This is a genomic window from Streptomyces sp. NPDC088766, from assembly GCF_044750845.1.
GTDB lineage: Bacteria > Actinomycetota > Actinomycetes > Streptomycetales > Streptomycetaceae > Streptomyces.
This window is the reverse complement of sequence record NZ_JBIVKQ010000011.1, coordinates 170,055-225,977: the sequence shown is the minus strand read 5'-3', so window position 1 is coordinate 225,977 and position 55,923 is coordinate 170,055. Positions and strand designations below refer to the sequence as shown.

General features: G+C 74.1%; 51 protein-coding genes and 4 pseudogenes (2 of these 55 running past the window's edge). 31 read left to right on the top strand and 24 right to left on the bottom strand.

Annotated features, from left to right (window positions below; translation table 11 throughout):
- From ACIP5W_RS18110 to ACIP5W_RS18080, 7 genes and pseudogenes are all read right to left on the bottom strand, one after another.
- On the bottom strand, positions 1-67 hold the 5' end (the start) of the coding sequence (locus tag ACIP5W_RS18110; protein ID WP_401473877.1) for a cytochrome P450. 1,172 nt of this gene lie to the left of the window's left edge; only the first 67 of its 1,239 coding nucleotides appear in the window; the start codon lies at positions 65-67; its stop codon lies off the left edge, out of view.
- Positions 64-681, bottom strand: a complete 618-nt coding sequence (locus ACIP5W_RS18105; RefSeq protein WP_401473876.1) for a GTP-binding protein — start codon at positions 679-681, stop codon at positions 64-66. The genes ACIP5W_RS18110 and ACIP5W_RS18105 overlap by 4 nt, the downstream gene beginning before the upstream one ends.
- The gene (locus ACIP5W_RS18100) at positions 653-1,015 is read right to left on the bottom strand and encodes a DUF742 domain-containing protein (protein ID WP_401473873.1); all 363 of its coding nucleotides are present in this window, start codon (positions 1,013-1,015) and stop codon (positions 653-655) included. Before ACIP5W_RS18100 ends, ACIP5W_RS18105 begins: the two co-directional genes overlap by 29 nt.
- Positions 1,012-1,434, bottom strand: a complete 423-nt coding sequence (locus ACIP5W_RS18095; protein ID WP_366061997.1) for a roadblock/LC7 domain-containing protein — start codon at positions 1,432-1,434, stop codon at positions 1,012-1,014. Before ACIP5W_RS18095 ends, ACIP5W_RS18100 begins: the two co-directional genes overlap by 4 nt.
- Positions 1,431-2,891 carry an ATP-binding protein gene (locus ACIP5W_RS18090; protein WP_401473870.1) on the bottom strand — a complete coding sequence of 487 codons (1,461 nt, stop codon included), beginning with the start codon at positions 2,889-2,891 and terminating at the stop codon, positions 1,431-1,433. The genes ACIP5W_RS18095 and ACIP5W_RS18090 overlap by 4 nt, the downstream gene beginning before the upstream one ends.
- 209 nt (positions 2,892-3,100) lie before the next feature.
- Positions 3,101-3,319: pseudogene (locus ACIP5W_RS18085) on the bottom strand (zinc-binding dehydrogenase); the annotation flags it as partial.
- A gap of 326 nt (positions 3,320-3,645) precedes the next feature.
- The gene (locus ACIP5W_RS18080; RefSeq protein ID WP_401473867.1) at positions 3,646-4,113 is read right to left on the bottom strand and encodes a hypothetical protein; all 468 of its coding nucleotides are present in this window, start codon (positions 4,111-4,113) and stop codon (positions 3,646-3,648) included.
- 174 nt (positions 4,114-4,287) lie between these two features.
- On the opposite strand from ACIP5W_RS18080, the pseudogene ACIP5W_RS18075 reads away from it, so the two are divergent.
- Positions 4,288-4,508: pseudogene (locus ACIP5W_RS18075) on the top strand (hypothetical protein).
- Between the two features lie 98 nt (positions 4,509-4,606).
- Here ACIP5W_RS18075 and ACIP5W_RS18070 read toward each other — a convergent pair.
- Together ACIP5W_RS18070 and ACIP5W_RS18065 are read right to left on the bottom strand one after the other, a co-directional pair.
- Positions 4,607-5,011 carry an ArsR/SmtB family transcription factor gene (locus ACIP5W_RS18070; protein WP_401473973.1) on the bottom strand — a complete coding sequence of 135 codons (405 nt, stop codon included), beginning with the start codon at positions 5,009-5,011 and terminating at the stop codon, positions 4,607-4,609.
- Positions 5,012-5,169: 158 nt separating this feature from the next.
- Positions 5,170-5,544 (bottom strand): hypothetical protein, encoded by a 375-nt coding sequence (locus tag ACIP5W_RS18065; protein WP_363089670.1) that lies wholly within the window; start codon positions 5,542-5,544, stop codon positions 5,170-5,172.
- A 343-nt stretch (positions 5,545-5,887) separates the two neighbouring features.
- Between ACIP5W_RS18065 and ACIP5W_RS18060 the strand changes: the two genes are divergently transcribed.
- Both ACIP5W_RS18060 and ACIP5W_RS18055 read left to right on the top strand, forming a co-directional pair.
- Entirely contained in the window at positions 5,888-6,340 is a 453-nt protein-coding gene (locus tag ACIP5W_RS18060) for a flavodoxin family protein (protein ID WP_401473864.1), read from the top strand.
- A gap of 138 nt (positions 6,341-6,478) precedes the next feature.
- The gene (locus tag ACIP5W_RS18055; RefSeq protein ID WP_401473861.1) at positions 6,479-6,760 is read left to right on the top strand and encodes a hypothetical protein; all 282 of its coding nucleotides are present in this window, start codon (positions 6,479-6,481) and stop codon (positions 6,758-6,760) included.
- A gap of 73 nt (positions 6,761-6,833) precedes the next feature.
- Here ACIP5W_RS18055 and ACIP5W_RS18050 read toward each other — a convergent pair whose 3' ends face one another.
- A complete protein-coding gene (locus tag ACIP5W_RS18050) occupies positions 6,834-7,304 on the bottom strand; it encodes a hypothetical protein (RefSeq protein ID WP_401473858.1) in 471 nt (156 codons plus the stop codon).
- Between the two features lie 466 nt (positions 7,305-7,770).
- Here ACIP5W_RS18050 and ACIP5W_RS18045 point away from each other — a divergent pair, with 466 nt between their 5' ends.
- The 6 genes from ACIP5W_RS18045 (at position 7,771) to ACIP5W_RS18020 (ending at position 15,332) form a co-directional block, all read left to right on the top strand.
- Positions 7,771-10,041: a M4 family metallopeptidase gene (locus ACIP5W_RS18045; protein ID WP_401473855.1), complete on the top strand. Its 2,271-nt coding sequence runs from the start codon at positions 7,771-7,773 to the stop codon at positions 10,039-10,041.
- A gap of 213 nt (positions 10,042-10,254) precedes the next feature.
- Positions 10,255-11,547 (top strand): cation:proton antiporter, encoded by a 1,293-nt coding sequence (locus ACIP5W_RS18040; protein WP_401473852.1) that lies wholly within the window; start codon positions 10,255-10,257, stop codon positions 11,545-11,547.
- Between the two features lie 106 nt (positions 11,548-11,653).
- Positions 11,654-11,926 carry a hypothetical protein gene (locus tag ACIP5W_RS18035; RefSeq protein ID WP_401473849.1) on the top strand — a complete coding sequence of 91 codons (273 nt, stop codon included), beginning with the start codon at positions 11,654-11,656 and terminating at the stop codon, positions 11,924-11,926.
- A 165-nt stretch (positions 11,927-12,091) separates the two neighbouring features.
- Positions 12,092-12,949 (top strand): chitosanase, encoded by an 858-nt coding sequence (locus ACIP5W_RS18030; protein ID WP_401473846.1) that lies wholly within the window; start codon positions 12,092-12,094, stop codon positions 12,947-12,949.
- Between the two features lie 211 nt (positions 12,950-13,160).
- The gene (locus ACIP5W_RS18025) at positions 13,161-13,610 is read left to right on the top strand and encodes an ATP-binding protein (RefSeq protein WP_401473843.1); all 450 of its coding nucleotides are present in this window, start codon (positions 13,161-13,163) and stop codon (positions 13,608-13,610) included.
- A gap of 360 nt (positions 13,611-13,970) precedes the next feature.
- Complete coding sequence (locus ACIP5W_RS18020) at positions 13,971-15,332, top strand: DUF1254 domain-containing protein (protein ID WP_401473840.1); 1,362 nt, start codon at positions 13,971-13,973, stop codon at positions 15,330-15,332.
- Between the two features lie 111 nt (positions 15,333-15,443).
- On the opposite strand, the gene ACIP5W_RS18015 is transcribed toward ACIP5W_RS18020, so the two are convergent.
- Positions 15,444-16,769 carry a lipase family protein gene (locus tag ACIP5W_RS18015; RefSeq protein WP_401473837.1) on the bottom strand — a complete coding sequence of 442 codons (1,326 nt, stop codon included), beginning with the start codon at positions 16,767-16,769 and terminating at the stop codon, positions 15,444-15,446.
- Positions 16,770-17,074: 305 nt separating this feature from the next.
- On the opposite strand from ACIP5W_RS18015, the gene ACIP5W_RS18010 reads away from it, so the two are divergent.
- The 3 genes and pseudogenes from ACIP5W_RS18010 to ACIP5W_RS18000 form a co-directional block, all read left to right on the top strand.
- Positions 17,075-18,127, top strand: coding sequence for a helix-turn-helix domain-containing protein (locus ACIP5W_RS18010; protein WP_401473834.1), 1,053 nt, complete (start codon positions 17,075-17,077; stop codon positions 18,125-18,127).
- A 315-nt stretch (positions 18,128-18,442) separates the two neighbouring features.
- Positions 18,443-19,927, top strand: a complete 1,485-nt coding sequence (locus ACIP5W_RS18005; RefSeq protein ID WP_401473831.1) for an MFS transporter — start codon at positions 18,443-18,445, stop codon at positions 19,925-19,927.
- A 138-nt stretch (positions 19,928-20,065) separates the two neighbouring features.
- Positions 20,066-20,287, top strand: a pseudogene (locus ACIP5W_RS18000) (DUF1932 domain-containing protein); the annotation flags it as partial.
- 54 nt (positions 20,288-20,341) lie between these two features.
- On the opposite strand, the gene ACIP5W_RS17995 reads toward ACIP5W_RS18000, so the two are convergent.
- Both ACIP5W_RS17995 and ACIP5W_RS17990 read right to left on the bottom strand, forming a co-directional pair.
- Positions 20,342-21,643: a phytase gene (locus ACIP5W_RS17995; RefSeq protein WP_401473828.1), complete on the bottom strand. Its 1,302-nt coding sequence runs from the start codon at positions 21,641-21,643 to the stop codon at positions 20,342-20,344.
- Between the two features lie 145 nt (positions 21,644-21,788).
- Positions 21,789-22,436: an HAD family hydrolase gene (locus tag ACIP5W_RS17990; protein ID WP_401473825.1), complete on the bottom strand. Its 648-nt coding sequence runs from the start codon at positions 22,434-22,436 to the stop codon at positions 21,789-21,791.
- Between the two features lie 110 nt (positions 22,437-22,546).
- Between ACIP5W_RS17990 and ACIP5W_RS17985 the strand changes: the two genes are divergently transcribed.
- From ACIP5W_RS17985 to ACIP5W_RS17965, 5 genes are all read left to right on the top strand, one after another.
- A complete protein-coding gene (locus ACIP5W_RS17985; RefSeq protein WP_401473822.1) occupies positions 22,547-23,041 on the top strand; it encodes a hypothetical protein in 495 nt (164 codons plus the stop codon).
- 344 nt (positions 23,042-23,385) lie between these two features.
- Positions 23,386-24,219 (top strand): restriction endonuclease, encoded by an 834-nt coding sequence (locus ACIP5W_RS17980; RefSeq protein ID WP_401473819.1) that lies wholly within the window; start codon positions 23,386-23,388, stop codon positions 24,217-24,219.
- Positions 24,220-24,368: 149 nt separating this feature from the next.
- Positions 24,369-24,857, top strand: a complete 489-nt coding sequence (locus ACIP5W_RS17975) for an SRPBCC family protein (protein WP_401473816.1) — start codon at positions 24,369-24,371, stop codon at positions 24,855-24,857.
- The gene (locus ACIP5W_RS17970) at positions 24,850-26,475 is read left to right on the top strand and encodes a phytoene desaturase family protein (protein WP_401473813.1); all 1,626 of its coding nucleotides are present in this window, start codon (positions 24,850-24,852) and stop codon (positions 26,473-26,475) included. The genes ACIP5W_RS17975 and ACIP5W_RS17970 overlap by 8 nt, the downstream gene beginning before the upstream one ends.
- A gap of 86 nt (positions 26,476-26,561) precedes the next feature.
- Positions 26,562-27,440 (top strand): SDR family oxidoreductase, encoded by an 879-nt coding sequence (locus ACIP5W_RS17965; protein WP_401473970.1) that lies wholly within the window; start codon positions 26,562-26,564, stop codon positions 27,438-27,440.
- 49 nt (positions 27,441-27,489) lie between these two features.
- On the opposite strand, the gene ACIP5W_RS17960 is transcribed toward ACIP5W_RS17965, so the two are convergent.
- Together ACIP5W_RS17960 and ACIP5W_RS17955 are read right to left on the bottom strand one after the other, a co-directional pair.
- A complete protein-coding gene (locus ACIP5W_RS17960; RefSeq protein ID WP_401473810.1) occupies positions 27,490-28,689 on the bottom strand; it encodes a spore photoproduct lyase family protein in 1,200 nt (399 codons plus the stop codon).
- A gap of 98 nt (positions 28,690-28,787) precedes the next feature.
- Positions 28,788-29,933, bottom strand: coding sequence for a PP2C family protein-serine/threonine phosphatase (locus tag ACIP5W_RS17955; RefSeq protein ID WP_401473807.1), 1,146 nt, complete (start codon positions 29,931-29,933; stop codon positions 28,788-28,790).
- A gap of 345 nt (positions 29,934-30,278) precedes the next feature.
- On the opposite strand from ACIP5W_RS17955, the gene ACIP5W_RS17950 reads away from it, so the two are divergent.
- The gene (locus ACIP5W_RS17950; protein WP_401473804.1) at positions 30,279-30,503 is read left to right on the top strand and encodes a hypothetical protein; all 225 of its coding nucleotides are present in this window, start codon (positions 30,279-30,281) and stop codon (positions 30,501-30,503) included.
- A gap of 34 nt (positions 30,504-30,537) precedes the next feature.
- On the opposite strand, the gene ACIP5W_RS17945 is transcribed toward ACIP5W_RS17950, so the two are convergent.
- The 6 genes from ACIP5W_RS17945 to ACIP5W_RS17920 all read right to left on the bottom strand — a co-directional run bounded on the left by ACIP5W_RS17945 (position 30,538) and on the right by ACIP5W_RS17920 (position 39,479).
- Positions 30,538-32,655, bottom strand: a complete 2,118-nt coding sequence (locus ACIP5W_RS17945) for a SpoIIE family protein phosphatase (RefSeq protein ID WP_401473801.1) — start codon at positions 32,653-32,655, stop codon at positions 30,538-30,540.
- 155 nt (positions 32,656-32,810) lie between these two features.
- Positions 32,811-34,013: a cysteine desulfurase-like protein gene (locus tag ACIP5W_RS17940; protein ID WP_401473798.1), complete on the bottom strand. Its 1,203-nt coding sequence runs from the start codon at positions 34,011-34,013 to the stop codon at positions 32,811-32,813.
- A 483-nt stretch (positions 34,014-34,496) separates the two neighbouring features.
- Positions 34,497-35,531, bottom strand: a complete 1,035-nt coding sequence (locus ACIP5W_RS17935) for a DUF5914 domain-containing protein (protein WP_401473795.1) — start codon at positions 35,529-35,531, stop codon at positions 34,497-34,499.
- Positions 35,528-36,559 carry a phytoene/squalene synthase family protein gene (locus ACIP5W_RS17930; RefSeq protein ID WP_401473792.1) on the bottom strand — a complete coding sequence of 344 codons (1,032 nt, stop codon included), beginning with the start codon at positions 36,557-36,559 and terminating at the stop codon, positions 35,528-35,530. Before ACIP5W_RS17930 ends, ACIP5W_RS17935 begins: the two co-directional genes overlap by 4 nt.
- Positions 36,556-38,100 carry a phytoene desaturase gene (locus ACIP5W_RS17925; RefSeq protein ID WP_401473789.1) on the bottom strand — a complete coding sequence of 515 codons (1,545 nt, stop codon included), beginning with the start codon at positions 38,098-38,100 and terminating at the stop codon, positions 36,556-36,558. The genes ACIP5W_RS17930 and ACIP5W_RS17925 overlap by 4 nt, the downstream gene beginning before the upstream one ends.
- Entirely contained in the window at positions 38,097-39,479 is a 1,383-nt protein-coding gene (locus ACIP5W_RS17920; protein ID WP_401473786.1) for a polyprenyl synthetase family protein, read from the bottom strand. Before ACIP5W_RS17920 ends, ACIP5W_RS17925 begins: the two co-directional genes overlap by 4 nt.
- A 332-nt stretch (positions 39,480-39,811) precedes the next feature.
- On the opposite strand from ACIP5W_RS17920, the gene ACIP5W_RS17915 reads away from it, so the two are divergent.
- The 7 genes and pseudogenes from ACIP5W_RS17915 to ACIP5W_RS17885 all read left to right on the top strand — a co-directional run bounded on the left by ACIP5W_RS17915 (position 39,812) and on the right by ACIP5W_RS17885 (position 47,170).
- A complete protein-coding gene (locus ACIP5W_RS17915; RefSeq protein WP_401473783.1) occupies positions 39,812-40,432 on the top strand; it encodes an RNA polymerase sigma factor in 621 nt (206 codons plus the stop codon).
- 268 nt (positions 40,433-40,700) lie between these two features.
- Positions 40,701-41,891: a lycopene cyclase family protein gene (locus ACIP5W_RS17910; RefSeq protein ID WP_401473780.1), complete on the top strand. Its 1,191-nt coding sequence runs from the start codon at positions 40,701-40,703 to the stop codon at positions 41,889-41,891.
- 78 nt (positions 41,892-41,969) lie between these two features.
- Positions 41,970-42,222, top strand: a pseudogene (locus ACIP5W_RS17905) (methyltransferase domain-containing protein); the annotation flags it as partial.
- Between the two features lie 97 nt (positions 42,223-42,319).
- Entirely contained in the window at positions 42,320-43,948 is a 1,629-nt protein-coding gene (locus ACIP5W_RS17900) for an FAD-dependent oxidoreductase (protein WP_401473777.1), read from the top strand.
- A 131-nt stretch (positions 43,949-44,079) separates the two neighbouring features.
- Complete coding sequence (locus ACIP5W_RS17895) at positions 44,080-45,690, top strand: PP2C family protein-serine/threonine phosphatase (RefSeq protein WP_401473774.1); 1,611 nt, start codon at positions 44,080-44,082, stop codon at positions 45,688-45,690.
- Complete coding sequence (locus ACIP5W_RS17890) at positions 45,687-46,781, top strand: B12-binding domain-containing protein (RefSeq protein ID WP_401473772.1); 1,095 nt, start codon at positions 45,687-45,689, stop codon at positions 46,779-46,781. The genes ACIP5W_RS17895 and ACIP5W_RS17890 overlap by 4 nt, the downstream gene beginning before the upstream one ends.
- A complete protein-coding gene (locus ACIP5W_RS17885) occupies positions 46,778-47,170 on the top strand; it encodes an STAS domain-containing protein (RefSeq protein WP_401473769.1) in 393 nt (130 codons plus the stop codon). The genes ACIP5W_RS17890 and ACIP5W_RS17885 overlap by 4 nt, the downstream gene beginning before the upstream one ends.
- 167 nt (positions 47,171-47,337) lie before the next feature.
- Here ACIP5W_RS17885 and ACIP5W_RS17880 read toward each other — a convergent pair whose 3' ends face one another.
- A complete protein-coding gene (locus tag ACIP5W_RS17880; protein ID WP_366060596.1) occupies positions 47,338-47,901 on the bottom strand; it encodes a DNA starvation/stationary phase protection protein in 564 nt (187 codons plus the stop codon).
- Between the two features lie 301 nt (positions 47,902-48,202).
- Here ACIP5W_RS17880 and ACIP5W_RS17875 point away from each other — a divergent pair, with 301 nt between their 5' ends.
- Together ACIP5W_RS17875 and ACIP5W_RS17870 are read left to right on the top strand one after the other, a co-directional pair.
- Entirely contained in the window at positions 48,203-48,997 is a 795-nt protein-coding gene (locus ACIP5W_RS17875) for an MEDS domain-containing protein (protein ID WP_401473765.1), read from the top strand.
- A complete protein-coding gene (locus ACIP5W_RS17870) occupies positions 48,994-49,950 on the top strand; it encodes an anti-sigma factor RsbA family regulatory protein (protein WP_401473762.1) in 957 nt (318 codons plus the stop codon). Before ACIP5W_RS17875 ends, ACIP5W_RS17870 begins: the two co-directional genes overlap by 4 nt.
- Before the next feature lie 46 nt (positions 49,951-49,996).
- On the opposite strand, the gene ACIP5W_RS17865 is transcribed toward ACIP5W_RS17870, so the two are convergent.
- Positions 49,997-50,887: an SDR family oxidoreductase gene (locus ACIP5W_RS17865; RefSeq protein WP_401473759.1), complete on the bottom strand. Its 891-nt coding sequence runs from the start codon at positions 50,885-50,887 to the stop codon at positions 49,997-49,999.
- A 324-nt stretch (positions 50,888-51,211) separates the two neighbouring features.
- Here ACIP5W_RS17865 and ACIP5W_RS17860 point away from each other — a divergent pair, with 324 nt between their 5' ends.
- The 3 genes from ACIP5W_RS17860 to ACIP5W_RS17850 all read left to right on the top strand — a co-directional run bounded on the left by ACIP5W_RS17860 (position 51,212) and on the right by ACIP5W_RS17850 (position 55,030).
- Positions 51,212-52,213 (top strand): glycoside hydrolase family 11 protein, encoded by a 1,002-nt coding sequence (locus ACIP5W_RS17860; RefSeq protein WP_401473756.1) that lies wholly within the window; start codon positions 51,212-51,214, stop codon positions 52,211-52,213.
- A 32-nt stretch (positions 52,214-52,245) separates the two neighbouring features.
- Positions 52,246-53,229: a polysaccharide deacetylase family protein gene (locus tag ACIP5W_RS17855; protein ID WP_401473753.1), complete on the top strand. Its 984-nt coding sequence runs from the start codon at positions 52,246-52,248 to the stop codon at positions 53,227-53,229.
- 154 nt (positions 53,230-53,383) lie between these two features.
- Complete coding sequence (locus ACIP5W_RS17850) at positions 53,384-55,030, top strand: FAD-dependent monooxygenase (RefSeq protein ID WP_401473750.1); 1,647 nt, start codon at positions 53,384-53,386, stop codon at positions 55,028-55,030.
- Here the strand turns inward: ACIP5W_RS17850 and ACIP5W_RS17845 are convergent.
- Positions 55,019-55,468: a MarR family winged helix-turn-helix transcriptional regulator gene (locus tag ACIP5W_RS17845; RefSeq protein ID WP_401473747.1), complete on the bottom strand. Its 450-nt coding sequence runs from the start codon at positions 55,466-55,468 to the stop codon at positions 55,019-55,021. The genes ACIP5W_RS17850 and ACIP5W_RS17845 overlap by 12 nt on opposite strands.
- A gap of 193 nt (positions 55,469-55,661) precedes the next feature.
- Between ACIP5W_RS17845 and ACIP5W_RS17840 the strand changes: the two genes are divergently transcribed.
- A protein-coding gene (locus tag ACIP5W_RS17840) for a quercetin 2,3-dioxygenase (protein ID WP_401473744.1) crosses the window boundary here: on the top strand, positions 55,662-55,923 show its 5' end (the start). It continues 296 nt past the right edge of the window; 262 of the gene's 558 nt are visible here — the first part of the coding sequence; the start codon lies at positions 55,662-55,664; its stop codon lies off the right edge, out of view.

Sequence of the window (55,923 nt, the reverse complement as noted above, 5' to 3'; positions counted from 1 at the left end):
CGTCCTCCCACAGCCGCACGGGAGCCGAACGCGAGAAGTCGTGCCGGTCCGGGGGATAGGGGGTCACCGGGCCTCCGCCGGGTCGCGGGTGATGAGGTGGTCGACCAGCGCGAGCAGCGCGTCGACGGAGGAGTTCGCGTCCCGGGCGTCGCAGGTCACCAAGGGGGTGGACGGCTCCAGGTCCAGGGCGCGCCGCAGCCGCTCCTCGCCGTGGTGCCGGGGCGCGTCCGGGAAGGCGTTGAAGGCGACGGCGTACGGCAGTCCGCTCTCCTCCACCAGACCCAGCACGTCGAACGACGCGTCGAGCCGACGGCTGTCGACCAGGACGAGCGCGCCGAGCGCCCCGTGGGCGATGTCGTCCCACAGCGACCGGAACCGCTCCTGCCCCGGGGTGCCGAACAGGTAGAGGACCACCCCGCCGGGCAGGCTGATCCGGCCGAAGTCGATGGCGACGGTCGTCGTGGCCTTGTCCCGTATCCCGGCCAGGTCGTCCACCTGCGCGGACGCCTCGCTGAGGGGTTCCTCGGTGTGCAGCGGGCGGATCTCGGACACCGAGTCGATCAGGGTCGTCTTGCCCACCCCGAACGGTCCGGCGACCAGGATCTTCACCAGGTCGCGGGCGGTGTCGGGCTGGTGGACCGCGCCGGAGGCGCTAGGCGTGCTTGAGGGCGCGGAGGCCATCGGCCACTCTCTTCAGCAGGTCGGGGTCGAAGCGGTCGGCGGGCGGAATCGGCGCGCGAGTGTGGATCAGGTCCCGGTCGGCGAGCCCGGCCGCCAGCACCCGCACCGCGGAGACCGGCAGCCCGAGCAGCGCCGCCGCCTCCACCACCGCCAGCGAGCCGTCCTCCAGGGCTTCCAGCAGGGCGAGTTGGGCGGCGGGCAGCCCGGGCGGCGGGTTCTCGCCGGTGCGGGCGAGCACCGAGAGCCGCTCCAGATGCGGGCGGCTGGGCCTGGCCACCCCGCCGGTCGACAGGTACGCGGGAACCAGAGGACGACCGGCCGGGCGAGCGGTCACGCCGGAGTGCGGTCGTCGGCTCCCCGGGGCGCGGCCGTCATGGCCTTCTCGCCCAGTCGCGCCACCTGCGAGTGCACCCGGTGCGCCAGCAGGTCCAGACGCACCTCGCCGTCGCCGTACGCGGCGACGCAGGTGCCGTGGTCCGTCGGCACGATCAGCACGTAGCCGTGGTCGGACTCGATGACGACCTGGCGCACCTCGGCCTTCTCCCGGTCGGCGAAGGCCGCCGCAGCCGTCCGGCACGCCCCCTGCACGGTGCTGGTGATCGCGGCCACCCGCTCCGCCGACGGCTGCGACAGCGCGTCGGTGTACCCCGTCACGAGCCCGTCGCGGGTCAGCATGACGGCGGCCACCACGTGCGGCACCTGGAGGATCGGTTCCAGCACCCATGCCGTGTCGCCCGTGTTGCGGCTGGTCATCGGGCCGCGCCCCCTTCGTCGTCGGTGTGGCCGGTGTGGCCGGTGTGGTCGGTGTGACTGATCTGGTCGGTCTGGTCGGTGTCGTGGGCGGCAGGCCGGGCGGCGCCCGCGGGGGCGGCTCCTGCCCGCGCCGCCGCGGTGCCCGTCTGGAGTGCGCCGAGCGCCGCCGCGGCCTCCTCCGGCCGCCGGGGCGGCCGCGCCGGCCCGGGCGCCGTCGACGGCCCGGTCGCGGTGGCCGCGACGGCGGGGCGGGGACGCCGGCGCCGCTGCGGCAGCCCGTCCTCGTCCGTGGGTGTGCGGTGCCCGGGGGCGTCCGGTACGGCGTCCTCCGTACCGTAGGCGTGGGCCGGGGCCGGGGCCGGGGCCGGGGCGGCGGGGACGGACCTGCGGGTGGTGCGCGGCGCGCTCGGGGCCGGGGGCCGGTCGGCCGGGTCGAGGCGGCTCAGCAGGTGGCTGTCGACCCGCAGGACCGCGCGCACCCCGCCGTAGGGGGAGGCCGACGAGACGTCGACGGCCAGGTCGAACTGGCGGGTGAGACGGCCGATCGCGGCCAGGCCCATGCGCGGCGGGTCGCCCAGGTCGGTCAGGAGGATGGGGGTGTCACCCGCCACCAGCCGCTGGGCGCGGTCGCGTTCGTCGCGGGTCATGCCCAGGCCCGCGTCGTCGATGGTGACGCACACCCCGTGGTGGACGTGCTCCAGGCTCACCACCACTTCGGTGTCGGGCGCGGAGTGCCGCAGGGCGTTGTCGAGGAGTTCGGCGACGATGACGGCGACGGGCTCCACGGCGTGCGAGACCAGGGCCGTGCCGGGCTCCAGGTGGTTGTGGACCTCGACCCGCCGGTAGCCCGCGAGCCGCGCCTGGCCGCCGGTGACGGCGTCCACCAGGTGCGACTCCTCGCGGGCGAGCCCCACCCAGGCCCCGCACACCACCGCGGCTACCTGGGCACGCCGCAGCGACTGCTCGTTCTCGTGGTCGAGCTGGAACAGGGTCTGTGCCAACTCGGGTTCGTCGTAACGCTGTTGAAGTTGGCGCAGGGCGTCCTGGAGCCGGTACAGGGCGGCCTGGATCTCCCGGGTGGCGCCGCGCATCCCGGCCTGCGCGGCCGCGTCGACCCGGGTGCGCTGGGAGGCCACCTCGGACTGGAGGGCCAGGAGCACGTTCTCCAGGGCGATGCCGAACGGGGTGCCGGCCGTCAGCGGCTGGAGCGGGCCGGGCACCGCCAGGTGCGGATGCGCCACCTGCTGGGCGGCGGCGGGCACCCGGCGGGACGCGAGATGCTCGACCTCGGCGGTGAACGCCTTGAGGGATCCGTCGAGTTGGGTGCGCAGGGCGGCGATCTCCGCCCGCTGCCGGGTCTGTTGCCGTCGCAACCGCAGCAGCCCGCCGCCGAGGGCGAGCGCGGACAGTGTGCCGGCGGCGAGGCCGCCGGCCACCAGGTCCGGTAGTTCGATCATCGATTCGGTTCCAGGGAGGGTCGGCGTTCCGGGGAAGGGCGGGCAGGGGTGAACCCGGAAGACGCGGACCGGGCACCCGCAGCACAGTACACACCGTCATCGTTCGATCTCGCACGGTTGAGCGAGACTCCGCGCCGAAAGCGCCCGCCATCTGTTCGCTTCTGCGTCGACTGTCACAATTGTCTTTCCCGGAAAGCGAGTTGATCCCGTCACGGAGTGGCCGGGTGCCGCTCTGTGCCCGGTCGGCCGTTCGGTACGATCACCGCGCGACCCTCGATCCGTCCGGCGTGCAGCCGCTCGTACGCCAGCGGCGCCTCGTCGAGGGAGAACGTCTCGGTGTGCACCGACACCGCTCCCGAACGGGCCAGTGCGAGCACCTCCGCCAGCTCGCTGCGGCTGCCCCAGTACGGCGCGTGCACCGACACCTCGGGCGTGGTGTTCACCCTCCCCGGTGAGCGCGGGAGTGGGCGCGTACCACCGGCGCGGGCTCCGCGTCGCCCCGGCACGGACCGGCCTTCCGGCCGACCCTCCCCGCGGCCGCGGCCGCCCGCCGGGGACTGCGCGTCCGGCCTCCTCCACGCCCGCCCCGCGGTGCCACCCTCCTGCCGCGTGCCGGTCCACGCCCGTCTCGTCGAGGAGTGGCGCGCCGGCGGCCGGACCGTGCCCGCCCGCCCCGACGTGCGGCGGGTGTCCTTCGCCGGGCTCCGGCCACGGGCCCGGCCCGACGGGAGCACGCTTTCGGGCCCGTGACGCGCTACGCGCCGCGCGGCGGAGTGAGAACGGACATGGTGCCGTTGGCCTGCCGCAGCGCGAGTTCCAGGGTGCCGGGGGAGTGCAGCGCGCCCGATCCGTCCGGCGGGATCAGCCACTCCAGGAACCGGGCCGCACGGTACGGCGGGGGCACCGCGACCCAGGAGCCCCGGCCCGCCTGCCGCAGCCCCTCGCCGACCCAGCGGCTCGCCGGATCCGGCGGCAGGAAGAAGCCGACCCGGTGGGCCGCGGTGTCCACGAGGGTCGGTCCCGGTACGGGCAGCGCCGGCTGCCACAGCAGGTCCAGGGTGAGCAGGCCCAGGCCGTCGGGCACGCTCAGCACGTCCCAGTAACGACCCGCCTCCAGCAGGGTGACGCCGTGGCCCTGGTCCCACTCCCGCTTGCAGTTCCGCGGGTCCGTCGAGGCGGCGGCCAGCCACTCCACGCCGCGCGCCCACATCACATAACTCATCGTCCGGCTCCGTCCGAGTCCGCCCGGAACCGGCGCGCGAGGACGCCACCGGCGCCGGGGCCCTGCCGTCGACCGCACGCCGACTCGGCATATGCATGCTGGTAGATGTTCCTCCGTGGTGGAAGGGGTGGCGGGCAGTGGCGTTTGGGTCTGGTTCGTTCGACGCCCGCATGGCTGTTCGGCCGGCGGTGTGAGCGGACCGGGACGGGGGTGCCCGGCATCCGGTACGTCGAGGCGTGCCTGGACAACGCGCTGCGGCTGCAGACCTGCATCCAGGACGCCGAACGCGAGAAGGACACCGAGGCCGCCGCACCGTTCCGCAAGGCCCGGGCGACAGCAGCAAGGGCGCGGACCCGGGCAGGGGCCTTCCGCGCGCCCGCCCGGGCAGCGGCTGAACCGCGCAGTCCCACCGGCCCGGACGACGCGACCTCGGTCGTACGGCGTCCGGGCCCGTGGCGTGTGCGCGCGGTGTTCCGCCCGGTCTCGCCCGCCGTCAGGGCAGCCGCGAGCCGCCCTGCGGAACGGGCAGCGGCCGCGCCGACGGTACCGACGGTACCGATGACGCCGACGGGTCCGACTGCCGCAGCTCGGCGAGCAACTCGTTCTGCCCGGCCAGCAGTTCGGTCAGGATCCGGCGGGCCGCGCGGAGCAGCTCGGCGACGTCGCCGCCGGCCAGCGCGTAGCTGACCGTCGAGCCCTCCCGGATCGACACCACGATCCCGGACCGCCGCAGTACGGCCAACTGCTGGGAGAGACTGGACGGTTCGATCTCGATCTCGCTGAGCAGGTCCCGCACGGCGACGGGCCCGCCCTGAAGCAGTTCGAGGACCCTGATCCGCACCGGGTGCCCCAGCATGCGGAAGAACTCGGCCTTGGCCTGGTAGAGGGGGACCTGCATGGTCAATCGCTCGCTCCCTGCCGCTCTCGGCGTCCTGCGTCCGTCACGATCCTGGCGACTTCGGGCCTCGCACGCCCCGGTGATGCACTGATGTGGATGTGTCGAGATGAAGAAATTTTCAATTCATGGGCGTGCGAAGCCGTAGGTCACACAGTGGGCTACACCTCGAGGTCCGTCTCGATCCGCTTGAGCTGGTGACGGGCCATCGCGAGGTTGGAGCGGTCCCGGTCCAGGACGAGGTAGATGAACAGTCCGCTGCCCTGCCGCCCCTTCAGCAGCCGGATGAGGTGGTACTGGCTCCCGAGGGTGATCAGGATGTCCTCGATCTCGCCCTTCAGCCCGAGGTGCTCCATCGTGCGGACCTTGGCCCGGATCACGTCGGTGTTGCCCGCGGCGGCGACGGCCAGGTCGAGGTCCTTGCCGCCGCCCATGGTGCCCAGGGCCATGCCGCTGGTGTAGTCCACGACGGCGGCGCCCAGCGCCCCCTCGATCGAGGTCATCGTCTCCTTGAGGGAGATTTCCACATTCGCCATGGCGGTCCTCCTACGGGTTGCACGGGACCGGGCTCCTCCGGCCCCGTTCGTGTTTCGACCGTACGGAGGGGGTCGCCCGGAAGGGTGACGCCTTCCGGGACTGGCGCAGAGAGAGCCGGAACGTATGGATGCGTGCCGCAGTTTGATCGCGCGGGATGCGGAATGTGACCGTCTCGTGCGGCAAGTGCTCTCCGGGGAAGAAGAGTCGAGGCAGGTGCGGGGTGACCGCGCGGGGGCGCGGTCCCCGCTCGGATCCCGCCGGTGCCGCGGCCGTCGCACCGACGGGGTGCCCGGCGCGGACGCCGCTTGCGGCGGGCCGTCCGAGCGGGCAGGGTTCGATGCCGTGGCCACTTTGCTGATCGTCCATCACACGCCCTCGCCGAACTGCCAGGCGATGTTCGAAGCGGTCGTCCAGGGCGCGACGACGCCGGAGATCGAGGGGGTCCGCGTCGTCCGCCGGGCCGCCCTCGCCGCCACCGCCTCCGACGTCCTGGCCGCCGACGGCTACCTGCTGGGCACGCCGGCCAACCTCGGCTACATGTCCGGCGCCCTCAAGCACTTCTTCGACCAGGTGTACTACCCCTGCCTCGACGCCACCCGCGGCCGCCCCTTCGCCTACTACGTGCACGGCGGCAACGACGTCACCGGCGCCGTGCGCGGCATCGAGGCCATCACGACCGGCCTCGGCTGGCGGCGCGCCGCCGAACCCGTGACCGCCACCGGGGAACCGGCCAAGGCGGACCTGGAGGCGTGCTGGGAACTCGGCGCGACCACCGCCGCGGGCCTCATCGGGTGACGTTCTCCCCGGCCCCGGCCCCGGCCCCGGCCCCGGCCCCGGCCCGGCCGCTCCGGCACCCGTCCTCTTCCGCACCGGCTGCACGCGCCGTGCCGGCCGGCCCCGCCCCGCTCGGCCCCGAAGGAGACGATCACGGACATGAGCGGAAACCACCGCGACGGCGGCCTGCCCCGACAGTGGGAGGAGCGCGGGCGCGTGCTCTTCCCCGCGGGCTTGCGCGGTGCGGACGTGGCGGGAGCGGACCTCGTCCTGCCCGACGCGGACGTCGCGGGCCCCGTGCTGCGGGAACTCCACGGCGGACCGGACGACGAAGGCGTCGCCGTCCTCTGCTCGTGCGTCGCGGACCTCGGCAGGGTCCTGTCCCTGGTCGGGGACGGCCACTGCGCGTCCTGCCGCGCCGGGCCGCGGACGACGGCCTAGGTCACGGCCGCGCCACCTGCCCGGCGCGATCTGATCGTCCGCCCGAGGACCGCCGCCCCGCGCGGTACCCCGCTCAGTCCCACAGCGGGTAGGTCGTCACCTTCGCGAACTGCTCGGGCCGCTGGTCCGGGTACTCCAGGGTGATGCGGCCGTAGCGCTCCGTCCCGGGGTCCTTCTTCCAGGGCTGCGCCTTGTCCAGCCGTACGACCACCGGGTACGAGCGGAAGGTGCCGGCCGCGCAGTAGGGCTTGCAGTCGTTGACGACGTTGATGCCCGTGGCCTTCGCGGACCTGGCGTCCCACCGGACCCACTTCAGCGAGGCCAGGCGGCTGTTGCCGTCGCCGCAGGCCAGGATGAAGTCGTGGGGCCGCACCCGCGGGTGCCAGAGGCAGTCGACCAGGACGGGCGGTGCGCTCGGGCGCGCGACGGGCCGGTCGGCGGGTGGTGACGCGGCGGGTGCGGCCGAGGCCGTCCCGACCGCCGCGGTGAGTCCCAGTGCCGCGCAGAGCAGCGCCGCCGTCCTCGTCGTCCTGTGTCCGCCCATGACCGCTCCCGCCCGTCTCGGTGCCCGGGCTGTTCCCCGCGCCCCGTGGAGGTTCTCCACCGACGCTACGACGACGAGCCGACCAGGACCACTCGAACGGCCCAGCGGCAGGGCGCGGGCGCTGTCGGCGGCGTTCCGTGACGCACCGGACGCCCACCCCGCATCCGGCTGAAAAGAAGTACCCGGATGTTCAACTCCCTTTCCACCAAGACGAATTCAAGCCGTTGTCTTGGCATTCGCATGACAAAAGCGCGATGTGGATGCCACGCTGCTGCCGAACGTTCACCTTTCCTTCACGCCCTCCGAGGGTGTCACCCCCACCTCCCCCCCCACCCCTTCGTCACCCGACGGACGCCCGCAGACCGCACCCGCCCTGCCGTGCGCGCGTTCCGGACCGTGCCCACCCCGCCGGTCCGCCCCCACCTCGGCCCGCACGACGGGCCGACCGTCGCAGAAGGAGAAGCCGTTGTCCCGGCGACCCCGTTTTGCCCACCGGCGCAGACGCGCCGCAGTCCTCGCCCTCACCACCGTCGGCACCCTGCTCGCCCTCGGCGCCCCCGCGGGCCCCGCCGCCGCGGCCCCCGCCGACCCGGGGCCCACCACCCGCGCCGCCGTCCCGCGGGCCGGCGCCGCGCCGGCCGCGCTCCCGCCCGCCCGGCGGGCCGCGCTCGTGCGGAGCGCCCAGGCCGCGGCCGGCGCCACCGCGCAGCGCCTCGGCCTCGGCACCCGCGAGGAACTCCTCGTCAAGGACGTCGTCCAGGACGTCGACGGCACCACCCACACCCGCTACGAACGCACCTACGCCGGACTGCCCGTCCTCGGCGGCGACCTGGTCGTCCACCTCGGGAGCGGCCGCACCACCGTCTCCCGGGCGAGCGGGGCCACCCTCGCGGTGCCGTCGCTCACCCCGAAGCTGTCCGCCGCGAAGGCCGGCGGCAAGGCCCTGGCGGCCGCGCGCGAGGCCGGCATCGCGCGTTCCGCGGCCGAGGGCGCCCCGCGCCTGGTCGTCCTGGCCGGCGAGGGCAGGGCCGTCCTCGCCTGGGAGTCGGTCGTCGAGGGCGTCCAGAAGGACGGCACGCCCAGCGAACTCCACGTCGTCACCGACGCGGCCTCCGGCAAGGAGATCCAGGTCTTCGAGCAGGTGCACACCGGCAGCGGCAACGGCCAGTACAACGGCGCGGTCACCGTCGGCAGCACCCTGTCCGGGTCGACGTACCAGCTGCTCGACGGCGACCGCGCGGGGCAGCGCACGTACGACCTGAACCAGGGCACCTCCGGCACCGGCACCCTCTTCACGGACGACAACGATGTCTGGGGCGACGGCACTCCCGCCGACCGCCAGACCGCGGGCGTCGACGTGGCCTTCGGCGCCGCCGCCACCTGGGACTACTACAAGGACGTGCACGGCCGCAACGGCATCCGCAACGACGGCGTCGCCGCCTACAGCCGTGCCCACTACGGCAACAACTACGTCAACGCCTTCTGGCAGGACAGCTGCTTCTGCATGACCTACGGCGACGGCTCCGGCAACACCCACCCGCTGACCTCGCTCGACGTGGCCGCCCACGAGATGAGCCACGGCGTCACCAGCGCCACCGCCGACCTGACCTACTCGGGCGAGTCCGGCGGCCTCAACGAGGCGACCTCCGACATCTTCGCCGCCGCGGTCGAGTTCCACGCCGGCCTCGCCGCCGACGTCCCCGACTACCTGGTCGGCGAGAAGATCGACATCAACGGCGACGGCACCCCGCTGCGCCACATGGACAGGCCCTCCAAGGACGGCTCCTCCCGCGACTACTGGAGCTCCACCCTCGGCAGCGTCGACGTCCACTACTCCTCGGGGCCCGCGAACCACTTCTTCTACCTCCTCTCCGAGGGCAGCGGAGCCAAGACCGTCAACGGCGTCGCCTACGACAGTCCCACCTACGACGGACAGGCCGTCACCGGCATCGGCATCGGCAACGCCGCCGCCGTCTGGTACCGCGCGCTGACCACGTACATGACCTCCTCCACCGACTACGCCGGTGCCCGCACCGCCACCCTCCAGGCCGCCGCCGACCTCTTCGGCGCCTACAGCCCCACCCACCTCGCCGTCGCCGACGCCTGGGCCGCCGTCAACGTCGGCAACCGCATCGCCCTCGGCGTCAACGTCGCCCCGATCGCCGACCAGACCAGCGGCGTCGGCCAGGCGGTCTCCCTCCAGGTGGACGCCTACACCACCAACGCCGGCTCCGCCCTCACCTACACGGCCACCGGACTCCCCGACGGCCTGACCATCGGCGACACCGGACTGATCTCCGGCGTGCCGACCACCACCGGCACCGCCCCGGTCACCGTGACCGTCACCGACGGCACCGGAGCCTTTGTCACCGTGGACTTCGACTGGCGGGTGGCCCACGTGTACGCCGCCACCACCCGCGTCGACATCCCCGACGCGGGTGCCGCCGTGGAGTCCCCGATCACCATCGGCGGCCGCGACGGCAACGCCTCCCCGGCCACCGAGGTGCACGTCGACATCGTCCACACCTACCGCGGTGACCTGACGGTGGATCTGGTCGGCCCCGACGGCACCGTGTACCGGCTGCTCAACCGCAGCGGCGGCGCCGCCGACAACGTCGACCAGACCTTCGTCGTCGACGCCTCCGCCCAGTCCGTGGACGGCACGTGGAAGCTGCGCGTGCGGGACCTCGCGGCGATCGACGTCGGCTACATCCGGGGCTGGCAGCTCACCCCCTGACGTGAGCCGGCCGGGCTCCGCACCCCACCGGGTCCGGAGCCCGGCCGGGCGGAAATGGGTGTCGGACCCGATGGTCCGCGGCACCGGCCGCGTGTGACGGTGGGAAGACCGGGGGCGCCGCACGGGCGCACCCGAGGACCCCGAGGAGGACCGCCCATCCATCCCCGTCACGCGCGACCGACCCGACTCCCTTCCGGCGCAGGGAGGTGACGCATGGGACACGCTGACACGCTGCTCGCCCTCGGCGGCGCCTTCCTCGCCGCGGCCTTCCTCGCCCGCCTGGGCAACCGGATCGGCCTGCCGACCATCCCCCTCTTCACCCTCGCCGGCATCCTCCTCGGACCGCACACCCCCGGACTGGTGATCGTCGAGGACGCGCACGACTTCGAGATGCTCTCGGCGCTCGGCCTGGTCCTGCTGCTGTTCTACCTCGGACTCGAGTTCCACCTCGACGACCTGAAGAACGGCGGGCGGCGGCTGGCCCTCGCGGGCGGCAGCTATCTGCTGCTGAACGTCGGTGCCGGCCTCGGCTTCGGGTTCGCGCTCGGCTGGGGCGCGCGGGAGGCCCTCGTCCTCGCGGGCGTGCTGGGCATCTCCTCCTCCGCCATCGTCACCAAGATCCTCATCGACCTGGGGCGGCTGGGACGCCCGGAGACCCGGCTGATCCTCGGTGTCATCGTGGTCGAGGACATCTTCCTGGCGCTGTACCTCGCCGCCCTGCAGCCCGTGATCGGCGGTGCGCACGGGGTGGTGGCGGTACTGCTGGAGGTGGGCAGGGCCTTCGCGTTCCTGCTGGCGCTGGCCGCCGCGGCCCGTTACGGGACCCGGCTGGTGGGCCGGCTGATCCACGTCCGCGACGACGAACTCCTCGTCATCAGCTTCCTCGGCGCCGCGGTCCTGGTGGCCGGGGTCTCCGAACTCCTGGGCGTCGCCGACGCCATCGGCGCCTTCATGGTCGGTCTCATCCTCGCCGGAACCCCCTCCGCGCCCCGGATCCGCCGACTGGTGCACCCCCTCAGGGACGCCTTCGCGGCGATCTTCTTCTTCGCCTTCGGACTGGCCATCGACCCCGGCGACTTCGCCGTCGTCCTCGTGCCGGTGGCCGTCGCCGTCACGCTGACCGTCGTCATGAACGTGGCGGCCGGCCTGATCGCCGCCCGCCTGTACGGCCACGGACCCGAACCCGCCGTCAACATCGCCACCACCCTGCTGGCCCGCGGCGAGTTCGCGCTGATCCTCGCCGCCATGGCCGCCGGCGCCGGCCTCGACGACCGCCTCGCCCCCTTCATCGCCGGATACGTCCTCGTCCTGGCCGTCCTCGGCCCGGTCGCCGCCGGACGCGTTCCCCTCCTCCTGCGGCTGCTGCCCCGCAAGTACGCCCCCGCTCCAAAAGCGCGGGACACGCCGCCCCGGCACGGCACGGACCCCGCTGCTGCCGACGCCGACGCCGACGCCGCCGACAGGGACGAGGGACGGCCGTGTCCGCGGCCGACGACGAACGCCTGACCGGCGACCCGGCCGCCTCCTCGGCCTCGGCCGCGACGACCCCCTTTCGCCCGGCCGACGGCGGCTCGACGGGCCGTTGTCAGTGACGGGTGCGAAGCTGCTGGTCATGGACGAGGCTGACTTCATGCGGGGCCGGGTCTACGGCGCCGACCACGAGGATGCGGCACCCCGCCCGGACCGCGAGTACGCGGAGCTGGTGGGCGGTCCGCTGGACGGGCTGCTCCTGGACGTCACGGACCGCCCGGACAGCGACCTGCACGAGGTGGCGCTGACGACCGAGATAGGCCGCTACGGCCCCGGCGGCTGGGCCCTGTACAAGGAACGGCCCGGGGACACCCGCCGCTTCGACTGGCGCGGGGACGCGCCCGGCGCCCCCTGACGCTCACGGGGCGACGGGGCGGCAGGGCGGCGAGCCGGGGTTTGTCCGATCGCACGAACCTTCCTTCGTGAGGGTTACCTCCTGCGGCCGGACTTGATAGGAAACCTTCCTGTCAGTTGCAGCGCAGATCCACCTCCATCCCCCCACTCCCCGACCGGAGTCACTGTGGTGCACACATCCCCCGGCGCGCAGAGCCCGACCGCCGCCACGACCGCCGCCTCCCGCCGCACGGTCCTCGCCCTCCTCGCCGCCGTGACGGCGGCCCCCCTCCTCGTCTCGCCGTCGGCGTCCGCCGCCCCCGAACTCCGCGCGGCGGCGGGGCTCGACGACCCGGCGAAGAAGGAGATCGCCATGAAGCTGGTGTCGAGCGCGGAGAACTCCTCGCTCGACTGGAAGGCCCAGTACCAGTACATCGAGGACATCGGCGACGGCCGCGGCTACACCGCCGGCATCATCGGCTTCTGCTCCGGCACCGGCGACATGCTCGACCTCGTCGAGCTGTACGCCGACCGCAGACCCGGCAACGTGCTCGCCGGGTACCTGCCCGCCCTGCGGGCGGTCGACGGCACCGACTCCCACGACGGCCTCGACCCGGACTACCCGCGGGACTGGCGCACGGCGGCCCGGGACACGGCGTTCCAGCAGGCGCAGAACGACGAACGCGACCGCGTCTACTTCGATCCGGCCGTCCGCCGCGCCAAGGCCGACGGTCTGCGCGTCCTGGGCCAGTTCGCCTACTACGACGCCATCGTCATGCACGGCGACGGCGGCGACGCCACCGGCTTCGGCAGCATCCGCCGGCGTGCGCTGGCCAAGGCGAGGACCCCGGCCCAGGGCGGCGACGAGACGGCGTACCTCCACGCCTTCCTCGACGCACGCGTGTGGGCCATGAAGCAGGAGGAGGCGCACAGCGACACCAGCCGCGTCGACACCGCCCAGCGCGTCTTCCTGCGCAAGGGCAACCTGGACCTCCAACCGCCCCTGGACTGGAAGGTGTACGGCGACAGCTACCACCTCGACTGACCGCGGCCCGCCCGTCCCGGTCCGCGCGCACCGGGGCCGGCCGGCGTCACCGTGACGTGGCGGTGGCGCCGGCCACGGACGCGGCGCACGGCACGGGACGCCGGGACCGGGTCCGTTCCGGCGCTCCGCGAAAGAGTGGGGCGGCTGGGGCGTAGGAGTCGGATTCGGGGGTATGCGCGCGGTCATGAACGGGGTAATGAAGGCGGTCCGCATGGAACCTGTCCCTCCCGACGAGGGTTTCCCGGGTCCTGAGCGGAGCCGGGTCGAGACAACGGTGGCCCTCGACGGGCAGAGCGGCTGCATCGCCGGTGCGCGGCAGTTGACGGGTGATTTCCTCGCGGGTGCGCAGCGCGAGCACGGGGTGCCGGTCTCGGCCCGCACCATGGATCTCTCGCAGCTCGTGGTGAGCGAACTGGTCACCAACGCCCTGCGGCACGCGCCCGGCCCGGTCCTGCTGCACCTGCGCATCGTGAGGGCCGCCGTGGAGATCGCGGTCTGGGACAGCGATCCGGCGCTGCCGAAGCCGCGCGGGGCGGATCCGACGCGGGTGGGTCAGCACGGTCTGGAGATCGTGATGGCCGTGGCCGAGGACGTCGACGTCGTACCGGAGCCGGTCGGCAAGCGGGTCGTCGCCCGGCTCGGGCTGCTCGACGGTCTGTAGGCGGCGGTCGGGCGGAGGCCGTGGTGTTCTTCTCGCCGAGGGACGCGGAACGTCGCTCCGCCGACGGTCGGTACCGCGTCCGGGAGCCTGTCCGGTGTCTCCGGCACGAGCCGGTACCGGACCGTGGTGTGCGGTGCGTGGTGTGCGGTTGCCGGGCCCCGGACACGGTGATCTACTCGAGAAGGTGGCTCACCCGAACGGAGCACCCCCGGGTCACCCGACGAGGCACGGTGCATGATGCCGCCTGTCGGCCCTCAGGGAGCCGGGAACGCGTCAGCAGCGATTGCCGGTTCTCCCGGCCGGCGGGTGGTCGGGGCGCTGTGCCGCCCGACCACCCGACCAGAGGGAAGGAGCGTGGTCATGGCGACCGCGACCACCAAGAGCCCCCCGCAGCGACCGGATCACGACTGGCGCCAGGAGTACGCCTACACCCTGGGCGAACAGGCCTTCGTCTACGGCTTCCCCTACATCTACAACGCCCGGCTCCGGCACGGCTGGATGACGCAGGAGCCGGCCACGGACATGACGCCGCACTCGGCGGTCAACCACTTCTGGCACGGGCGCCAACTCTTCGACGCCTCCGACCGGGAAGGCCGTGCCCCCAACAACGACACGCTCTACTCGGTCGCCTGGGTCGATCTGGGCGAGGAACCGGTCGTCTTCTCGCACCCGGAGATGGGCGACCGCTACTTCACCTTCGAGCTGGTCGCCATCACCTCCGACAACTACGACTACATCGGCCGGCGCGTCACCGGGCCGCACGCCGGTTCCTTCGCCCTCATCGGTCCGGGATGGCAGGGTGACCTCCCCGAGGGGGTGCGCCGTACGGCGACCGCCCCCAGCCCCTGGATCATGGTCATCGGCCGTACCCTCGTCGAGGGTGAGCACGACCTGCCCGCCGTGCACGCGCTGCAGGACCAGTACCGGCTGACCCCGCTCCACCTGTTCGGCCGTGCGGACGCCGACCTGCCGGAGCGCCGGGACGTGCTGGAACCCGTCGATCCCGAGCGGGATCCGCTGGCGGTGTGGAAGACCCTCAACGCGATGCTGGCCGAGAACCCGCCGCCGGCGCACCATGAGCTTCTGCTCCGGCAGTTCGCGGACATAGGTGTGGGTCCCGGCCTCGACGTCGAGGCGCAGCCCGAGCCGGTCAAGGAGGGCCTGACACGCGCCGCCGCCGCGGGCCTGACCATGCTCGAGGAGCAGTTCCACAGCGGCGACTGGGCCACAATGATCAACGGGTGGCGTTATCCGCCGTCGGAGATGGGCCACTTCGGGGACGACTTCGTCAAACGAGCCGCCGAGCAGGCCCTGTTCGGTGTCGCCGCCAACGACCTCGAGGAGGCGATATACCTGGTCGCCTTCGAGGACGCCGACGGCGGGAAACTGTCCACCGGACGCTACGAGATCCGCTTCGAGCCGGGACAACTGCCTCCTGTCGGCGCGTTCTGGTCCCTCACCGCGTACGACGCGGACAGGAACCTGATCGCCAACCCGATCGGCCGCTACTCCGTCGGCGACCGCACCCCCGGACTGGTCACCGACCCCGACGGCGGCCTGACCGTCTCCCTGCGGCCCGACTCGCCGGGCCCGGAGCGGGAGGGCAACTGGCTGCCCACACCGGAACGGGGCGACTGGTTCACCATGCTGCGCATGTACCTGCCGCGTCCGGACGCCGTCGACGCCCGCTGGCAGTGTCCGCCGGTCCGCCGCGTCTCCTGACACCCGCCGCCGTGCCCCGGGGATCCGGGACACGGCGGCGCCGGGGCGCTCGCCGCCGGGGAAGCGCGTTTTTCGGCGGCCCACCCGACCGAACGTGACGGCGAGGGTTCTTCAGGGCTTGTACGGCAGCGCGGCGCAGTTGGAGCCGGCGGGCCGGCCGTCGAGGCGGTCGGTCAGCCAGGAGATCGCGTCGCCCTGGTCGGCCAGCAGCGGTGCGAAGTGGTTGAGCAGGGCGTTGCCCAGCGGCAGCAGGACGACGGGCTTGTAGGTGACGTCCGCCCCCTTGGCGCACCACGCCACGGCCAGCTCGCGGGCCTGTCCGTGCGGTACGAGGTTGTCGGCGGTGCCGGTCGCCACCCGCACCGGGGACGCGGGCCTGACCCTGCCGATGCGCTGATCGGCCAGGAACGCCTCGAGGGCGGGCTCCTCCTCGATGACGGCGCCCAGGGAGCGCCCGTCGGTGGTCCAGGCCTTGCTGCGCGCCGAGTTGTAGGCGAGGAGGGCGTCGCCCACGCACATGGTGGACAGATCCTTCAGGGCCGCCTTGCCGGCCGCGTTGAGGTGCGCTTCCGCGATCGGCCTCAACTCCGGGTCGGACTCCAGGAAGCCGTTGACCGACCAGCCGAGCGCCCCGGCGAGGTCGCTGCCGTCGATGGCCGCGGTGACGGCCACCAGGTCGGCGGGCGGTGCTCCGGAGTAGGTGCCGGCGAGCGGGACGTCCGGGGCGTACGCGGGCTGGAGTTCGGCGGCGGCCGCGGTGGCCCCGCCGCCCTGGCTGTAGCCGAACAGCGCCACCCGTGAGCCGTCCGTGAGGGAGGTCCCGTCCAGGGAACGGGCGGCGCGGGCGGCGTCCAGCACGGCGTGGGCCTCGTCGACCCGGTTGACGTAGGTGTGCAGCCGGTCCGTGGTGCCGAGGCCGGTGTAGTCGGTGACCACGACGGCGATCCCGCGGGCGAGCAGCCGGTAGATGGCCAGGTCCTCGTAACCGACCGACACCGTCCGCCCGTTGAGCACGAGCGGGCGTTCCAGGCCGAGGGACGCGGCGCACTGGTCGCCCTGTCCCATGGTGCCGGGCGCCACGACGACCAGCGGCCGTGGTCCCGTGCCCTTCCAGGCGGCCGTCGGTTCGAGGTAGGCGCCGGTGACGGCCGTCGGCCGGCCCGCCGAGTCGGTGGACCGGTACATCAGGCGGGTCGCCCGGCCGGGCAGCGGACCGTCGATGCCGGGCAGGCTCAGGGCGAGAGGGAGCCGTTCGGTGCGGATCAGCGCGCCGTCGGCGGCCGGCAGCGAGGCGGGCGGGTTGTAGAAGGCGGGAATGGTGACACCGCGGGAGACCACGGGTTCGGTCGGTGACGCGGCGGCGGCCGGAACGGCTGTCGTGCCGAGGCAGGCGGCGGCCGTGACGGCCGCGGCGAGCAGACGGGCGGGGGCGGGCATGGCAGACCTCCGGTGGGGAGCGGGGAGGCCGAGCCTGACTCTGCGGCTCGGGTGACACGCGGTCCGGTGAGGGCGGACCGCCCGGCACACGGCGCCGGTCGTCCCACCGCCGCCGCATGCCGTACGCAAAACGCTCTTGGACGAGCTGTCAGGAAGGTAACGGCGCGAGGGTTACCCGGGGTAGCGGTCGACGGGTTACGGTTGAGTAATATGGCGATCCGGTGATCGGGACCGCCCCGTCGCGCTCGTGACGGTCCGCCGGCCGCCCCCAACTTCCCCGGTCACCGGTGTGATTGACTGAGTGCGTGGTGCACGAGTCGGTCTTCCGGACCCAGGACCTCCCGGCGGCCGACCGGTTCGAGGCCTGGATCCAGCGCATGGGCCGTACCCACGCGCCGATGCAGCTGAGCAGCGAACGCGCCGCGGACTACGACGGCTCCCAGCGGGCGATCCTCCTCGGCGACGTCACCGTGTGGCCCGCCACCTTCGACCCGCTGGTCTTCCGCCGGACCCCCGGGCTCATCCGCGCCTCCGACCCCGAGGTCTACCACCTCTCCCTGCTCCTCAAGGGCGAGGGAGCGGCCAGCTGGGGCAGCAGCCGGCAGGCGGTCTACACGATCAACGACTTCCACATCAGCACCTCCTCGCGTCCCTTCGAGATCCACACCGGAGCCGACCCCGTCACCATCGTCGGGGTGGAGATCCCCCGCGCCCAGGTGCCACTGCCCGGCCGGCACGCAGACCAGGTGATGGGACGCCGCATCTCGGCCACGGAAGGCATCGGCGCGCTGCTGGCGCAGTTCCTCCTCCGGCTCGCCGCGGACACCTCCTGCTACCGGCCCGCCGACGGACCCCGCCTCGCCACCGTCGTCACCGACCTGGTCGCGGCGGCCTTCGCGCACGCCCTCGACGCCACCCCGAGCCTGCCGCCCGAGAGTCACCACCGGACCCTCACCCTGCGCGTCAAGGCGTTCGTCCGCCGCCACCTCGCCGACCCCGAACTGACGCCCGCGACGATCGCCGCCGCCCACCACATCTCCCGCAGTCACCTGTACCGCCTCTTCCGGGCCGAAGGCCTCGGCGTGGCCTCGTACATCAGGGACCAGCGGCTGGAGCGCGCCCGCCGCGACCTCCTCGACCCCGCCCTGAGCACGACGCCGATCCACGCCGTCGCCGCGCGCTGGGGCTTCCCGCGGGCCGCCGAGTTCACCCGCGCCTTCCGCACCGCCTACGGCTTCCCGCCCAGCGAACTGCGCGCCCGCGAACACCCGCGGCCCGGCCCGCCCGGAGACGCTCCGCCAAGCGACCGTGGACGCCTCGCCAACGACACGGCCTCCGGCTCCGGCGCATCCTGGTGACACCGCTGCGGCGGATCGCCGCAGGAGCCGGGGCGGGGTGCCAGGACCACGGGGGAGTCCTGGCACGCCGGTGCCCGGCGGACGGGCCCGCACCGGTGGACCGGGCGACGGCCCGGCGGACGGCCCCCGGTGTTCGAGTGGTGACGGCCCGGGCGGCGGCGTACGGTCGAACGGTGAACACGACAGTGGACGCAATCGTTCACTGAACCCCCAGGGGCCCGCCCCCCGTGCGGGCTACACGACATGAGCACATCTCCGCAACCCACTTCCGCGTCCCGGACGTCCGCGCGTCCCGCGGGCGGTGACGGAAACACGATGGCGCTGCTCGTCATCGCCTCGTGCCAGCTGATGGTGGTCCTCGACATCACCATCGTCAACATCGCGCTCCCCGACATCCAGCGCTCCCTGGACTTCTCCACCGCCAACCTGTCGTGGGTGGTCAACGCCTACACGCTCACCTTCGGCGGTCTGCTGCTGCTCGGCGGCCGGGCCGGTGACATCCTCGGACGGCGGCGGGTCTTCGTCTTCGGCGTGCTGCTGTTCGTCCTCGCCTCACTCCTCGGCGGGCTCGCCCGGGGCCCCGGCCAACTCCTGGCCGCCCGCGCCCTCCAGGGCGTCGGCGGGGCCATCGCCTCCCCGACCGCCCTCGCCCTGATCAGCACCACCTTCCGCGAAGGACCCGAGCGCAACCGGGCGTTCGGCGTGTTCGCCGCGGTCTCGGCGGGCGGCGGCGCGATCGGACTGCTCGCCGGCGGCATCCTCGTCGAGTGGCTGGACTGGCGCTGGGTCCTCTTCGTCAACGTTCCCATCGGCCTGCTCATCGCCCTCGCGGCACCCCGCTGGATCAAGGAATCCGCACGCCACCCCGGCCACTTCGACATCGCCGGCGCGGCGACCTCCACCGCAGGCATGGTCCTGCTGGTGTACGGCTTCATCCGGGCCGCCCAGGACGGCTGGCGCGACCCGCTCACCCTGGCCTCCTTCGCCGGGGCCGTCGTCCTCCTCGCCGTGTTCATCACGGTGGAGAAGCGCTCCCGCCAGCCGATCACACCACTGCGCATGTTCGCCGACCGCAACCGCGCGGGCACCTACGGCATCATGCTCTGCCTGGCCGCCGCCATCTTCGGCATGTTCTTCTTCCTCACCCTGTTCGTGCAGAACGTGCTGGACTTCAGCCCCCTCAGGGCCGGCCTCGCCTTCCTCCCGGTGAGCGCGGTCATCGCGGTCGGCGCGGGGCTGGCCTCCCGGTTCCTGCCGACGTACGGCCCCAAACCCTTCATGGTGGCCGGCGCGACCCTGGCCGCGGCGGGACTGGGCTGGCTGACCCTGACCGACGTCCACTCCACCTACGCGGGCAGCGTGCTCGGCCCGATGCTGGTCTTCAGCCTGGGCATGGGCATGGAGTTCGTCTCCCTGACCCTGATGGCACTGTCCGACGTGCCCACCCGGGAGACCGGCGCCGCCTCCGGGCTGCTCAACGCCACCCAGCAGGTGGGCGGTTCGCTCGGCCTGTCCATCCTGGTCACGATGTTCGGCACGGCCAGCAACAACGAGGCGGACACCCAGGTCCCGGCGTTCCTGTCCCAGGCGACCCCGGTGGAACGCCTGCGCTTCCAGCGCACCGGCGAACTCCCGCCGCCCTGGGGCGACGAGGTCCTCACGGCGGGCATCTCCGCGGCCTTCGTGACGGCGGCCGTCTTCACGCTGATCGCCGCCCTGATCGCCCTCGTCGTGATCCAGGTCCGCCCCTCCGACCTCGAACGCCTCAAAGGCGGCGGAGCGGGGCCGCCCGGCGGATGAGGCACGGTCCTCGCACGCCGCACGCCGCACGCCGCACGCCGCACGCCGCACGCCGCACGCCGCACGCCGCACGCCGCACGCCGGCCGTACGCCCGTGCCGCGGGGCCGGCGCCGCGGCACCCCGCGGCCGGACCCGAGCGCCTGACCGGCGCGGGCCGCAAGGCCTGGCGCTGGGAACCGGAGATGGCCGAGATCGCGCGCGCCTGCGCACAGGTCGGCCTGCCGACCGGCTTCGCCGAGGCCGCCGCGGAGACCTTCGCACGCTGGGAGGCGCACAAGGACGACAAGACCGTGACCGGCGCCCGGCTCATCACCGACCTGCGCCGGAGCGAGCGGCGCGCGGAGCCCGGCACGCCGTGAGCCGCCCGGGTGCGGCGGGAAGGGCACCCCGGCCCGCCGCACCCGGCCGTAGGCTCAGTCGTCGAGCGCCGTCAGGACCTCGCGCAGGTCGACGAACTTGAAGTTCGTCGCCGTACGGTCCTCGGCCGCTCCGGCGTCGTCGTGACCGTCCTGCACGACGAGCAGACCGCCGGGGAACCTGCGGCCCAGCGGGGCGTTGAGCGCCGCGGCACCGTCGCACTCCTCCGAGCCGTCGGGGCCCGTCGCGGTGGCGGCGACCCGGAAGCCGCCCTCGTACTCGTTGTCGTCGCTGCGCTCGCGGTCGTAGGCGGCGAAGGTGTCGTCGCCCTGGCTGGAGGCCAGCAGATGACCGTCGCCGTCCGCCTCGGTGACCAGGGTCAGGCCCTCGACGTCCGCCGTGATCCGCGTGCCGCCGTACCCGGGGTCGGCGCCGCTCACGCACTCCTCGGTGGCCTCGTCGTAGGTGCCGGGGACGCCGTACTCCCGCACGGTGTCGACGAGTCGGGGTGTTCCGTCGAGGGCGGCGGGCATCCGCCAGATGCCGACGTCCTCCTGGCCCGCGTACAGCGTGCCGTTCGCCGGGTCGACGACCATGCCCTCGACCTGCGGCAGTTCACCGGGCTCCGCGCACGGAGACCAGGACGTGCCGTTCGGCAGGCGGAAGGAGGACGGCAGGTTCAGGGTGCGGACCTTGCGGTAGCCGACCCTGCCGCCGGCCTTCGGCGTCAGTTCGAGCAGGGCGATGGTGGTGCGTTCGCGCCGGCTGACGAGCGCGTAGGTGCGGCCGCTCGCCCTGTCGGTCCAGGTGGCGAGGCCGTACGCGGTGCGCTGCTCGTTGATCTCCGCCTGGTCGGCGGAGAAGACCGGCGCGGCCGCCGGGTCCGTGACGTCCGAGAGGGGACGGCCGGGCGAGGCGGGGTCGATGCGGTAGATCCGCAGCCGGTCGTTGCCCCGGTCGGTGGTGACCGCGAGGTCGGCGCGCCCGGTCGACAGCTTCAGGCCCTGCACCACGTCCACGTTGTTGTAGCGGCCGGGCGCGTCCTCGGGACCCGGTCCGGCGGGCGCGGCGAGCGACTGCACGAGCCGGGCGCCGAGGTCGTACACCCTCAGGCCGCCCTCCTTCGCGGTGGCCACGACCAGACTGGCGTCCGGGTCGGCGGCGTTGCGCCAGATCGCCGGGTCGTCCGCGTCGGAGTTGCCGCCCGCCTCGTCGTCGTACAGGGCCGGCGTCTCGACGCGCGGGAGGACGGCCGGCAGGGCGTCGTCGTCCTCGGCGGAGGCGGGAAGTGCGGCGGTCAGAGCGAGTGACGCCGTGAGGACGGACACGGCGAAAGCCCTCGGAAGTGATCCGGCCACGTCGACCTTCCTTCGATGGGGGACAGGACCAAACGTGATGATCTTGGTGGTGCGGGCGAACGGCGGGGCGGCGCGGGGGTGAAGGACGGGCACCGACGAGGGGAACAACTGCCGTGCGCGGCAAGGCCGTGGCCGCCGGACGAGGCTACGCCGGGGAGTGGGCGAGCAGGTGGTCGACGGCCCGCGGGACGTCGGCGGCGCGGTGGTGGGGGACGGTGAGGCCCTCGGGCCAGGGCCGCCCCGTCACCCAGATCGTCCGCAGCCCCGCCCGATGGCCGCCTTGGATGTCGTTCTCCGGATCGTCGCCGGTCATCCAGTCGCCCGCACCGATCTGGGTGCCGCAGCGCGCCGCCGCCAGTTCGAAGAGGCGCGGGTCGGGCTTGCGGACGGCGATGTCCCCGGAGGCGGCGATCCCGTCGACGAGATCGGCGAGCCCCGTGGCCCTGACCTTGGCGCGCTGGATGTCGGAGGACCCGTTCGTGGCGACACCGATGCTCCAGCCGCGCTCGCGCAGCCGGGCCAGGCTGTTCAGCACCGCGGGACGGCAGGTGACGGCGGCGGCCATGCGGTCGACGTACACCCGCCACAGGTGGTCCGCCGACTCGCCCAGCCCGAACGCGGCGCGCAGCCGCGCGAAGTCCGACGGCTCGGCGTGGTCGGCGAGTTCGGTCAGCAGCCACCGCTCGATCTCGGGCCCGTAGGCGTGGTCGTGGCAGAGGTCGGCTATGGCGTCGGCGAAGGCGGACGTACGGTCCACCAGCGTGCCGTCCAGGTCGAAGAGGGCGAGGCGCATGCCGGGACCCTACCCGTGCGGCGATCCGCCGGACCCCGCCCGGGCCACCGCGGGCGGCGCCCGGGCACCGCGGCGGGTTTGCGGCCCGGGGGAGCGGCAACGCGAAGTCCATGACTGAACCGAACACGGACACGAACGAAGAGCGCGACACCAAGCGCGCGACCGCATCCAAGGCCCGGCGCGCGGCGGACAAGACGACCGCTCCCGCCGCACGCGCCGCAAAGGGCGCCGCGGACAAGGCGGATGACGCCGCGTCGGCCGCCGGCTCCGGGGCCGGGCGCGCCGCCGGGAAGACGGCGGGCGTGGCGCAGGGCGCGGCCCGTGGCGTCGAGGCGGGCCGCCAGGCGCTCGTCGCGAGGACCGGTCAGGTCGCGGCCACGGCCAAGTCCGCCACCGGTCAGGTCGCGGCCACCGCCAAGTCCGCCACCGGGCAGGTCGCTGCCACCGCCAGGACGGCCTGGACGGTGATCGCCCACCGCAAGCTGATCGCGGCCGGTGTGGGCGCCGGTGTGACCGCGCTGACGGCCGTGTCGTACACGGTGGGCCGCCGCTCCGGCCGCCGGACCCTCGGCCCCATCACCCGGCTCACCGGCGGCCGCATCTGACGCCCCGCACGCGCGGTGGGTCACACCCCGGCACGTCCGGGCCCACCGCGCGGAGGCGGGCAGGACGCCACCGGCCGACCCCGCGAACCCCGGCGACCGGTCGCGTCGTACCGCGCAGGGCCGGGACGACGGGTCGCGTCGTACCGCGCGCGGCCGGGGACCGGCCACGTCGTACCCTGCGTGGCAGGGCGGGGGGATCGCCGCGCCGTACCGCCCGCAGGGCGGGGAATCAGCCGCGCCGCACCGCGCGCACGAGGCCCGGCGACCGGTCACGATGAACCGCCCCAGCCGGGGCACAAGCCCAAGTGATCTTCGCCGAAGGCCGCTTGGGAGGAACCACCACCGTGACCGCACCCACCCGCCCGATACGCCCCGCGCGTAGCCGCCGTCGCTTCGACCTGCGCACGACGGCCCTGTTCTTCGTCCTTCTCGCGCTCCTCTTGACCCTCGCGGGCGTGGTCGCCCGCACCGCCGCCGCCGCGGCGGAACGCCGGCCCGCGTGGGCCGTGACCCTGCTCGTCCTCGGCATCGCCGCGACCGTCGCCTGCTATCGGGGCCGGCGCCGGTGGTCGGCGCGCAGACTCGTGCGGCACGCCACCGAGGCCCTCGAGGAAGCGGCCGAGACAGCCGTCGACGCGCTCGCCGAGCCGCCGGCCGCGGCCGTCCCGGCGGGGATCGCCGAACCGGCGGGGGTCGCCGTCCCGGCCCCGCCCCTCGGCGCCGACAGCATGGCGGAGACCCTCGTCATCGGGACGGCTCCCGCCGCGGACACCACGTGCGTCACCGACTACTACGCCCTGGATCCCGACGAGTTCGAACAGGCGATAGCCGGCCTGTGCGCCCGCGACCACTGCACGGACGTCGAAGTCGTCGGCGGCGCCGGTGACCTGGGAGCCGACGTGCTGGCGGTGGCGCCGGACGGACGCCGGCTCGTCCTCCAGTGCAAGCGCTACGGGGACGGCCACAAGGTCGGCTCACAGGATCTGCAGCGCTTCGGCGGCACCTGCTTCACCGTCCACGAGGCCGACGTCGCCATCGTCGTCACCACCAACGACTTCACGGCACCCGCCGTCGAGTACGCGCGGCAGTGCGGCATCGTGTGCGTGGACGCCGAGGGACTGCTCGCGTGGCACTCCGGCTCCGGGCCCCGCCCGTGGGAGTCGACCGGCCCGGGCTGAGCCCCGAAGCCCGGGGCCCGGCACCGGGGGCTCACCCGCCGACACCGGGCGCCGCACGGCCGTACCGGAAATTCCTCGTCGTCATCCCGGTTCGCCGTCCCCGGCGTGGGCACTTGGCGGTGAGCGAAGGACGAGTACAGGAGGTCGTCGTGGCGGTCCGGCATCGGCTGATCAAGACATCCCCGCGGCGGGTGTGGGCCGTCCTCGCGGACGGCGACCGGTACGCGGACTGGGTGGTGGGCACCGCGGAGTCCACCCCGGTGCGGGGCCGGTGGCCCCAGGTCGGCGCGGAGATCGGCTACGAGGTCCGGATCGGACCCGTCCGCCTGAACAACCGGACCGTCGTACGGCGCTGCGAGGAGGGCACCGCCCTGGAGCTGGAGGCCCGGGCGGGCGTGCTCGGCACGGCGCGGATCGCCGTCGAGCTGCGGCCCTGGGGCGAGCACTGCCTGGTGATCGTGGACGAACACCCCCTGCAAGGGGTGGGCGGTGCCCTGCACAACGCGGGCGTGGAGGCACTGATCCAGCTCCGGCACCGCGCGATGCTCGCCCGACTGGCCGAGGTGTGCGAGAACGAGGTGCCGGACGCCGGGCCGGGGCCGGTGCCGGTACGGGCACACGGCGGTGCCGATGCCTGACGCCGTGGTGATCGGCGCCGGACCCAACGGCCTGGTGGCCGCCAACCTGCTGGCCGACGCCGGCTGGAGCGTGACGGTCCTCGAGGAGCAGCCCGGACCCGGCGGAGCGGTGCGTCACGACAGGGAAGTCGACCCCGACTTCGTCAACGACCTCTTCAGCTCCTTCTACCCGCTGGCCGCCGCCTCCCCGGTGGTGTCGGGCCTGCGCCTGGAGGAGCACGGCCTGCGGTGGAGCCACGCCCCCCACGTCCTGGCGCATCCGCTGGGCGACGGCAGGTGCGCGGTCCTCGACCGGCGGCTCGACACCACCGCCGCCTCCCTCGACGCCTTCCACGACGGGGACGGCGCCGCCTGGCGCCGGCTGCACGAGATCTGGGAACGGCTGCGCCCCGACATCCTCGACGCCCTGTTCACCCCGTTCCCGCCGCTGAAGGCCACCGGGCGGCTCGCCCTGCGGCTGCGCACGGCGGGCGGCCTGCGGCTGGCCCGCACCCTGGTGCTGCCGGTGCGGCGCATGGGCGCCGAGGAGTTCGGCGGCGAGGGCGGCAGGCTCCTCCTCGCCGGGAACGCGCTGCACGCCGACCTCGCCCCGGAGGCCGCCGGCAGCGGCGGCTTCGGCTGGCTGATGTCCATGCTGGGCCAGACGTACGGCTTCCCCGTCCCGGCCGGTGGCGCCGGAGCCCTCACCGACGCGCTGGTGCGCCGGCTGCGCGCACACGGCGGCACCCTGCACTGCGGCCTCCGGGTGGACCGGGTCGTCGTCCGCGACGGACGAGCGGTCGGTGTACGCACCGCCGACGGCGGCACCGTCACCGCCCGCCGCGCCGTCCTCGCGGACGTCTCCGTCCCCGCCCTCTACGGCGAGCTGGTCGAGCCCGAGCACCTTCCGGGCCTGCTGCTGGCCGACCTGAAGCGGTTCCAGTGGGACTTCGCCACCTTCAAGGTCGACTGGGCCCTCGACGGCCCCGTGCCCTGGCGCGCCGAGCAGGCCGCGCGGGCCGGCACCGTCCACCTGGCCGACGGACTCGACGAACTCACCCGCTTCGCCGCCCAGATCGCGATGCGTCAGATCCCCGACCGCCCGTTCTCCCTGTTCGGCCAGATGACGACGGCCGACGCGTCGCGTTCGCCCGCCGGCACCGAGTCGGCCTGGGCCTACACCCACGTGCCGCACGAGGTGGCCGCCGACGCGGGGGACGAGGGACTCACCGGCGCCTGGGACCTCAAGGAGCAGGAGCTGATGGCCGACCGGGTGGAACGCCAGGTCGAACGGTTCGCGCCGGGCTTCCGCGCGCTGATCCGGGGCCGCCGCATCCTCGCCCCGCCCACGCTCCAGGCACTCGACGGCAATCTCCGCGCGGGCGCCATCAACGGCGGCACCGCGGGCATCCACCAGCAGCTCGTCTTCCGTCCCCTGCCCGGCACCGGACGGCCGGAGACACCCGTGCGCGGCCTGTTCCTCGCCTCCGCGGGCGCCCATCCGGGCGGCGGCGTGCACGGCGCGCCGGGCGCCAACGCGGCCCGCGCGGCACTGCGGCGACGCCGGTCACCGGGCCTGTCCGGGCTCCAGCGCGCCCTCACCCACCGGGACCGCGCGGGGCACGTACGACCCAGCTGAGGACGACGGACAGCCGACGATCGGAGCGCGCCGTGGCGCACACCCCCCTGAAGACCGTGGCCCACAGGAGCGGGGCGCACCGCACCGTGGCGAACAGCCCCCTGGAGAACCGCACCGTCGTCGTCACGGGCGCCGCGCGCGGGGTGGGCGCGGCCCAGGCCCGTGCCCTCGCCCGCCGCGGCGCACGCCTGGCCCTGCTCGGCCACGAGCGGCCGGCCCTGGAGGCGGTCGCCGCCTCGCTGCCCACGCCGGCCCTCGCCGTGGAGGCCGACATCACCGACGAAGCGGCCCTGCTGGACGCCGCCGAGACCATCCGCACCCGGCTGGGCCCGCCCTCGGCCGTCGTCGCGAACGCGGGCATCGCCGAGGGCGGCCCCTTCGGCGGGACCGGCATGGCCTCCTGGCGCCGCGTCGTCGACGTGAACCTCACCGGCAGCGCCCTCACGGCCCACACGTTCCTGCCCGACCTGCGCGAGACGGCGGGCTACTACCTCCAGATCGCCTCCCTGGCCTCCCTCGGCGCCGCCCCGCTGATGAGTGCCTACTGCGCCTCCAAGTCCGGCGTGGAGGCCTTCGCGCACGCGCTGCGGGCCGAGGAGGCACACCACGGCGTGGCGGTCGGCATCGCCTACCTGAACTGGACCGACACCGACATGATCCGGGACGCCGACCAGCACGCCGTGCTGCGGGAACTGCGCGCCCACATGCCCGCCCCCGCCCGGCGCGTGTACCCCGTCGAGACCGTCGCCGAGGTCCTCGCCCGCGCCGTCGAACGCCGCAGCACCGCCGTCTACGTGCCCGCCTGGCTGCGACTCGCGCAGATCGCACGGGCCGCGCTGCCGCCGCTGGTGCTGCGCGTCGCCCGGCGTGAACTGCCCCGGCTCGAGGCCGAGGAGCCCTTCCGTCCCACGGGGCTGCTGGGGGCCGGCGGGCGGGCCGACCGGGACGCCCGGCCCCTGCCCTGAACCCGCCCCGCCCGGTCGCCCCGCGGCCGTGCCACCGCCCCGGACCGGCTCAGAAGGCGTAGCGGATGCGCAGCCACGGCGCGTGGGCGCCGATCAGGTCGCGCAGGGCGCTCAGCGCCTCGGCCTTGGTCCGGTCGCGGTAGCGGACGTTCAGCGCGCCGTTCTCGGAGCGCTTCGCCTGCTGGAGATCCGGCCGCCACAGCACCTGCTCGGCACGGGGATGCCAGCCCAGGTTCACCTCGTGCAGCTCACGGTTGTGGGTGAGCATGATCACCTCGGCGGCCGCCTGCCGCCTGACCCGCTCGGGCAGCACGTCGTCCAGGTGCCGGAGCAGGCCGGCCCAGGCCTCCCGCCAGCCCGGCCGCAGGACGACGGGGGAGAAGTTGAAGTGCACCTCGTAACCGGCGTCCAGGAAGTCGGCCGCGGCGGCGATCCGGGCGGCGACCGGTGAGGTGCGCACGTCCAGGAGACGGGCGTCGGCCTCGGGCATCAGGGAGAACCGGATCCGGGTCCGGCCCCGCGGCTCCAGGGCGAGCAGGTCGGGGTTGACGAACTTCGTGGCGAAGGACGCCTTGGCGGTGGGCCAGTGACGGAAGGCGCGCACCAGGTCGGCGGTGTTGTCGCAGACGAGGGCGTCCACCGAGCAGTCGCCGTTCTCCCCGATGTCGTACACCCACGCCGCGGGGTCGCACTGGTTGGGTTCCCGCTTGGGGCCCTGCCGCGCGATGTGCCGGCCGAGGTGGGCGATGATCCGGTCGATGTTGGTGAACACGGTGATGGGATTGGCGTAGCCCTTGCGGCGCGGCACGTAGCAGTAGGCGCACGCCAGGGCGCAGCCGTTGGACGGACCGGGGGCGATCCAGTCCGCCGAGCGCCCGTTGGGGCGTGTGGTGAGCGTCTTCCGTTCGCCCAGCACCAGGGTCTCGCCCTTGACGCGCACCCACCGCTCGACGTTCCCCTCGTTGCCGTGCAGCCCGGGGACGCGCCAGTGGGAGTCGATCCCGATCAGACGGGCGTCGGGGAAGCGGGCGATGATCTCGCGGCCGCGCGCGGAGGCCGCGGCGGCCGGTTCGGCGTGGATCTCCCGCACGGGCAGCAGCCGGCGCGCCGTGTCGGAGTCGCGAAACGACGAGCGGGCGCGGGCGTCGGCACGGGCGTCGGCGCGGGCCGGGGACGGGAGCGGTGCGAGGGCGTCGAGTCCGAACAGCGCGTCGGGATCGCCGTCCGGGCCGACCGACGGGGCGGGCATGCGGGCTCCGAAGGGGTGACGTACGACCACGGGCGTACCACTCTACGCATTTTGGGCGGGCGGTCGCTCCGGAGCGGGCGCCGCGAGGGCGGAGCCCGTCAGGGCTCGTCGGCCGCCCCGGCGCCCGGCCGCCTCCGCAGCACCATCAGAGCGGTGTCGTCGCCCGGCGTACCCGCCGAATGCCGGCGCAGGTCGCGGTAGACGGTCGCCGGAAGATCACCGGGGCGGACGCCGTCCCAGGCCGCGGCCCGCTCCTCCAGCGGATAGAAGCCCCCCGACGGATCGCGCGCCTCGGTGACACCGTCCGTGCACAGCAACAGCGTGCTGCCCTGCGGGAAGGCGAACCACTCGACCGTACGGGGCTGCGGAGACAGGGCGTCGAGGCCCAGCGGGACGCACGGCTCCTCCTTCAGCACCGGACCGTCCCGGTCGCTGTGCAGCATCAGCGGCGCGACATGGCCGCAGTTGATCGCCTGGACCTCCGTGTCCGGGCCGACGCCGAGGACCAGCGCCGTCACGAACCGCTCGCTCTCGCCCGCCTGTGCCGCGAAGGAGTTGTGCCGCAGCACCGCGTCCTCCAGGGCGTCGACGACGGCGGTCAGCGTGGGCTCGGCGACGGCCGCCTCCCGGAAGGCGCTGAGCACCGAGAAGGCCGCGCTGATGGCGGGCAGTCCCTTGCCCTGGACGTCGGCGATGAAGACCCGGCTGCCGTAAGGGGAGGACACCACCTCGTACACGTCGCCGCCCACCCGGCTGTCCTCCTCCACCGGCTGGTAGAGGCCGTGCACGATGAGCTGGTCCGTCATCAGCGGGAACGGGCGCAGCAGCTGCCGCTGGAGCGCGGCCGCGGCGGACCGCAGCCGGGCGATCTCCCGGTCGCTGCGGACCCGCTGGGCGGCCCGCGCGACGCTCAGCCCGTTGAAGACGAGGGCGAAGGCGACGGTCGCGCTCGCCGCGCCGATCGTGTCGTCCGCAGTGTCGAACAGGGCCGCGGCGATCATCACCGTGACCCAGGTGGAGGCGACGGCCGTCTGGCGCACGCTGCCCCGCCCGGCGATCAGGGCGGGCAGCACCACGAGGAAGGGCGCGAGCCTGGTCTCGCGGTCCAGGAAGACCCCGATGACCGCCAGCAGCACCGTGACCGCGACGAGCCAGAACAGCACGACCGACCACCGCAGCGGCGCCGCGCCACGGCTCTCCCCGCCGGCCGCCGACGCCCCGCCCGGTTCTCTCGACGCGCTCACCGTCTCTCCCGCTCCGTGCCCGGCCTTCGGCGTCCCGCCCGGGAACCGGCGGCGGGAACGCCCCTCCCTTCAATATCCGCCTCATCCGCCTCCCGCGCCGAGCCCGCCGGTCGCGGCACGGTGATCGCACGCCCCGTGCTCGCCGTCCTGTCCGCCGTTCCCGGCTCCTCCCCGAGGCCGCGGGGATCCTGCTGATCCTGTGGGGCGTGCTGCGGCTCACCCGGGTCGTGCCGCACCTCACCGACATCGTCCAGCAGGCCCCCGCCGCCCGACCACAAGCCCGGCCGGTCGGGCAGGATGTGCACCGGGGGCGTCCGGTCGGCGGAGCCGGGGAAGGAGCGGTGCGTGAGCGAGGAGCCGGGCCGCGCGTGGACGGCCATGACACCGGGGGACTTCGACCGGGAGGCGCCGCTGCGGCTGAACGTCCGCACCGGCGGCGCCGCCGTCCCGGCCGAGCCGGACGAGTGCGGGACGGTGCCCCTCTTCGGCGACGAGGCGCCCGCCCGGCGGTCGCCGGCCCGGCCCCGCCGGCGCGACGTCACGACCCACGAGCAGGAACGCCTGTTCTGAGCGGTCGCCCGTGCGGTCCCGCACCGGCGACCGCTCAGCGGCGGCCCGTGAACTGCAGGACCAGGAGGGCCACGTCGTCGGTACGCTGCCCGGCCGTGCCGGACGTCCGCAGCAGGGTGTCGACCAGCGCGTCCAGGTCCCGGTCGTCGGCGCGGTCCAGCTCCTCGGCGAGCTGGTTCATGGAGTCCTCGAAGTCGACGCCCGGGGTTTCGATGAGCCCGTCCGTGTAGAAGGCGAGCATCAGCCCCGGCACCAGCGGGATCTGCGTGACGGGGAAATCGGCGTCGGGGTCGATCCCCAGGAGCGGACCCGGCGTCACGTCCAGGGGCCGGGCGGCGTGGCCCGGCAGCCGCAGCAGCGGCGGCGGATGGCCGGCACTGGCCAGCGAGACCCGCCGCCCGGCGAGGTCGAGACAGGCGTAGAGGCAGCTGGTGAACAGGTCGGGGGCGAGATCGGCGAGGAGCCGGTTGACTCCGGCGAGGACCCGGTCCGGGGGAGCACCGAGGGCCGCGTGGGCGTGCACACCGACGCGGACCTGCCCCATCAGCGCGGCGGCGGCGACGTTGTGGCCCTGGACGTCGCCGATGACGGCGGCCGCCGCGCCGTCGTCGAGGCGGATCAGGTCGTAGAAGTCCCCGCCGATGTCCATGCCGCGGGTGGCGGGCAGATAGCGGGCCGCGACCCGCAGACCCTCGATCGAGGGCAGCGTGCGCGGGAGCAGCGCCTGCTGGAGGCCGTGCGCGACGTCGTGCTTGGTGTCGTACAGCCGGGCCCGGTCCAGGGCCTGCGCGATGAGTCCGGCGAGCGAGGTCAGCACGGCGCGTTCCGTGGCCGGGAAGTCGTGCGGGTGCTCGTAGGACAGGACGCAGACGCCGACCGCGCGGCCCGAGAGGATCAGCGGCAGGAAGGCCCAGGCCTGTTTGCCGCTGATCCTCGGCCCCTCGGGGTAGACGCGCCGCATCTCCTCCGGGTCCGAGAAGAACGCCGGGATGCCGCTCTCCAGGGCCTGCCCCGCCGGGGTGAGCCGCGTGTCCAGCGGCAGCGCGTCGAGGCGCTCGATGGTCTGCGGCGCATAGCCGCGGTGCCCGATGATCCGCAGCCGGCCGGCCTCGGCGGTGGACAGCACCAGCCCCTGGGCGCCGAAGGCGGGCATGATCTGGTCGGCGACCAGGTCGACCACGTCCTGGACGCCGACGACCTCGGTGAGCGCGGCCGCCAGATGCGTGAGCTGGTAGAGCTGCCCCATCCGGGCCGGCGCGGCGCTCACGACCTGCCGGGGCGCCGACGCGGCCGGGGTCTGCGCGCCGCTGGCGACGATCCGGACACTGATGCCGCTGGCGTCCGGGTAGAGGTGGAACTCCAGCCACTGGCCGGGCGGCCGGCAGGCGGTGAAGGACACGGGGGCGCGGCTGAGCACCGCGGCGCGGTAGCGGTCCTCGTAGGTGGGGTCGTCGAGCCAGCGCAGCGACTGCCACGGCAGGGTGCCCAGCAGCTCGCCGGCGTCACGCCCGAGCAGTACGCACGCCCCGGAGCTGAGGTAGGTGAAGCGGCCCTCCAGGTCCAGGGCGCAGCTGCCGCCGGGCAGCCGTTCCACGAAGTCGGCCGCCGCCATCGCGGGTCCGGCGTCCTGGCGCCCGGTCCCCGCGGGCAGCACCCGCGGCCCGCCGGTACCGGCCCGCGGCCTGCCGCGCTCGACGGAGTCCTCGAGCAGCCGCGCCAGCCGGCGGCAGCTCGACATGATGTTCCCCCGCTCGCGCTCGGTCATGTACGGGGGACGGGTGGTCGGCCACATCAGCAGCAGGGATCCCCAGCGGCGGACGCCGATGACCGGCGCGGCGGCCAGTGCCAGCGGATAGGGGAGTGCCATCGCGGTGCGCGGATAGGACCGTGCCATCTCGCTCTGGCTGCCCACCCACACCATGCGCCCCTCGCGGACCGCGTCGGCCACCGGCGCCGGGGCCGCCATCGACACGTGCGTCCACGGTTCGGCCAGCTCGGCGGGCGCCCCGCACAGCACGTCCAGGGAGAGCACCTCCTCGTCGGGGGAGAGCAGGTAGAGGGCGCCGATCGACGCCCCGGTGCGGCGTACGGTCTCGGTGAACGCGGCGTCCAGCCCGTCGGCGTCGACGGCCCGATCACCCGGGTCGGTCACGAGGCACCTCCAGCGTCGCAGGGGAGTCTCCCGCACCGCCGCGGGCGGCCGCCGGCTCCACGCGCGGTGCGGCACACCCCCGCAGGACGTGCCGCACCTCTCCCATCAAGGACGCTACGCCGATCCGGGACGCTCGGCACGTCCCCACCGGGGCCTCATCCGAGGACGGCGAGCGCCTCCAGCAGCCGGTCCACGTCCTCGGCGGAGCTGTACGGCGCCAGCCCCACCCGTACCCCGCCCTCGGCCCCCAGCCCGAGGTGGCGGGACGCCTCCAGCGCGTAGAACGAACCGGCCGGCGCGTCCACCCCGTGCCCGGCGAGATGCCGGGAGACGTCCGCCGGGCGTCGGCCCGCCACCGTGAACAGCAGCGTCGGGGTGCGCCGCGCGGCCCGTGAGTACACCGTCACCCCGCCGACCTGCGAGAGTCCGGCCTCCAGGCGCTCCCGCAGCGCCTCCTCGTGGGCCTCCACCGCCGCGAAGGAGGCGACCAGCCGCGCCCGGCGGTCGTCGCCCCCGGTGCCCGGCACCAGTGCGGCGAGGACGTCCACGGCGGCCCGGACCCCGGCCAGCAGCTCGTACGGCAGCGTGCCCAGCTCGAAGCGCTCGGGAACGGTGTCGGCGGACGGCAGCAGCTTGTCCGGCCGCAGGGACTCCAGCAGGTCCGCCCGGCCGGTGAGGACGCCGAGGTGCGGACCGAGGAACTTGTACGGCGAGCACACCAGCGTGTCCGCGCCGAGCGCGGCGAGGTCGACCGTGGCGTGCGAGGCGTAGTGCACGGCGTCGACGTGCAGCAGCGCGCCCGCCCGGTGGGCGAGTTCGGCGACGGCCGGGATGTCGGGGCGGGTGCCCAGGAGGTTGGACGCGGCGGTGACCGCCACCAGCCGGGTGCGCGGGGACAGGACCTCCCCGATCCGCTCCGGCGCCAGTTCCCCCGTTCCCGGGTCGAAGTCCGCCCGGCGCACGCTCGCGCCCACCGCTTCGGCGGCCTGGATCCAGGGCCGTATGTTGGCGTCGTGGTCGAGCCGGGTGACCACCACCTCGTCACCGGGACCCCAGGTCCTGGCCAGGGTGCGTGCGAGGTCGTAGGTGAGCTGGGTGGCGCTGCGGCCGAACACGACGGTGCCCGGGTCGGTGCCGAGCAGATCGCCCATCGCCCGGCGGGCCGCCAGCACGATGTCCTCGGCGTTGCGCTCGCCCTCCGTGACGCGCCCCCGGTTGGCCAGCGGGTGCGCCAGGGCCTCGGCCATGGCGTCGATCACCGGCTGCGGGGTCTGGGTGCCGCCGGGCGCGTCGAAGCGGGCCGTGCCGGACTTCAGGGCGGGGATCAGCGCGCGGATCGCGTCGACGTCGAGGTGCATGCGTACTCCTGCGGGGCGAAGGGGCGGGCGAAGGGGTGGACGGGTCAGGGGCGGGCTCCCTGCCGGACCGGGAGCCCCCTCGGGCATGATCGCAGCCCGCCCGGCGCCGGGTGCGGGGGCCCGTACCCGAGATCATGCGTGACGGGAGGTGTGCGGATCCGTTTTCCGGGCACACGGGATTCGTGCGAGGCGGGGCGGTGCGCCTGGGGAGGTCATCACCGCCCCGCCCGGCTTGTCCGGGCCCGCCCGCAGCGCTGCCCGGCGCGGCCCGCAGTTCACGTGAAGAGCCCCTTCCCCCTTCCCTCTGCCCCCATTGCCTCTCGACCGCGGCCGTCCCGGCCCTCCGGTACCGAAGCCGTGCCGGTCCGAGACCGTGCCGGTCTGAAATCGTGCCCCGGTGCTCGGGACGCGGCCGGGTGCTCGAGGGCCCGCGCCGGCCGGGACGCGCCGCTCGCGCGCCCGGCGGGGACGGACGGGTGAGGCTCAGCCGGGGAAACGGCCCGTGGAGCGCAGGTGCCAGCGGCGTTCCGCGTAGGCCAGGTCGTCGCGCCACAGGCGTCCGGCGGCCACCCGCATGAGCGGCCGCAGCAGCGGCGTCACCGTACGGGCCACGGCGAACCCCGGACGGTCCGAGGCCGCCACGATCGCCTCGACGACCGCGGTCCGCGGCCGGCCCCGGTCGTCGGGGCCGAGGGGCGTCGCGTGCGTCTCGACGACCGACCCCCGGCCCTCGCCCTCCGTGATGTGCATGACGACCGTGCGCGGTTCGGGCGCCGTGAACACCGCCCGCACCGGCACGACCAGCCGTCCGGCGAGCTTGAAGGAGACGTCCACCGTGAAACCGTCCGCGTCCCCACCCGCCGCACCCGCCGCACTCGCGCCGGCGTCGTCCTCGACCACGGTCAGGTCGACGAACGAGTACGGGTGGAACCAGGCCCCGTGCCACGGGTCCAGCCGGTTGGCGACGACGTCCTCCGGCTCGCACGTACCGACGCCCACGTAGACCGCGGACACGGCGCCCGACAGGGCCGGCCGGACCGGCACCACCGGCTCCGCCAGCGGCTGCTCGCCGCCCACGTCGTCCAGCCGCACCCACACCAGCACACCGTCGTCGTGCACGGGCAGCGGTTCCCAGCCCGCGAACGGACCGCCCCGCAGCGCGAGCCCGTGCCAGTGGCACACCAGGGTGCCGCAGCGCACCGGACTGTCCCGCAGCGGTGCGCCCAGGTGGGGGCAGACACCGGGCCCGGCGACCAGCCGGCCCTCGGCGTCGCGCCAGACGACCACCTCCCGCCCGGCGACCGTGCGCGCGAGGGGACGGTCGTCACGGACGTCCAGGGTGGCCCCCACGACGTACCAGTTGCCGGACGGGCGTGCCTGCGCCCGCTTCAGCGCCCGCGCGATCACGGCGGGCCGCGCCTCGCGCCACGTCGGGCGCTGCCGCTCCCAGGACACCGGATCCCTGCGCAGCGACAGCGGGAAGCGCCGTTCGCGCCTGCCCGAACGGTCGGGACTCATGCGACCTCCTCGTGCTCACGTTCCGGCGCGTGCGGTGTGCCGTGCGTGCCGGGCAGCCCGGCGGGCGGCCGCGGCGGACCGGTCGGGCTCTTCCGCCGTGCCGCGGCACGGGCGGCCGCCACGCGGACCAGGCCGTCGAGGGCCACCGCCGCGCGCCGCCGGCGGGGCACCACGGCACGGCGGTGGACCACCGCGTACCCGTCGTCGGCGACGGCGTCCAGGATCCCGCCGTACAGCACGAACGCCGTGCGGATGCACGGGCGGGCCACCGGGTCGAGCATGGCGAGCCCCGGCGCCGCCTCGCGGTACACCCCCCGCGTCAGGTCCTCGAAGGCCCTGAGCGCCTCGGTGATCCGGGACTCCCGTCGCCCGGTGCGGCGGGACCACTGGAGCAGGTCCCGGTCGACACCGTGGCTCCCCAGCAGGTCGGCGGGCAGGTAGACGCGGCCCCGGTCGAGGTCCTCGCCCACGTCGCGCAGGAAGTTCGTCAGCTGGAAGGCGACGCCGAGGGCGGCGGCGTGCGGGGCGGCCTCCTCGCGCGGGACGACGGTTCCCAGCACCGGCAGCATCTGCAGCCCGATCACCGCCGCCGAGCCGTGCATGTACGCGCGCAGCTCGTCGTAGGTCGCGTAGTCGGTGACCGAGAGGTCGCTGCGCATGGCGTCCATGAAGTCACGGAAGTGCCCGTGGGGGATGCCGTACCGGCGGGCCGTGTCGGCCAGGGCGAGGACGACCGGGTCGTCGCTGCCGCCGCCGCGCAGACCCTGCTCCAGCCCTTCCTGGAGCACGGCGAGCGCGGACGCGCGGCGGTGCGGCGGGACGTCGGTCTCCAGCGAGTCGACGATGTCGTCGGCCCAGCGGGCGAAGCCGTACAGGGCGTGCACGGCCGGACGCCGCTGCACCGGCAGCAGCCGGGTGGCCAGGAAGTACGTCTTTCCGTGCCGGGCGTTGAGCAGGCGGCAGCGCGTGTAGGCGGCGCGCAGGGCCGGCTCGGTGATGCCCGCCGCGTCCAGTTCGCGGGCGGTCATGACGGGCTTCCTTCCGGGGTGACGAGCGCGGAACGCCCGCGCCGGGAGGGCGGGGCCGCAGCCGTGCGGCCGGTGACGCGGGCCGCGGCGAGCTTGCCCGACAGCAGGACGGTCGGCACGCCGACGCCCGGCGTGGTCCCGCAGCCCGCGAGCACCACGTTGTCGGTGCCGCGGACGAGGTTGCGCGGGCGGAACGGGCCGGTCTGCGCGAAGGTGTGGGCGGCGGAGAAGGGCGTGCCCGCCGCGTGCCCCTGGGCGTGCCAGTCGGCCGGCGTGACCAGGGTCTCGTCCTCGACGGCCGCGGCGATCCCGTCGAACCCGCGCCGCTCCAGTTCCCGCAGAACGCTGTCGCGGTAGCGCGGGGCCAGCTCGCCCCAGGCGGCGGCGTCCGGTCCGATGTCCGTGTTCGGGCAGGGGGCGAGGACGTAGTGCAGGTGCCGTCCGGGCGGGGCGAGCGTCGGGTCGGTGGCGGTGGGCCGGGTGATCAGCAGTGACGGGTCGCTCATCAGCTCTCCCGTACGGGTGAGCTCGTCGAAGGTGCGGCGCCAGGCGGCACCGAAGGAGAGCGTGTGGTGCGCGAGCGCGGGCCACGTCCGGTCGGTGCCGGCGTGCAGCACGACGGCCGACGGCGCGTGGGTGATCCGCAGGGGGCGGCGGGGCGTCCGGCCGAGCAGCCGGTAGGCCACCGGCAGCTCCGGGGTGAGGACGACGGCGTCACAGGCGATGCGCTCGTCGGCGGTGACGACGGCGGTGACCCGGTTGCCGGAGCGCTCCAGCCGGACGACGTCCTGTCCGAAGCGCAGGTCGGCGCCCGCCCGCGCGGCGGCGTCCGCCATGGCGCGCGGCACCGCGTGCATGCCGCCGCGCGGGAAGTACACGCCGGCGACGGTGTCCATGTAGGCGATGACCGCGTACGCGGCGAGGGCGCGGGCCGGCGGGACGCCCGCGTACAGCGCCTGGAAGGAGAAGACCCGGCGCAGCCGTTCGTCGCGCAGATGGCGGCCGATGCGCGCGTCGAGCCGCCCGAAGCCGCCCAGCGCGGCGAGCCGGGCCAGGTCGGGCGTCAGCAGCTGGAGGGGCGAGTCGAAGTTGGTGTCGATGAACCGCCGCATCTGCGCCCGGTAGAGCTGCTCCAGCCAGTGGCGCAGTCTGCGGTACCCCGCGGCCTCCCCGGGCCCCGCGAAGCGCTCGACCTCCGCTTCCATCGCTTCCGCGTCGGTGTGCACGTCGATGCGGCTGCCGTCGGCGAACAGCGCCCGGTAGGCGGGGTGCAGGGGGATCAGGTCGACGTTGTCGCGCAGGTTCTCGCCGACCGCCGCGAAGGCCTCGTCGGCCAGGTCGGGCATGGTGAGGACGGTCGGACCGGTGTCGATGCGGTAGCCGCCGCGCGTCAGCAGGCCCGCGCGGCCGCCCGGCAGCGCGTCGCGTTCGACGATCGTGACGCGGCGGCCGGCGCCCAGCAGGTGGAGCGCGGCCGACAGGCCGGAGAGTCCGGCGCCGACCACGACGACATGGTCGGTGCGTCCGGGAACGGTCCTCATCGCGGGGCCCCTTCGGTGAGCAGCAGCGGGACGGGCATGCCCCCGTCCGGGGGAGGAGGTACGTCGTTGTGCGGGGCGGCCGGACCGTCCCACGGGCCGGCCGCAGCGGACGCGGGGGGCGCGGCCGGGGACGTCCCGGCGGTGGCGTGGAACAGCCCCGTCAGACGCCGCCTCGCCACGGGGTCGAGCACGACCGAGTCGAGGTGGCGCATCCCCTGGGCCACCAGCCGCTCGATCTTCGCCTCGACGGTGTCGCGCGCCCCGACGGCGACGAGGACGTCGCGCACCTCGGCGAGACCGCTGTCCGGCAGGTCCGCCCGGCCGACGGACCGGCGCAGCACCGCGAGGGCGTCGTGGTCGCGGCCCGCCTCCGCGCGGGCCTGGGCCACGGCCATCAGGTAGGTGGGCCGGCCCGCCCGGATGTCACCGCCGACCGGTTTGCCGGCCCGGTGGTCGCCGCCGAACGCGTCGAGGAGGTCGTCGCGCAACTGGAAGGCGATGCCCACGCAGCGGCCCGCCGAGCACAGTGCCCCGGTCCGCGCGGAGTCGGCGCCCGCCAGGGCTGCGCCCAGGGCCAGCGGACGCTCCACCGAGTACAGGGCGCTCTTGAGGCACGCGGCACGGATCGCCCGCGCGAGGGAACGCGAGGACGTGGCCTGTCCCTGTACGTCCAGGTACTGGCCGGCCACCATCTCGGTGCGCATCGCGCTCCACACCTCGCGCACCGCGCGGGCGGTGGCCGGGGGCGCCTCGGTCGCCGCGACGACGTCGTCCGCCCACGCCAGGGCCAGGTCCCCGGCGAGGATCGCGGCGGCCTCGCCGAACCGGGGGCCGTGGGCGGAGGGCACGGTGCCGGCGTACTGGGCGGTGACGTCCGCGTGCAGGGCGGGCCGGCCGCGGCGGAACGCCGAGCCGTCCATCACGTCGTCGTGGACGAGCGCGCACGTCTGGATCAGTTCGAGCGCGGCACCGATGCGCAGCGCGCTCTCCGCCTCGCCCGCCCCTCCGCCGCAGGCGCGCAGCGCCCACCACACGAACCGGGGCCGCATTCGTTTGCCGCCGTCCAGGGTGAAGCGCCTAACGCGTTCGGCGAGGTCCCGCGCGAACACGGGGTCCAGCGCGGCGGCCTGCTCCGCGCGCTCTGCCAGAAGATGGTCGAGGAGACGTCCCACGGCTGCGGGTACGTCGTCGTCGAGGGCGGACAGGTCGCTGACGTCCAGCGGGAAACGGGCGGGCATGGCGCCTTCCGGTCGGCTGTCGGGTGAGGGGCCGCGATCGGCGTGCCCCGGCCGGGTCCCCATCGGACCCGGCCGGGGCGCGCGGGAAGCGCCGGACGGTATGTCCGCCGCGTGGTGGTGTCTCGCTGTGCTGGGGCACATGCCGGTTCCTCCCGTCGTGATCGCAGTGGGCCCTGACTTCAAGTCATTCCGCGCCGGGGACGGTCATGGATGCGCCAGATGAGCGACTCGTGGATCGATTCTGTTCCGCTTCCGCTCCGCCCGCAGGACCGGAGGAAGGCGGTCCGGCGAAAGCGCGCACCAAAACGACGCAAAGACGCTGCGAGTTGTTGCGGCGGTGCATCGCTCCGCATGGTGAGGGAACCGAGGTCGCTCCGAGCGACCCCGCGTCCCGGCTTCCACGGGCGCGGACGGCCGGCACCGGCCGGGCCCGGACCAGAAGCGGACGACCGCCCGCACGAGGAGCAGCCACCATGACGGCACAGCAGGTCACCGAGCGGACCCTTCCGACGGCGGCGGGTCCTGCCCAGGACTTCTTCACCGACGACGAACTGGCGGCGGGCTTCATCAGGGGTGACGAGGCCTGTCTGGCCGCCGCCTACCACCGCTGGGGACTACTGGTCCACACGCTGGCACGCCGCAGTCTGGGCGACGCCCGGGAGGCGGAGGACGTGACGCAGACGGTGTTCCTGGCCGCCTGGCGCGGCCGCTCCGGGTTCCGGCCCGAGCGCGGCCCGCTGTCGGCGTGGCTGGTCGGCATCACCCGGCGCAAGATCGCCGACGCCCTGTCGGCGCGGACCCGGCGGGCCGATCTCGTCGCGGCGGCGGGAGCGCGGCTGTCCGTCACCGCCGACGACCGGCACACCCAGCCCGACGCCGTGCTCGACCGCGTCGTGCTCACCCACGAACTGGCGAGGCTGCCCGCTCCGCAGCGCCGCGTCCTCACCCTCGCCTTCTACTGCGACCTCACCCAGAGCCAGATCGCCGAACTGACGGGCTGGCCCCTCGGCACCGTCAAGAGCCACGCGCGCCGCGGGCTGCACCGGCTCGGCACGCGCGTACGGGAGGAGGGCCCGCAGGCCCGCGTCGACTGATACGTCGCACAATCGATGCGACTCTGCGGACCAGTCCCGGAGAGGGATGCACGACCGGGTGGGCACCGCGCGGCCGCCGGCGAACCGCCGGACGCACCGGGCCCGGCGATCCGTCCGCAGTGCGCCGCACGGCCGACGGTCCGGCCCGGCCTGCATCCGCCGGGCCGTCCGGACGGGAATGCTGGGCGCAGGGCCCTGACGCAGGGCCCTGACGCAGGGCCCGGACACAGGGCCGAGCCGGACGGACAGGACAGGGAGGGCGCGACACGTGCGGGACGCGGACGTCGCCATCGTGGGCGCCGGAGCTGCCGGACTGTCCCTCGCGTACCGGCTGGCACGCGCCGACCCGGCCCGCCGGCCGTCGGTGCTCCTGTTCGAACCCCCGCCGGGCCCGCTGCGCCCGCCGAGCCGCACCTGGTGCTTCTGGGAGCCGGGTCCGGGCCCCTACGACGCCGTCCTGACCGCCGAATGGCAGCGCCTGCGGGTCCACACCCCCGAAGGGCGTCGCATCGAGGACGGCATCGCGCCCCTGCGCTACAAGATGATCCGCTCCGACGACTTCGAGGCGTTCGTCGGACGCGAACTGGCACACCGCGACCACGTCCGCCGCATCGAGGCGACCGTCGAGACGGTGGACGCAGTCGCCGACGGAGCGGAGATCCGGGCCCGCACCGCCGACGGCCGCCCGCTGACCGTGCGCGCCCGCTGGGTCTTCGACTCCCGGCCGCTCGGGAGCCTGCCGGCGGCCCGCACCACCCTGTTGCAGCACTTCCACGGCTGGTTCGTCCGCGCGGCACGGCCGGTGTTCGACCCCGCTTGCGTCGACCTCATGGATTTCCGGGTCCCGCAGCCCCCGCACGGACTGGCCTTCGGCTACGTCCTGCCGACGAGCCCCCGCGAGGCCCTCGTCGAGTACACGGAGTTCTCCGGCGCGCCCCTGTCCCGGACGGCCTACGAGGCCGCGCTGGACCGGTACACCCACGGGGCGCTGGGACTCGGGGCGTTCGAGGTGACCGCGACGGAGACCGGTGTGATTCCCATGACGGACGCGCGGTTCGCGCGCCGGACCGCGCCGTCGGTCTTCCGGATCGGCGCGGCGGGCGGCGCCACCCGTCCGTCGACCGGTTACACCTTCGCCGCCGTCCAGCGCCAGACGCGGGCCGTCGCGGCAGCGCTGGCCGCCGGCCGCCACCCGCTGCCCCCTGTTCCCCACTCGGCCCGCTCCCGCGCCATGGACGCGGTGCTGCTGCGTGCTCTGGACAGCGGACGCGTCGGCGGCGCCGAGGTCTTCTCGAAGCTCTTCTCCCAGGTCCCGGCGGAGCGGCTGCTGCGCTTCCTGGACGGCCGGACCCGCCTCCACGAGGACCTCTCGGTCGGCGCGCACACCCCCGTGCTGCCCATGCTCCGTTCCGTCATGGACCTGTCCCGCCTGCCCCGCAGTCCCTTCCCCCGCCCCTGACCCCCGCCCCCGATGCCCCCGACCGCCGGACCGGCGACGTCCGCGCGACAGCCCGCCCCACGCCACCGAGGAGACCTCATGACCCTGCTGCTGCGCGACGCGGACCTGGCCGCCGCGTTCGACCATGCCGCCCGCAGCTACGACACCCTGGTGGCCGCCAACCCCGGCTACCACGCCCATCTGCGGCGCTCCGCGCGCCGCCTCGGCCTGCCGCACGGCGGAGCCGGTCTGCGCATCCTCGACCTGGGCTGCGGCACCGGCGCTTCCACCGCCGCCCTCGCCGCCGTCTTCCCCGAGGCGCGGATCACCGCGGTGGACGCCTCCGCCGGCTTCGAGCAGGTGCGGGCGCTGCCCCTGCCCGGCTGGCAGACCGGCATCACCCACACCGTCGTCGCCCGCCGGCCCGGCTCCGCCACGGCGGTCGGGCGATGACGGCGGCTCGCCGGCCCGAGGCGGCCCGCCGCGGCAGGGACCGCATGGCCCGCACGATCCGCCCCCGGCCGGGCGCGCCCGCGCTCACCGGTGACCACCGGCCGACCACCGCCGTGGTGGGCGGCGGCATCGCCGGCCTGGCGGCGGCGACGGCCCTGGCCGAACGGGGCGTACGCGTCACGCTCCACGAACGCGAACCGGCCCTCGGCGGACGCCTGGCCGGGTGGCGGACCGCGTTGGCCGACGGCAGCACCGTCACGATGAGCCGCGGCTTCCACGCGTTCTTCCGCCAGTACTACAACCTGCGCGGACTGCTGCGGCGCACCGATCCGGGGCTCCGCCGCCTCACGGGCCTGCCCGACTACCCGCTGCGCCACAGCAGCGGCACGCACGACAGCTTCCGGCACGTTCCGCGCACCCCGCCGTGGAGCGCGCTGGGCTTCGTCGCGCTGAGCCCCACCTTCGGCCTGCGCGACCTCGCCCGCATGAACCCGGTCGCCGCGCTGCCCCTGCTGGACGTGCGGGTACCGGACGTGTACACGCGCCTCGACGACATCAGCGCCCACGACTTCCTGGAGTCGGTCCGCTTCCCCGAGGCCGCGCACCACCTCGCGTTCGAGGTGTTCTCCCGGAGCTTCTTCGCCGACCCTCGTGGCCTGTCGGCGGCGGAGATGGTGCTGATGTTCCACATCTACTTCCTCGGCTCCGCCGAAGGCCTGCTCTTCGACGTGCCCGACGAGCCCTTTCCCGCCGCGCTCTGGGACCCCCTGGCCGGCTACCTGGAGGGCCACGGCGCCGAACTGCGGACCGGTACGTCCGTCGAGGCGGTCGAACCCACCGGGGACGGCGGCTTCCTCGTGGCCGCCGCGGGCGAGGAGCGGCGGTACGACACCGTGGTCCTCGCCCTGGACACGGCCGGGCTGCGTTCCGTCGTCGCCGGTTCCCCGCGGCTGGCCGACGCCGCATGGCGCGAACGCGTGGCCGGGCTCCGCAACGCCCCGCCCTTCCTGGTCTCGCGCCTGTGGCTGGACCGTCCCGTCGCCGCCGACCGGCCCGGCTTCCTCGGCACCAGCGGCTACGGCTCCCTCGACAACGTCAGCGTGCTGGAACGCTGGGAGGGCGAGGCGGCGCGCTGGGCCGCCCGCACCGGGGGCTCCGTCGTGGAACTGCACGCCTACGCCCTGCCGGAGGGGGCCTCCCACGACGTCGAACAGCGCCGTCTGCTGGAGCAGTTGCACCGGGTGTACCCGGAGACGCGCGCGGCGAGGGTCGTCGACGCGCGCCACGAGTGGCGGGCCGACTGCCCGCTGTTCCCCGTCGGGGGATACGGCGATCGGCCGGCCGTGCGCACCACCGACCCCGGGCTGGTCGTCGCCGGCGACCTGGTCCGCACCGACCTGCCGGTGGCCCTCATGGAACGGGCGGCCACGAGCGGCTTCCTCGCCGCCAACGCCCTTCTGGAACGCTGGGGGGTCGCGGGCCAGACCCTGTGGACCGTGCCCGACCGCGGGCGTGGTGCGCTGCTGCGCGGGCTCGCGCGTGTGGGTGGGGACCGGCGGCGAGAGGTTGCGCGCGCCGTGCCGACTGCGAGACGGTTGTCGAAAGACAACATTTTCCAGCTGTAGGAAGGGGGTGGGGAAGCGCACCGCGCGTTCCCCCGCTCGTGATCTCCTCACCAGGTTCCCCCACCCGTCCCCACGGTGGCGCCGGCAGCGTCGGCGCCACCTGGAACGACGCTCCCTACCCGGTTCTCGTCATGGGACGCGGGGGCGGCGTCGTCGAGATCAACGAGGCCGCCCGCTCGATCCTGCCCCGGCCCGCCGGCGACGACCGGACGGAGCGGTCCGTACCGTCCTGGCTGTCCGACGCGCACCACAGGCTGACGCGGACGGGCACCGGGACCCGTCCGCCGGAGCCGGCCGAGGGGACGATCGACGAGCGCACGTTCCGGGCCCATCCGACCACCGGCCCGGACCTCGGCGGTGACGTGGTGTGGTGGCTGGTCGAGGACACCGACCTCAGGCTCACCGAGCAGGCCCTGAGGAGTTCACGGGAGCGGGCCGCCGTCCTGGCCGAGGTCTCCAGCGCCCTGCTGTCGTCGCTCAACGTCGACCAGTGCCTGGAGGCGACCGCGAGGATGGCCGCCGACCATCTCGCGGACGCCGCCGTGGTCGTCTCCCCGGCCTCGGGACGCCGCCACGCCCTGACGTACGCCGACGACGGGGGCCGTGCCGTCCGGGCCACCCTCGAGATCGACACCGACTCGGTCCCCGGGCTGGCCGAGGCGCTCCAGGGTTTCCCGCCCGTTCCCGCCCGCTGGATCAGCCCGGACGACATCCCGGACTGGGCGGTCCCGCCCGGCTTCACCGGGTCCATCGGCTCGGTGATCGTCGCCCCGCTGCCCGGTCACGGCGTCCCGGCCGGTGCGCTGGTCCTGCTCCGGGCCGGCGGCCACCGGGCGTTCAGCGAGGGCGAGGAGATCTTCGCGCGCCTGTTCGCCGCCCGGGCGGGGGCCGCACTGTCCGCGGCCCGTCTCTACGCCGAGCAGTCGTCCATCGCCGCGGTGCTGATGCGGGAACTCCTGCCGCCCACCGTGCGGCACGTGCACGGCGTCGGCTACGCCGGCCGGTACCGCGCCTCCCGCGACCACGAACGGATCGGCGGCGACTTCTACGACGTGCACCCCGGCGCGGACCCCTCGCAGGAGACGCTGGTGGTGCTGGGGGACGTCGCCGGCAAGGGGCTGGAGGCCGCCGCGCTGACCGGCAAGATCCGCAGCATCCTCCAGGCACTGCTGCCGCTCGCCGGTGACCACCAGCGGGTGCTCACCCTCCTCAACGGCGCCCTGCTCAACTCCCACCACACCCGGTTCGCCACCCTGATGCTGGTGTCCGCACGGCGCCGGGCCGGACAGGTCCACCTGCGGGTGACCAGCGCCGGCCATCTGCCCGCGCTGATCGTGCGCCGCGACGGACAGGTGGAGGAGGTCGACACCTCCGGTCAGCTCATCGGTGCCATCCCGCAGGTGACCGCCCGCACCGCGACAGCCGTCCTGGGCCCCGGCGAAACGTGCCTGCTGTACACCGACGGCATCACCGAGGCCCGCGGCGGTCCCCTGGGCGACCAGATGTACGGTGAGCACCGGCTGCGCGCCGCCCTGGCCGAATGCGCGAGAATGCCGGCGGAAGCGGTGGTGGAACGCGTGCAGATGCTCGCGGCGCAGTGGCTGGGCGGGAGCAGGCACGACGACATGGCGGCCCTGGCCGTCACCAATCCGACGAACAACCGAGGACAGCTCCACCTCGTGGACGGACACACCGCCCGGACCCGGGCCGCGCAGGACTGGACGGAGGAAGAGGGCGCATGACCGATGCGCGAACGACCGATCGCGAGGCCGCTCCGTTGCGCGAGCGGCTGTGGGCGGCGGCCGTGGACGCGGACGAGGCGGGTGCGGTCGCCGTCCTGCGCGGCGCCGCGCAGGACGGCTGGCCCAAAGAGGCGCTGCTCCTCGACGTCGTCGCCGCGGTGCAGCGACGGGTGGGCGAGGAGTGGGCCGCCAACCGGATCACGGTGGCCGCCGAACACGCCGCCACCGCCGTCACCGCCGGCGCCGTCGCGGCCCTCGCCCACGACCTCCCCCGGCCCACCGGTCACCGGCCGCGGGTGACCGTGGCCTGCGTGGACGGGGAGTGGCACGCCCTGCCGGCCCGGCTGGTGGCGGAGACCCTGCGCTGTCGCGGCTGGCGGGTGGACTTCCTGGGCGCCCACGTGCCGACGCCTCACCTCGTCGCCCACCTGCACGCCACCGGCCCCGAGGCCGTCCTGCTCTCGGCGTCGCTCCCCACCCGGCTGCCCACGGCGCACGCGGCGCTCACGGCGTGCCAGTCGACAGGCGTCCCCGTCCTGGTGGGCGGCGCCGCCTTCGGCCCCGACGGCCGCGAGGCCCGCGCCGTGCGCGCCGACGGCTGGGCCGCGAACGCGCGGCACGCCGCCGACCTGCTGGAGGCAGGTGTCGAGAAGCCGTCCGGGACGGCCGCACGGCACCAGGTCGACGACCTGCCGCACCTGGCCGACCAGGAGTACACACTGATCACCCGCACCAGGGCCGCCCTGGTGCGGCAGGTGCTGCACGACCTGTGGGAGCGGTACCCCGTGCTGCGGTCGTACACCCCGGAACAGCAGGACCGCACGGCCGAGGACCTCCAGCACATCATCGAGTTCCTGGCCACGGCCCTCTACTTCGACGACCCGGACATCTTCGCCCGGTTCGTCGGCTGGACCACCGGCATCCTCACCGCGCGAGGCGTCCCCGTCGAGTCGCTCCACCTCGGCCTGACGGTGCTCGCCGGCCACCTGTACGACTTCCCCCGCGCACGGCGCTTCCTGAACGAGACGGCGCCGGCCCTCGACCCGTTCGCCACCACCCTCTCCGTCACCGGCACAGGAACACCCGCATGAGCACGCACGTCCCCTTCCAGATCACCACCGCGGCCTCCGGCCCGAGCGCCCTCACCGTGGCGGTCGTGGGTGAACTCGACCACGACGCCGGGCACTTCCCGGCCCTGCTCACGTGCGCCATCGAGGATCACGAGCGGGAGCACGGGGCGACGCTGCGGGACCTGCACCTGGACTGCGCCGACCTCACCCTGATCGACTCGACGGGGCTGGCCATGCTGCTCATGCTCCGCCGGCGGACCTACCCGGCCGGGATCACCCTGCACCTCGACAACCGGCCCGCCCACCTGGAGCGCATGCTCCAGCTCACCGGTACCACCGAGTACCTCACCGAGCCCCAGCCCCATGCGGGGCGGCGCACCGACGAGACGGACAGCGCACCGGCGCCCTGACATCGCCCGCGCTCCGACGCCGACCGCTCGCCGACGCCGCCGCGCTCCGACGCCGACCGCTCACGCGGACCCGGGCGGCGGAGCCCCGCGTCCGCCGCCCGCCTCGCCGCCCCGCCCGCCCGCCGCACGGTGGCCGGCGGGCGAGCGGGCCCCGGCCGTCCGCGTGATCAGTCCAGTGCGGCGCCGCGCGCCGCGGCCTCGCGCTCGGTGCCGGCGTCGGCCGTCGCCAGGGTGCCGTTCGCGCTCTCGAGGTGGGCGCGGACGAACCACTGGAACTGCTCCAGGTCCCGCAACTGCTCGATCAGCAGGTCCTCGGTGGCGGGATCGAGGTCGCCGACCTCCTTGATCGAGCTCCGTACGCCCTCGATCAGACCGGTGTAGACCATGTCGAGGGCGCCGAGGTGCGCGATCGCGCTGTCCCGTCCGATGGAGTAGTCCTGCCACGTCCGCTCCTCGACCAGCGCGCCGGGCGTGCCCTGCGCGACCCCGCCCAGGGCCGCGATGCGCTCGGCCACGTCGTCGGCCATCTCACGCACCCGGTCGACCTGGGGGTCGATCATCTCGTGCACGGAGATGAAGTGGGGCCCCACCACGTTCCAGTGCACGTGCTTGAGGGTGAGGTGCAGATCGTTCAGGGCGTGCAGCCGCAGGCGCAGCGCGCCGATGAGACGGCCGGCGGTCTCCCGCTCGATGCCCGGAACGGTGTACTTGGGAGTCAGGTCCTTCGCCATCTGCGCAGCTCCTTCAGGTCATGGGGTGTTCGGTGCCCTGGTGCCCCGCACCCGGTGCGACAGGCCTGTGAACCGCGTCGCTCCACCGATCGGACCACCGGTTCGGCCGCGGCGCGGTCCGGAGACCGCCGTACGGGTGCCGGCGCCGGACGGACCTGGCGCGCCCGGTCCGGCATCCGGGCGGGGTGCCGCGAGCAGTACCGCCGATATTCCGGGCCTGCCGGCCGCCCGGATGCACACGGGGTTCCACCAGGGCCGTGGCCTGGGCCAGTAGGGTGAAAGGGTGAACGAGGGGAGATCGGTGAGAGCGGCGCGTAGCCTGGCGACGCTGGACGACGTGGAGAGCGGCGACCACGTCTGTCAGTTCCTGGAACCGGCCGAGAACGCCGTGGAGCGCAGCCGCGCCTTCATGGCCGACGGCGTGCTCTTCGGTGACAAGCTGGTCATCGTCGGCACGGACGACCGTCCCGCTCCGGACATCGCCGACGCGCCGGCCCGCGTCGTCCTGGATCCCGCCCGGCTGGACGGCTCCCTGCTGGCCGCCGTGCGCAGGGAGGCCGCGAGCGCCGGACGCGAGGGTTTCCGGGCCCTGCGGATCCTGCGGCACGTGAGGGCCGACCACCGTGACGCCCGGCCCGACACCATGCTGCAGAGCGAACTGGACCTGGAGGAGTTCGCCGCGGACAGCGGTGCGATGGTGCTGTGCACCTATCGCCCCGCAGACTGGGACCCGCCGACACTCGACCAAGTCAGGTGCGTGCATCCGCACCACGTGGGCAGCCGACCCGCAGCGCCTGAGTTCCGGGTGTACACAACCGGAGAGGGCCGTTGGACGGTGAGCGGAGTGATCGATTCCGAGGGTGCCGCGGCGTTCGGCGCGGTACTGCGCAGCCTGGTCGCACACGCCGCGACCCTCCACCTGATATGTCACGACCTCGAGTTCTTCGACGCGGCCGGCATGCGCGCCCTGGCCGACGCCGCCAGATTTCTGCCGGAGCGAGTGGTGATCATCGAGGGGGCCAACGAGACCGTGCGCCTGAGCTGGGGGCTCTCGGGATACGCCGTACCGGAGGTGCCGGTGGTGATGGAACCATGACCATGTCGTCCCCGAGGGACCTCGCGGAGACCCCTGCGGGGTACCGGCACGAGCTGTATCCGTACCGGGGCCACCAGGAGTTCCTCGACGGCACCCTGGACTTCATCCACGAGGCGCTCGACGGGGACGAGGCCGTCGTCGTGGCCGTGCCCCAGGACAAGGTGACGCTGCTGCGCGCGGAGCTTCCCCAGCTGTCGGCGGTCCGCTTCGTCGACACCGGCGCCGTCGCCCACCACCCCGGCCGCCTCATCGCCGCCTGGCAGCGGTGGATAGGAGAACACACCGCCGAGGGCCGGCCCGTGCGGGGCATCGGCGAATCGCCCTGGGAGGCCGCCCGCAGCCGCGCCGAGGTGCGCGAACTGCAGTACTACGAGTGGCTGCTGAACAAAGCCTTCGCCCACAGCCCCGCCTGGTGGCTGCTGTGCCCGTACGACGCCGACGGAGGGTACGCCGACCTGAAGGCGATGACACGCTGTCATCCCGAGGTGCGCCGCGACGGCCGCTCGCAGGCGAGCGACGGATACGACGCGGAGGCGGCCTACCCGTTCGAGCCCCTCGACCGCCCGTGCGACCCGTACGAGGAGATGCGCTACGCCGGCGGAGACCTGTCCGCGGTGCGCGCGAAGATCGCCGAGTGCGCCCGGCGGCACGGCCTGGACGGCCCGCGGCTGAGGGAACTGTCCCTCGCCGCCACGGAGATCGCGGGCAACAGCATCAAGCACGGCGGCGGCCACGGAGTGCTCCGGACCTGGGTCGAGGACGACCGCATGATCTGCGAGTTCCGCGACCGCGGCTACCTGGACGACCCCCTCGTGGGGCGGACCGGACCGAACGCCGCGCAGGTCGGAGGCCGCGGACTGTGGCTGGCCCACCATCTCTGCGACCTCGTCGAGATCCGGTCCACCCCCGAGGAGGGGACGACCGTCCGCCTGCACACCGCACTGCGCGACTGAAGGCGGCCGGCGGGCCCCCGCCGGCCGGTTCCTCCTACGCCCGCCGTCAGGGCAGCGGCGTGCCCCCGGTGGCGTTGAGGATCTCGGCGGTGATGAAACCGGCCTCCTGCGAGGCGAGGTAGACGTAGGCGGGAGCCAGCTCGGCCGGCTGCGCCGGACGGCCCAGCGGGCTCTGCTTGCCGAACTCGGCCGTGTCGGGCATCGTCGCCGGGATCAGGGGCGTCCACACCGGGCCCGGCGCGACCGCGTTGACGCGGATGCCGCGCTCCGCGACCATCTGCGCCAGCCCCTGCGTGAAGGTGACGATCGCGCCCTTCGTCATCGCGTAGTCGAGCAGGTGCGGACTGGGCTTGTACGCCTGCACGGACGTGGAGTTGATGACGCAGGCGCCCTCCGGCATGTGCGGCAGCGCGAACTTGGTGAGCCAGAACATGCCGTAGAGGTTGGTGCGCAGGACGCGGTCGAACTGCTCGGTGGTGATCGCCTCGATGCCGTCGGGCTGGGACATCTGGTAGGCCGCGTTGTTGACCAGGACGTCGATCCCCCCGAACTCCGCGACCGCCCGGTCGATCAGCGCCCTGCACCGGCTCTCCTCGCGGATGTCGCACGGGACGGCGACGGCCTTGCGCCCGGCGTCCTCTACCAGCCGGGCCGTCTCGCGCGCGTCGTCCTCCTCCTCGGCGAGGTGGGTGAACAGCACGTCGGCGCCCTCGCGGGCGTAGGCGAGGGCGACCGCCCGCCCGATGCCGGAGTCCCCGCCCGTGACGACCGTCCTGCGGCCCGCCAGCCGACCGGAACCGCGGTAGGACTCCTCGCCGTGGTCGGGCGGCGGATCCATCGGTCCGGTCCAGCCGGGGTGCGGCTGCTCCTGGGAGGGGAAGTCGGGCCGCGGATACCGGGTGGTGGGGTCCTGCTGCCTGCGGTGCTCGTCCGTCACGTGGGCCTCCTCGTCCTCGGGGCCGGGTGGGCAGGCCGGGTTCCCCGCTGTGACCGGCCGAAAAGCACCCTTCGCGCGCTGGTCCGGAAGCAGTCCGAATGTTTCGGAACCACTTCATCCCGTCAGTGGATCTCCACCGTCCCTATTTTGTTGTGCTCATGCACGGAGATCGCCCTGGTGAGAGCTCTGGCCTGCTGAAATGCCGCCTCCACATACCCCGATTTCCCCATCGAACGTTTCGAAATGATTACCGAAACTATTGACTGCCGACGGGGGCAGCTCAACACTTTCGCCATTCCCGTCCCCGAAGGAAGAGGCGCGCACATGACCGCGTTCATCCATCCGAAGAACCGCGGACGCGGGCGGTTCCGCATGCTCGTCCGAAGTGCCTGGGCCGTCGCCCTGGCCGCCGTGGTGGCGATGCTGCTGCCGGGAGCCGCCCACGCGGACACCGTCGTCACGTCCAACCAGACCGGCACCAACAACGGCTACTACTACTCGTTCTGGACCGACAGCGCCGGGACCGTGTCCATGAACCTGGGCTCCGGCGGCACCTACGGCACCTCGTGGAGCAACACCGGCAACTTCGTCGCCGGCAAGGGCTGGAGCACCGGCGGCCGCAGGGCCGTGACCTACTCCGGCACCTTCAACCCGTCCGGCAACGCCTATCTGGCGCTCTACGGGTGGTCGACCAACCCGCTCGTGGAGTACTACGTCGTCGACAACTGGGGAACCTACCGGCCCACCGGCACGTTCAAGGGCACCGTCACCAGCGACGGCGGCACCTACGACATCTACCAGACCACGCGGTACAACGCCCCCTCGATCGAGGGCACCCGCACCTTCAACCAGTACTGGAGCGTCCGGCAGTCGAAGCGGACCGGCGGAACCATCACCACGGGCAACCACTTCGACGCCTGGGCCCGCGCCGGAATGAACCTGGGCACCTTCAACTACATGATCCTCGCCACCGAGGGATACCAGAGCAGCGGAAACTCCAACATCACGCTGGGCGACAGCGGTTCGGGCGGCGGCGGTGGCGGCGGTGGCGCTGGTGGCACCGGTTGTACCGCGACCCTCTCGGCGGGCCAGCAGTGGGGTGACCGGTACAACCTGAACGTGTCGGTGAGCGGGTCGAGCAACTGGACGGTGACGATGAACGTCCCGTCCCCGGCGAAGATCCTCTCCACCTGGAACATCAGCGCCGCCTACCCCGGCAGTCAGGTGCTGACCGCCAAGCCCAACGGCAGCGGCAACAACTGGGGCGTCACCGTGCAGCCCAACGGCAACTGGACCTGGCCGACGGTCTCCTGCACACCGAGCTGACCCCGCCGTCCCCGAGTGGAGGACCGATCCGCATGAGCACCAGACCGCGTCTCGCGACGCGCCGGCCGGGCGCGGCCCTGGCCGTCCTCGCGCTGGCCGCCGCCGGCACCCTCACCGTCCAGGCCGCCCCGGCGAAGGCCGCCACCTGCAACGGGTACGTCGGACTCACCTTCGACGACGGCCCGTCCGGGAGCACCCCGGGCCTGCTCGACGCCCTGAAGCAGAACGGGCTCCGGGCCACCATGTTCAACCAGGGCCAGTACGCCGCCGCCCGTCCCGCCCAGGTGCGCGCCCAGGTCGACGCCGGCATGTGGGTGGGCAACCACAGCTACACCCACCCGCATCTGCCGCAGCTCTCCTCGTCGCAGATCGACTCGGAGATCTCCCGTACCCAACAGGCGATCGCGGCAGCGGGCGGCGGCACTCCGAAGCTGTTCCGGCCGCCGTACGGCGAGACCAACGCGACCGTGAAGTCGGTCGAGGCCAAGTACGGCCTCACCGAGATCATCTGGGACGTCGACTCCCAGGACTGGAACGGCGCGAGCACCGACGCGATCGTCCAGGCCGCCGCGCGGCTCACCAACGGCCAGACCATCCTCATGCACGACTGGTCCGCCAACACCCTCGCCGCCATCCCCCGCATCGCGCAGGGACTGGCGGGCCGCGGCCTGTGCGCCGGCATGATCTCCCCCCAGACCGGCCGGGCGGTGGCACCCGACGGCAGCGGCGGCGGGGGCGGTGGTGGTGGCACGGGTTGCACCGCGACCCTCTCGGCGGGCCAGCAGTGGGGTGACCGGTACAACCTGAACGTGTCGGTGAGCGGGTCGAGCAACTGGACGGTGACGATGAACGTCCCGTCCCCGGCGAAGATCCTCTCCACCTGGAACATCAGTGCCGCCTACCCCGGCAGTCAGGTGCTGACCGCCAAGCCCAACGGCAGCGGCAACAACTGGGGCGTCACCGTGCAGCCCAACGGCAACTGGACCTGGCCGACGGTCTCCTGCGCCACCGGCTGACCGCACGCCCGGACCAAGCTCGCAGCGGGGGCACCCGAGACGTCGGGTGCCTCCGTCGCCGCGCCCGGCCGCCCCGGCCCGCCTCGCAGCCCGGACGCCGGCGCGCGACCATGGACCGGGGGCCGGTCCGGTATCCAGACGGCGGGAGGCGCCCGTGGCGCACGACGGAACGACCGACGTACTGATCGCGGGCGCCGGCCCGGTCGGTCTGAGCGCGGCGGCCGAGCTGCGCCGGCACGCAGTGCGCTGCCGGCTCGTCGACCGGCTCCCGGCCCGCCTGCCGTACGCGAAGGCGGTGGGCGTCCAACCGCGCACCCTGGAGATCTGGGACCGCATGGGCCTGGTCCGGGAGGTCCTGGAGTGCGCCGCCCCGATACGCGGCCAGCTGGCCTACGTGAACGGCCGTGAGCGGGCGCGCATCGATCTCGCGCTCCCGCCCGAGGTGCCGTACGGCTTCGCCGCGCTGCCGCAGTACGAGACCGAGCGCCTCCTGGAGGAGTACGTCGCCGGCCTGGGCACGCACATCGAGCGGGGCACCGAACTGCTGTCGTTCGAGCAGGACCGGGACGGGGTCACCGCCCGGCTGCGCACCGCCTCCGGAGCCGAGGAGGAACTGCGGACCGGCTATCTGATCGGCTGCGACGGGGCGCACAGCGTCGTCCGCAAGGGGCTCGGACTGACCTACGAGGGCGCGGCCTTCGCCGAGGAGTACATGCTGGGCGACGTGGAGACCGACTGGGAGATGCCCCACGGGTACGGCATCCGCTCCACCCACCGCGCCGCCGACGGCTCCACCGACGACCTGCTGGTCTGCATCCCGCTGCCCGGCCACAACCGCTACCGCATGTCGATGCTGGTCCCGCCCGAGCTCTCGGCCGGCCACGGGCCGGCACGGGGGGACGACGTCGAGCACGGCCCGAAGGAGGGCCGCGCCCCGGAGCTGTCCCACCTCCAGGCCGTGGTCGACCGTCTCGCGCCGAAACCGGCCACCCTCTCGCGGCTGCGCTGGTCGTCCGTCTTCCGCATCAGCCACCGCATCGTCGACCGCTACGGCGACGGACGGGTCTTCGTCGCCGGCGACGCCGCCCACATCCATCCGCCCACCGGCGCCCAGGGCATGAACACCGGCATCCAGGACGCCTGCAACCTCGCCTGGAAGCTCGCCCGTGTCGTCAGGGGCGAGGCGGGGCCCGCCCTGCTCGCCACCTATGACGCCGAGCGCCGCCCGGTCGGCGAGGAGGTCGTCGGCCGGACCGTACGGCACTCCACGCAGGGCATCGAGAACGACCCCGACGACCCGCGGACCGTGATGCTGCGCGAGGCCCAACTGCTGGTGACCTACCGGGACGGCCCGCTCGGCGCCGACCCCTACGGCCCCGGTGAGGGACCCCGGCCCGGAGACCGGGCACCGGACTGCGCGGGGCTGACCACACCGGTGGCCGGCTATCCGCTGCGCCTGCTCGACATCCTGCGGGGCCGCACGGACCACGTGGTGCTCCTGTACGGCGCCGACGCGGCCGCACTCGCCGGGGCCGCCGGGAGGGTGGGCGCCGACGGCATCCCGGCCGGCCTGTCGCCGGTCGTCCTCCTCGCCCGCGAAGCCGCGTCGGTCGCCCCGGACACCCTGCCGGTGCCCTCGTACCGTGACACCGCGGGCGAGTTCGCCCGGCTCTACCACCCCGACGGCCCCACCGGCTTCGTCGTGCGCCCCGACGGCCTGCTCGGCGCCCGCTTCCCGCTCGCCGAGACCGTCACCGCGCTCTCCGCCCGGCTCGCGGCGCCGTCCGGCTCAGCCCTGTGAGCCGGACGGCACCGGAGGCTCCCCCCAGGGCATCTCCAGCACGGCCCGCAGCTCCCGCACCGACCGGGCGCCGATGCGCTCGGCCAGCGTGCGTTCGAACGCGTCGAGGACGGCCGTCGCGCGGTCGTGCGCGCGCCGGCCCGCCGGGGTCCGGCGGATGAGCAGCTGCCGGGCCGATGCGGGGTGAGGGACCTGCTCCAGCAGGCCCAGGGCGACCAGGGTGTGCACCGCCTTGTGCGCGGTCTGCCGGGTGACGCCCATCCGGCGGGCCAGCTCGGACACCGTCGTGCCCCGCTCGTCGAGGACCGCGAACAGCTGCAGCTGGGTCGACGACACCGGCTCGGCGCCGTCCGCTTCGAGGGCCGTCAGCAGGGCGTCGTCGAACCACCGACGGGCCTCGCCCAGCAGCTGCGGCAGGCTGCGGCGTCCGGCGTCCATGTGCTCCCCAGGGTCGGACGAAGAAAAGATCAGCGAAGTCTTGCACGCTCCCGAACCATTATGTCAGCCTGGCTGACATTCGCCGCCGGCCCGATCGCCGCACGTCCGCACACGTCGGCGGCGGGCGCCCCACCACCGACGGCGGCCGGCCACCGTCGGCCACCGGCCGGCCACCGCACCACCGAGGAGAGCCGTGACCATCGAGTACGCCACCCAGTACCGCCGTGCCTCGCAGATCCCGCCCGACCCGGGCAAGCCGTACTTCATCGAGCGCGGCATGGGCGACCGCGCACTGCTGTTCACCGACCTGTTCACCGTCTACGCGGGCGGCGAGCAGACGGAGAACACGTTCAACTTCTTCACCTGCGAGGGTCCCAAGGGCGACACCATCCCGGCCCACCTCCACCCGGACACCTACGAGGTCTTCTTCGTGACGGACGGCGCGGTGCGGCTGT

What these genes read in the sequence shown, in the direction of transcription:
- ACIP5W_RS18105 (WP_401473876.1), bottom strand. Translation starts at nt 681, where the DNA reads ATGGCCTCCGCGCCCTCAAGCACGCCTAGCGCCTCCGGCGCGGTCCAC.
- ACIP5W_RS18095 (WP_366061997.1), bottom strand. Translation starts at nt 1,434, where the DNA reads ATGACCAGCCGCAACACGGGCGACACGGCATGGGTGCTGGAACCGATC.
- ACIP5W_RS18090 (WP_401473870.1), bottom strand. Translation starts at nt 2,891, where the DNA reads ATGATCGAACTACCGGACCTGGTGGCCGGCGGCCTCGCCGCCGGCACA.
- ACIP5W_RS18080 (WP_401473867.1), bottom strand. Translation starts at nt 4,113, where the DNA reads ATGAGTTATGTGATGTGGGCGCGCGGCGTGGAGTGGCTGGCCGCCGCC.
- ACIP5W_RS18070 (WP_401473973.1), bottom strand. Translation starts at nt 5,011, where the DNA reads ATGCAGGTCCCCCTCTACCAGGCCAAGGCCGAGTTCTTCCGCATGCTG.
- ACIP5W_RS18065 (WP_363089670.1), bottom strand. Translation starts at nt 5,544, where the DNA reads ATGGCGAATGTGGAAATCTCCCTCAAGGAGACGATGACCTCGATCGAG.
- ACIP5W_RS18055 (WP_401473861.1), top strand. Translation starts at nt 6,479, where the DNA reads ATGAGCGGAAACCACCGCGACGGCGGCCTGCCCCGACAGTGGGAGGAG.
- ACIP5W_RS18050 (WP_401473858.1), bottom strand. Translation starts at nt 7,304, where the DNA reads ATGGGCGGACACAGGACGACGAGGACGGCGGCGCTGCTCTGCGCGGCA.
- ACIP5W_RS18040 (WP_401473852.1), top strand. Translation starts at nt 10,255, where the DNA reads ATGGGACACGCTGACACGCTGCTCGCCCTCGGCGGCGCCTTCCTCGCC.
- ACIP5W_RS18035 (WP_401473849.1), top strand. Translation starts at nt 11,654, where the DNA reads ATGGACGAGGCTGACTTCATGCGGGGCCGGGTCTACGGCGCCGACCAC.
- ACIP5W_RS18025 (WP_401473843.1), top strand. Translation starts at nt 13,161, where the DNA reads ATGGAACCTGTCCCTCCCGACGAGGGTTTCCCGGGTCCTGAGCGGAGC.
- ACIP5W_RS18020 (WP_401473840.1), top strand. Translation starts at nt 13,971, where the DNA reads ATGGCGACCGCGACCACCAAGAGCCCCCCGCAGCGACCGGATCACGAC.
- ACIP5W_RS18015 (WP_401473837.1), bottom strand. Translation starts at nt 16,769, where the DNA reads ATGCCCGCCCCCGCCCGTCTGCTCGCCGCGGCCGTCACGGCCGCCGCC.
- ACIP5W_RS18005 (WP_401473831.1), top strand. Translation starts at nt 18,443, where the DNA reads ATGGCGCTGCTCGTCATCGCCTCGTGCCAGCTGATGGTGGTCCTCGAC.
- ACIP5W_RS17990 (WP_401473825.1), bottom strand. Translation starts at nt 22,436, where the DNA reads ATGCGCCTCGCCCTCTTCGACCTGGACGGCACGCTGGTGGACCGTACG.
- ACIP5W_RS17985 (WP_401473822.1), top strand. Translation starts at nt 22,547, where the DNA reads ATGACTGAACCGAACACGGACACGAACGAAGAGCGCGACACCAAGCGC.
- ACIP5W_RS17970 (WP_401473813.1), top strand. Translation starts at nt 24,850, where the DNA reads ATGCCTGACGCCGTGGTGATCGGCGCCGGACCCAACGGCCTGGTGGCC.
- ACIP5W_RS17960 (WP_401473810.1), bottom strand. Translation starts at nt 28,689, where the DNA reads ATGCCCGCCCCGTCGGTCGGCCCGGACGGCGATCCCGACGCGCTGTTC.
- ACIP5W_RS17940 (WP_401473798.1), bottom strand. Translation starts at nt 34,013, where the DNA reads ATGCACCTCGACGTCGACGCGATCCGCGCGCTGATCCCCGCCCTGAAG.
- ACIP5W_RS17935 (WP_401473795.1), bottom strand. Translation starts at nt 35,531, where the DNA reads ATGAGTCCCGACCGTTCGGGCAGGCGCGAACGGCGCTTCCCGCTGTCG.
- ACIP5W_RS17930 (WP_401473792.1), bottom strand. Translation starts at nt 36,559, where the DNA reads ATGACCGCCCGCGAACTGGACGCGGCGGGCATCACCGAGCCGGCCCTG.
- ACIP5W_RS17925 (WP_401473789.1), bottom strand. Translation starts at nt 38,100, where the DNA reads ATGAGGACCGTTCCCGGACGCACCGACCATGTCGTCGTGGTCGGCGCC.
- ACIP5W_RS17920 (WP_401473786.1), bottom strand. Translation starts at nt 39,479, where the DNA reads ATGTGCCCCAGCACAGCGAGACACCACCACGCGGCGGACATACCGTCC.
- ACIP5W_RS17915 (WP_401473783.1), top strand. Translation starts at nt 39,812, where the DNA reads ATGACGGCACAGCAGGTCACCGAGCGGACCCTTCCGACGGCGGCGGGT.
- ACIP5W_RS17900 (WP_401473777.1), top strand. Translation starts at nt 42,320, where the DNA reads ATGACGGCGGCTCGCCGGCCCGAGGCGGCCCGCCGCGGCAGGGACCGC.
- ACIP5W_RS17895 (WP_401473774.1), top strand. Translation starts at nt 44,080, where the DNA reads ATGGGACGCGGGGGCGGCGTCGTCGAGATCAACGAGGCCGCCCGCTCG.
- ACIP5W_RS17890 (WP_401473772.1), top strand. Translation starts at nt 45,687, where the DNA reads ATGACCGATGCGCGAACGACCGATCGCGAGGCCGCTCCGTTGCGCGAG.
- ACIP5W_RS17885 (WP_401473769.1), top strand. Translation starts at nt 46,778, where the DNA reads ATGAGCACGCACGTCCCCTTCCAGATCACCACCGCGGCCTCCGGCCCG.
- ACIP5W_RS17880 (WP_366060596.1), bottom strand. Translation starts at nt 47,901, where the DNA reads ATGGCGAAGGACCTGACTCCCAAGTACACCGTTCCGGGCATCGAGCGG.
- ACIP5W_RS17870 (WP_401473762.1), top strand. Translation starts at nt 48,994, where the DNA reads ATGACCATGTCGTCCCCGAGGGACCTCGCGGAGACCCCTGCGGGGTAC.
- ACIP5W_RS17860 (WP_401473756.1), top strand. Translation starts at nt 51,212, where the DNA reads ATGACCGCGTTCATCCATCCGAAGAACCGCGGACGCGGGCGGTTCCGC.
- ACIP5W_RS17855 (WP_401473753.1), top strand. Translation starts at nt 52,246, where the DNA reads ATGAGCACCAGACCGCGTCTCGCGACGCGCCGGCCGGGCGCGGCCCTG.
- ACIP5W_RS17845 (WP_401473747.1), bottom strand. Translation starts at nt 55,468, where the DNA reads ATGGACGCCGGACGCCGCAGCCTGCCGCAGCTGCTGGGCGAGGCCCGT.